Below are 46,023 nucleotides of genomic sequence, written 5' to 3'. Positions count from 1 at the left end.
GGTCATCAGGCCGGACTACGCCAGCTTATTGGGAGCGCTTCATCCGGCCTGATGCCCCCCTGCGTCGCGCCCGGACGATACCCTTCAATGAAGCGTCAGGCACGGTGCAGACTGTCCAGATAACGCGACGATTTCCTCGAAGGCATAGGCGTCGTCCCCGAAGCGCTTGCCGAACTGGCGATTGAGCCGCTTGGCCGACCCTGTGGCGTGGCCGAGCTCGTGGCAGCGGGTCGAGAAATAGGCCTCGATCGAATGGAACATGTGGGGTGACGGGAGCGTCACCGTGTCGGTGCTCGGCGTGTAATGCGCGCTGTCGCCGCCGTGGACGACGCGGACCGGGATCGCGTCGAGAAAGGCCTGCACCCCAACCGAGAGTTCGCCGATCGCCTTGGGATCGGGCGGCTCGGGGTAGTAATGCGCCGGCAGCCCCTCGATCTGCGAGGCGTTGAACACGTGGTTCCACTTCATGAAGCGGATGGTCTTTTCGGTCGTCTCACCGGTCTCGCGATCGGTGTCGGTCTTGCGCGCCGAGGAGTAGAACACGCTGAACGAGCCGTTTTCGCCCTTGCGGACATGGCCGCCGAGTTCGAGCGCCTGGCGGAAGGTCATCCAATAGGGGCTGGCGTAGCCCCGGCTCTCGGCGACAGCCCAAAGGAAGAACGTGTTGATCCCCGAATAGGGGACGCCGTTATGGCGAAGCGGGCGCGTGCTGGTCGAGGTCCAGGGCTTGAGCCACGGAGCGGTGCCGGCGGCGATCTTCTCGAGGATCAGGTCAGTGATGACCTGCGCGACGTCGGGTTTCGGCTGACGGGTCATTGGGCCGGGCCCTCCTGGGCGGGATCGAGGGTGAGGTCAGAGGCGGCGCTCGACCAGGAGAGGCGCAGCGTGCGCCCGTGCGGGATGCGCCATGCGACGCGGTCGGCGAAAGCCATGCGAATGCCGGCAAGAATTGCCGCGTCCTCGCCTTCGAGGATGGCAAGGGCGCGCACCGCCGCGTCGTGGCGGAAGCGGGTTTGCTGCGTGTCGTAGCTGTCCGCATCGGAATCGTCGGAAGGGCTGAACACCGCATCGATGATGAGGTCGGTGAGATCATCGGGCCCAAGCGCGGTGGTGCGGGTCAGCGCGATGCGCGCGCAGTCCGGATCGCCCCAGGTGTCGGCATCTTCCAGAATCGCAAAGTCGGTCTCGAGATCGAGCCGCCGGTCGTGCTGATCGGTGAGTTCGATCGTGATCGCATCGGGGCGCAGGGTAACGGCACCCTCTTCATCGGTGGGCATGCCGTCATCGAAGGTGAAGCGTTCGCCGGTGCGCACGAAGGCCGGGAGGGCGTCGTACCAGGGATAGCCGATGAAGTTGGTGATCGGCTCGTAGAATGCACGCGGCTCGGGGCCGCCGAGGCGGTGCATCTCGCCGCCGTTCGAGCGCCGCAAGGCGCGGCCGAAAGTGACGGCATCGAAGGAATCAGTGTCATCGTAGATCGCTGCGCCCGGCTCGAGGTCGGCAAAGCGCGGCACCTCGCGGTAGCTGTCGCGGGCGAGGGTCGGGTACCACAGCGGCAATTGCCGCGCTGCTTGCGGGAAGTCGTCGTGATACAAGCTCGCTTCGAGCCAGTTCTCGAAGTTCAGACGGTGGAACGGTTCCTCCCGGATGACCGAAAAGATCGCCTCGCGGCAGAGCGCCACGAGACGGTCGAGTGCGGCGTTGCGGTAGATTTCCTTGCGGGCGGGCAGCACCAGGACGAGATCGGGCGCGTCGATGACGTCGACCTGCACGGACCACTGGGTGTGGTGAACTTCCTTCACGACCGGGAAGGCGTGTTTCAGCGTGACCCCGTGGAAATTGAGCGTCGCGATGTGGGGCGAGTGCCGATCGCGGAACACGCCAATCCGGAAACCGTCACGCTCGATGACCTTGTGCGCATCGGCGAGGAAATCGGCCCGCGCGAGCTCCTTGCCGTTGTAGCTGACCGGGATCGGCAGAAACCGCGCCGCCGCCTCGACGCAGCGTTCGAGCTTGCCGTCTGGCTGCGGATCGAACCGGAAAGTGATGGCCGTGCCGCGCGGGCCGTCGAAGGGCAGCACATCGATGTCGGCCTCGCCGGTCCAGGCATCGCCCGTGATCGCGAGCGAGAACGCGCCGTCAGCGCTCCGCGAACTGACCACCGTGTCGAGGCCGGCCAGGCTGAAGAAGCCCATGCCTGCCGGATCCTCGCGGGTACGGCATTCGTCGGACCAGTCGGATTGGCCCAGCGATAGGAGGTCTACCGGGTCGGCGATCCCGGCGCCGTCATCGCTCACCGTGATGAGGCAGGCATCGCCCATGTGCTCGGCGGTGACCGTGATGCTCGTTGCTCCCGCACGGCGGGCATTCTGGAAGAGCTCGTTGAAGATGTCGTCGAGGGTCCCGTTGAATATCCGGGTAACCTTCGAGATCGCGTGCGGAGAGACCCGGGCGCGCAGCTTGGTGATCATGGTCATGGGGTGGTTCCTGGATGGGCCGGCACGCTGCCGCAGGGCGCAAGGGATGCGCGGGCAGCGTGCCGGCAAGGCTGGGTCAGGCGTCGACGGTCTCATCGGCGTGGGCGTCCTGCTCCTCGGCAGGTTCGAGCTCGTCCGCATCGCTGTCCGGTTCGTGCTCGACCGGTGCTTCTTCATCGGGCTCGCTCGCAGCGAGCACCCGGAACCGCATGGCCTCGGGCACCCAGGCGAGCGCAGCTTCCTTGACCTCGGGGGCGACGATGGTCTCGCCGGCGAACAGCTTCTCGCAGGAGGCCGAGAGATCGCCCTTCTTCGAGCCCATGAAACTCGCCGCCATGGTTGGTCCGCCGACTTCGCTGACATGGGCGAGCAGCGCCTGCTTGCTGACGCGGTCGAAGTAGTTGGCCGAGGTCGGCCGCCAGTGGCTGGCGACGTTGATCCCCATCAGCGCGGCGAGATGATCGTGGAGGTCGATCGGCTCGGGACCGGACTGACCTGTCTTCTTGTCGATCCCCATGCTGGCCTCGAGCGTCTTTGCCATGCACCAGGCGAGCCAGCTTGCCTTGGCATCGTCGTCGAGCGCGCTGAACGCCGAGAACCGGTCGACCGTGCGGCGGTGCTCGGTCCACGACAGGTCGAGCGTCTCGCGCATGTCGGCCATCAGCGTGTGCGCAGGGCTTTCCGGGTAGTTGGCGAGGTAGAGCGAAGGCGACGGCGCGCGGAGCGTCGTGCCCAAGGCCTGCGCGCTATAGAGCGCGCGGGAGTCGGCGATGGCGAAGATCAGATAATCGAGCGCGATCGCCGGGTTCGAAGCGAGGTTGATCGCGAGGATGTCACGGCGCTGCACGGCAAGTTCCTCGACCAGCTTCTGCGAGAGCGGCTTGGGGGCGGACGAGGCGGAGCCGCCCTCCCCTGCTGCTCCGCTGGCGCCCTCGCCCCCGTCGGACCCGCGGGCCTTGCGCCGTTCGAGCGGCTTGTCGCTATAGAGGCCGCTGGCGACCGCTGGCTGACCGTCAGCGCCGATGATCACGAAGCAGCCGACGTTGGCCTTCATCTCCTCGGGGATCACCGGGGCCTTGTCATGGAGCGCGTCGTAGGCGCTGCTCGCGGCTTCCCAGCGGGTCTGGAACTCGGCCGCAGCCGCCTCGTCGTCCTCGTCGAGCGTCTCGCTTTCGGCTTCGAGCGCCGAGATCGTCTCGAGCAGCTTGTCGGCCTCGACCTGTTCCGCCTCGGTGAGCGGCGCCGGTTCGAGATGGACCTGGTGGAGGTCTTCGGTCGCGTTGTAGGTGACGCGGGTTTCGAGGATCGGGCGCACCCAGGCATAGCCGGAGGTTTCGGCGACCTCGGCCGCAAAGGCCTGGAGCTTCTCGCCGGCGATGCGCTGCGCAATTTCGGCATCTATCCAGGTCTCGCCGCCGTCCTCTGTAAAGAGGTCGCGCTCGATCTTGCCGCCAGCGGCGAGATAGTCGGCCTCACTGGCGAGCTTGGCCATCGGCGAAGACGAGCGGATCGCGCTGTGCGTGACCATGCGGCGGATGGAGTCGGGGTTGTTGCCCTGCCAGCTGTTCGACAATTCGTTCCAGACCATCATCTGGCGGTCGTGGTTCGGCGTTGTCGCGTAGGCCTTGGCGACATCGAGGGTGATCTTGCCTTCCTCGAGCGCGGCGAAGATCGGATCGGCGAGGTCAGCAAGCCGCAGGCGGCCTTCGATGAAGCGGCGGGTGCGACCGAACCGCTTGGCGATCGCGTCGAGGTCGCTGCCCTCGTTAACGAAGTGCTTGTAGGCGCGGATCTCGTCGGTCGGCGTCATGTCGAGCCGGATGACATTCTCAATCAGCGAAAGTTCGGACTGCTCGGCGGCATCGATGTCCAGCACCCGGCAGGCGACGGGGTGGTCTTTGGGGAGCTTGCCGGCGGCCAGAAGAAAGTTGAGGGCTCGCAGGCGGCGGCCGCCCGCGGTCACGTCGAACATGCCGCGCTTCTTGGCGGGCACCACGATCAGGTTCTGGAGGAGGCCCTTGGCCTCGATATTGGCGGCCAGTTCCTCGATGAAGAGGTTGCTGTCGTTCTTGCGGACGTTGGCTTCGGACAGCCGTAGCTTGCCGAGCGGTATCAACTCGATGTCGTTCATGGGAGTGCTCCTGAAGGCCGGATTTGGCCGAGCCCTTCGGCTCACCCCTTCCAGCCCCCCTCCCCTCATGGTTTCAGGATTGCCCGATTCCCGGGTGCAACCGCGCCGCCAACGACGGTCCACGCGGGCGCATGAGGCATAAATATCGGATTTATGCCTCACGGGACGAGGCGAGCGCACCAATCGAAACGGATCGAACAACGCAGGCTTCGTCTAACACCAGTGGTGTTAAATGAGCGAAGCGAGAATGGGATCGACGTTAGCGCTGCCAACCGATGGCCGGCGCGTCACACGGTCACGGAAGTTCGAAAAGCTGGAAGGCTCCGTCCTGGCTAACCTCGAGGACATGGTTGACCATCACATCGGAAGGGGTCCCAAGCGATTCGAGGTGGTCGATGGCTTCGTCAAGAAGTCGCTGGGCGTCATCGCGGCGGACGCTCGGAAGGATGATCAGTCCAGGGTGGATTTCTTCGCGGCCCACGAGCTTGCGGAAATCGATCGCATTCTCGGTGACGATGATCCGGTCTTCGGCGAGGCAGCGGGCCAACACGGCGTGATCCGGTTCGCCGAGGCGGCCCATGTCCCTGGGGTGAATCGCGTCATGCTCGCCCGTCTCATTGAGGACGCGGGCGAGGAGCGGCGACAGGCACTCGGTCGATGAACAGTCTCAAGCGGCTTTTGCCCAGGGACGACCGCCTGGCCGACCGACCAGGGGATGGGTGCGAGCATAGAGGGCAGCGGTTTCGAGGGCCTCGCGGCTCAGATGCGGGTTGTCCTCGATGATGTCCGCTATGGTATCCCCGCCCTCAAGCCTGCCGAGAATCGCGTAGACCGTCATGCGTGTGCCGCGCAGCACCGGGGTTCCGCCCATGATTTCTGGGTCAGCGACGATGTAATCTTCTCGCGCCTTGCCGTAGCGCTCCGCGCGTTCGGCAAGATCCGAGCCGACCAGGGCCGGGACATCGATAACCACGGCAGGAGCGATTTCGAGCGGTTCGGCTGTCATCCGCTCGGTCGGACGTTCGGACAACTTGCGGACCAGATCGCGCTTGGTGGCAAGCGAGAGCATTACCGGCAAGCGTGTAACGATCGCCGCATAGGGCACCGCATGGAGAGGCAGCATGCGCCGACGTCCACGAGCCTTGGCGCGTATTCCAGCCAGGACCCGCTCTTCGATCGCCTTGTCGACCGCACGCACCGAGACATCGGCGAGGAACGCCACTTCGCGTGCGGAGAATTCGTCCGTCATTTAATGACTCCCTAGCTAGGGATTAAATATGTCAGATGGGCACACTTTGCAAGGCCGATTGGGAGGCCTGCCGCATTGAGCACGGTTCAGTGTGCGCTCCGACCGACCTGATCGTCAAAACGTCACGGGTTGAAAGTCAGCCGATTATCGCCGCAAGAATGGCTTCGGCGCCGTCCATGGGCACGAACACGCGCGTCTTGTAGCTGATGATTTCCGTGAAGCAGCCCTTGGCCTTGAGCTCGGGAATGCGCGCAGCTTCAACGTCGACGATCTCGATCCTTCGGGAACCGTTCACCCGCGACGTGCGGATGGTGAAATTGAGGGGATGCGGCGCCTTCCAGGTGCCCCCGCCAAGGATGGCGGCAGCAATCTTGGCGGGATCGGTCTGCGCCTTGCGGGCAACCCCGAGCTTCTCGAGGGTCGCATCGACGTAGAGGTCGTGGACATGGCGGCCGAGCCAGGAGGCGCCCGACTTGTCGACGATGCGGTTGACCGTAAGGTCCTCTTTGGGAAGCGCGCCCCAGATCGGCAGGAGCAGCCCCGTCGCGAGATAAACGGTCTCGGTCACGAGCTGGCTCTCGTCGGCGGCGTATTCTTCCTCCCACAGCTCGGTGAACTTGGCCTTGGTCACGGGCTCCCAGGCGGACTCATCGAGCCGGTCAGCGCGGATGTACTCGCTACGCAGCGGCCGCACGAGTTCGTAGCGGCGGATCATGTGCCCTTCTTCATCCATGTGCGAGGGCGCCGCGATGCCGAGCGCCACCTTACCGGACTTGTCGTTGCGCAGGTACAGCGGCTGTTCCTCACAGGATGCCATTTTGATCACCCGTTCGAGCGAGAGGACCTTGCGCCGCTGGGTCAGCGACAGCTCGAGCAGGTGCGAGGTCGCGCCGGTCACGGGGTCGGTCCGGATCACCGTGTCGGACAGCACCTCGCAGACCTCGACCGCCACGGTCTCGACGCCGATGTCGAAGGTTCCTGCTTCCTTCGCCGCCGAGACACGGGTTTCGACGAGGGTCAGGAACTCGTCGAAGATGGCGTTCTGGACGGCGATCTTCATAGCGAGGATGCGGTTCAGCCAGCGCTGGATCGGCGGCAGGTCCTCGCGCAGCACGCCGTCCTGATCGGTGAGCTCGAGCCCGCTCATCCGCTGGAACTCGGACAAGGTCGTGCTCTTGAGCTTGGCGGTCGCGAGCAGGCCATACCAGTCGTGGAGCGCGTGCTTGGCGTAGATGCTCTCGAGGTTGTCGGACGCATCGAACATCCCCTGCCCGCCGGTCTGGCGCTGGCCGCGGGTCAGCGCGCCCAATGCATCGAGGCGCCGGGCGATGGTGCTGGTGAACCGCGCTTCGCCCTTGCAGTCGGTGGTAACCGGACGAAACAGCGGCGGGCAGGCCTGGTGCGTTCGGTGGGTGCGGCCTAGCCCCTGAATTGCACGGTCCGCGCGCCATCCGGGCTCGAGCAGGAAATGCACCCGGCGCTGCTGGTTCTTGGCATCAAGACTGGCGTGATAGCTGCGCCCCGTACCGCCCGCGTCGGAGAAGACGAGGATACACTTGGCCCCGGTCATGAATGCAGTGGTTTCGGCAAGGTTGGTCCGGGGCGAACGGCTTTCGAGGCGCTGCTGGCCGGAACCGTCACGGACCAGGCGCTTGCTCCGCCCCGTGACCTCGGCCACCGCGGTCACGCCGTAGTGCTCGAGCAGGGCATCGAGCGCGGTCGGGATCGGCGGCATCGCGCAGATATGCTCGATCAGATCGGCGCGCGCGGCCTCGGCCTGCGGGTTATGGACCGGGTTACCCGCCTCGTCCCACATCGGCCGCGAGCGCACATCGCCGAGCTCGTCGGTGTATTCTTCCATCTGCCGGGTCGGGAAGGCTCGGGTGAGGTAGTCCACGATCGCTTCTTTGCAGTCGCAGTTTATGTCGAGCGTGGCGGCAGGAGGCGCAGGTTTCCTTCGGTCTTCCATGATTTCACTCCAGATAATATGAGGGTCAGGGGGAATGTTGGGAGACGGGCTAGGCCCGCCTTCGAACGTCGGTAAGCATGGTAATCAGGGCATCGGATGGTGGCTTGAAGCGCCCGGGCTTGATGGCGGGGGCACCGTGAGCCGCGAGGATTTGCAGCTTCTCCTCGGGATCGGCCCGCAGGTAGGTCTCGGTGCTCTGGATGCTGGCGTGGCCGAGCCACAATGCGACCTTGCGAATGTCCCCGGTCGCCGCGAGCGTGTGCATCGCACAGGAATGCCGCAGCACGTGCGGCGTAACCCGTTTGCCAAGGATCGACGGCTGCTTCGTTGCCGCGGTCTTGACGTGTTCAACCAGTCGGAATGCAAACCCGTCACGGGTCATGGGCTGCCCGTTGGCATTGAGAAATATCTCGGCAGCTTGCGCGTCGGGCCGTATCGCAAGCCACGCGCGCAATACGAACTGGGTCTCTTTCCAGAGCGGCAGGACCCGTTCACGCCGACCCTTACCCATGATGTGCACGGTGGACAGGGAGCGGTCCGGGAAATCGCGCAGCTGCAGCGTTACGAGTTCCGACACCCTCAGCCCGCCAGCATAGGCCAGATGCAGCATCGCGCGATCACGGGTGCCAAGCCGTGTCCGGGGATCCGGGGCATCAAGCAAGGCCTTGATCTCCGCCCGGTCGAGATAGTCGATCAGCGCCTTGTCAGTCTTCTTGGTCGGGATCGATCTGACGCGGAGAGCTTGATCGAGGCAGGCTGGAATCCGATACTCGATGTACCGGAAGAAGGACCGGATCGCAGCGAGCCTGCCATTACGGGTCCGCACGCAGCTGCCGCGGCCGGTCTCGACATGGTCCAGGAAGGCCATGATCATGTCGGTGCCGAAATCTTCGATCTCAAGATCGGTCGGTCGGCGCTTCAGCCGATCGGCAGCGAACTGGACGAGGAGGACGAAACAGTTGGCATAGGTCTTCACCGTGTGCGGACTGACAGCGCGTTCGCGTGGCAGATGTTCACGCAGGTATGCCGAGAGATGCGGAGCGAGCGCCGTCATGCCGCCTCTCCCCGGTAAAGTTGCTCGCTGGCGGCAGCGATGTCGCGCAGCAGCACCGGAGTGGCTTCGAGATACCAATACGTGTTGGCGACCGACGCGTGCCCAAGATAGACGCTGAGTCCGGCCATGTGGTGTGCGATCGCCTCCCTGTCGGGTGGGCAGGACTCAAGGGAACGTACGGCGAAAGTGTGCCGCAAGTCGTGTAGCCGCATCCCGGCCGTTCCAGTTGGTCCACGATATCCAAGCTGTCGGGCCAGCCTGACGAACACGATGTGTGCGCGCACTTTATGGGGGGCTCTTCCCCGGATGGTCACGAACAGGTCATTGCCCGTGGCGCCGAGCCTTGCCCGGGTGGCGAGATATGCTTCGAGTGCTTGGCGCGTCGATGACTGCAACGCTACAAGCCGCTGTTTACCGAACTTGCCGTTGCGGACGATCAGGCCATCCTCGACCAGATCGCTGCATTGCAGCGCAAGGGCCTCGGAAATCCGGAGACCTGTCGCCGCGAGCAGACCAAACAGGTAATGGTACGTGTATGGGCTGATCGTGCCTTGGGGTGGAACGCCCAAAGCTGCAGTCATGATCGCCTGCACCTGGTCCGGTTCAATGATAGTCGGCGTCGGGCGTGGCCGCTTGCCCCGGCCGAAGACGCCGGCAGGCGGAACTTCGTGGCCTGAATCTTCGGCTTGAGCGAAAAGACTGAAGTTACGTGCGGTGTCGAACCTCCGGCGGGCCACATATTGTGAGCTCGACGTGTGGCACCAGTCGTAGATGCGCTGAACCTGAGTGTGCCGATCGCCAAAACCCTCGGCGTATGCAGCGTACTGGCGGAGCATCCGGTCCTGTTCGGAATACTTGCGACCCAGGCTGCGATGCAGCGTGACGTATCTGGAAATGTGCATGTTCAGCATGGCAGGTCTCCTGGCCACGGCTGCGCGATCTTCATGAGCATCGGCAGATCGACCTTGGCGTAGATGGCAGTGGTCTCGGGCGAGCTGTGACGCAGGATGGTCCCAACGGACTCCAGGCCTGCGCCCGCGCGCAGCAAGTTGGTGGCAAGCGAATGCCGGAATATGTGCGACCCGGTCGGCACCCCTTCGATCCCACCGCGCTCGTGTGTGCGTGCGACGATGCCTGCGATCTCCGCGGACGAGCGGAATGGCCGGAACGGAGCTTGCACGCGTAAGAACAGATGCTCTTCGACGGCCGTCGGGCGGGCTGCCGCAAGATATGCCAGAATCGCGTCGCCGACATCCTGCGGCAGTGGCAACCGGTCCGGCCTTCGGGTCTTGCCCTTGACCCGGATGTACCCGCCCCGCCAATCGATATCGTCGAGCCGCATGTCCCGGACATCGCCCGCTCGCAGTCCGAGCCTGGCGAGCAGGAGAATGATGGCTTTGTCCCGGACCTCCACGGGACGACCTGACGGACAGGCTGCGATGATCTTCTCGATCGTCGCCGGGTCAACGTGGCGGGGCAGCGTCGAGAGGCGGTAGCGCTGCACTGATGGAATCGCGTGCAACAATGCCGGACGGCAATCACCCTGCACGATCAGGAACCGAATGTAGCTCCTCATTATCGTGACGAGCAGCGATGCCGAACCCGGCGTCTCCTTGCTTCGTCGTTGGAACGCGCGCCTGAGAGCGGCTGCATCCCATTGTGAAGGCTCGCCGAGCATGGGCATGAGCCGCGTGATATCAGTCCGGTAACGCCGGATCGTCTCGTCGGTCGCGCCGCGATGTTGCGCGAGCCATGTAAGATATGCCGCCATGTGCGGGTTATCGTCCACCACCGGTTCAACCGATGGGATGACGCCCCGACCCCGCAGAAACTCGACGAAGTGCCGAGCGCAACGCCGCCGCCGCTTGGTGCCCGTGGCGACCAGCTTGCCCCGCTTGCGCCAGACCGGGCAACGGCAATCATGCACGGCGTACTGGTCGATGATCGTGTCGTCGATATCGGCCCACCGTCGTCGCGCAATGCGAAGCCAGGCCACGACATGCTCGGCCTCAGATCGATAGGACTGCGCCGGTCCCTCGGCGAGTTGCAGGTGATCGATCGCATCGGAATAGTCGGCGAGGTGCCGTGGTAGATCGTCGATCCCTTCGTCGACTTCGACGTATCCTTGATCTTCCAGGAAGCGGACGAAGCGTCTGACCCGCGCTGCAATGTCCGCCTTATATACTGGCTGCTGCGCCGAATACCGGTGGCACCGGCACCGATGCTTCTCGAACCGCCGAACAGCCCGATCGTCGATCATGCGGACCGCGATCCCATGCAGTTCCAGCCAATGCAGGAAATGGCGGGCAGCAGCGCCAAACAGAACCGCACAGGCTGACCTCTCGTCGAGCGACAAAGAGGAGAGGAATGCGGTGAGTAGGGTGCCGTGACTGGGCGGGTCTTCGACCCGGAGCGGGGCCGCTCGAAACGGCAATGATGATCGTGTTCGCATGTAGCTTCCTTCGACTTGTTGAGGTCGAAGGAACTGTAATTATCTGGAGTGAAATCATGGAAAACCGAAGGAAAGCTGCGCCTCCCGCCGCCACGCTCGACATAAACTGCGACTGCAAAGAATATGTGTAATGTTGAGCTCAACATTACACGTACTCGCGAGGCGAAAGGTCCAGTTCCAGCTCTTCGCGCTCGTCGGGTTCGAGCTCATTGAGACGCCGGTTGAGAATCGATTCCGCGGTACTGACCAGTTGGACGACGACACTTTCGTCGTTGGCCAGATGCTCGTCGATCGCGGGATAGATCGAGGGCAACTTCAGCGAGAGCAGGACTTGCGCAAAGAAGCGCTGCTTCGTCCCCTCGAACCGGCTGCGGGCCGCCGCCTTGGCGCCGCTGTTGAGGGTCTTGTTCTCAAGCCCGTCGACAATCCCGGTGAGTTCGAGCGCCGCTTCAAGGTTCTGGTGAATGATCGTCCAGGCCTCGCAATAGGTATCGTAGACCGCGATCTGCTCAGAGGTCAGCTCATGGCGCAGGATGTCGTACTCGATCCCGGCAAAGCTGAGCGCCCGGGCGAGGTAGAGCCCGGAGGCCTTGAGGTCGCGGGCGACGAGTTCCATCGCGGCAATGCCGCCGTCGCGGATCTCGCTGATGAACTGCTCGCGGTTCGCAAAAGCCGTGCCCGGTCCCCACAGGCCAAGCCGGACCGCATAGGCAAGGTTGTTGACGTCGGAAGCGCCGGTCGCCGAGGCATAAAGCACGCGGGCGCGGGGCAAAGTGTTCTGGAGCAGCACCCCGGCAATGCCCTGGAGCGAGCCCTGCTTCTGGCCAAGCGCCCCCTCCCCGCCCGCAACGCCGCCCATTTCGTGGGCCTCGTCGAAGACGATCACGCCTTCGAAGTCCTCCCCGGCCCAACGGACAATCTGGTCGAGCCGGGTATCCTCGACGCGCGAGCTGCGCAGCGTGCCGTAGGGGACAAAGAGGATGCCTTCGGGCGAGGTTATCTCCTCACCGATCTTCCAGCGGGCAAGGTCGAGAATATCCGACGGCAATCCGCCGATCGCGGTCCAATCGCGCTGCGCGTCTTCAAGGAGCGGCGCATTCTTCGAAATCCAGATGTGACGGCGATTGCCCTTGAGCCACTGGTCGAGAATACAGGCCGCCGCCTGCCTCCCCTTCCCTGCCCCGGTCCCGTCGCCAAGGAAGAACCCGGTGCGGTAATGCTGGCCCTCGGGGTCCTCCTTGAGCGCGACTTCGCCGGCAGGATGGCTGAAACGGCCATGGAGATCGCGGCTCCAGGCCTCACCGGCATAAATCACGGTTTCGAGCTGGGCAGCGGACAGCAGCCGCGCTGTCACGGTGCGTTCGGGCAGAGCTGGCACGTAGTTGGGTTTGGGTGCCGCGATCGAGGCCATGGCGGCGGATTCGACGAGGTGGGTGGGATGTTCGCCTGCTTCCGCGATTACGACGCGCGAGGGCCGGTAGTCGGAATAGACCCCGCGCTGCTCGCCCATGGCTGCAGGTTCGGCCAGAACTTCGTACGCGACGGGGCGGACGTCGTTTGTCTGGGCCGCCCGCACGATCACGGGCCGGGCTGGGCCGGTCTTCACCGAGCGGAAGAGGCTGAGCTTGGGCCGGGGCGCTGCCGCCTGCGCCGGGTCGCGCAATGTCGCCCGGAGTGGCACGGTTGGCAGCGCGGCAAAGAGTTCGCCGACCGTGCCGCGATTCATGGTCGATACACCGATCTCGCCAGGCACCTTGTCGATCACCAGCACGCGAACGGCGATCCCGGTGCCGTGCTTGGCATAGCCGCCCTTGTCCAGACGGAGCGAGAGGACGACCCGCGCGCCTTCGAGGGTGCGCCGGAAGGTTTCTTCGGACCTGGCCGAAGGCGAGAACCAGTCCGGCATGATCGCGACGATCCGGCCACCGGGCAGCAGATGGTCGAGCGCGGAGCGTAAGTGCCGGGCGGCCGTATTCCGATCCTCTCCGCGCGATTGCGACACCGAGAACGGCGGGTTCATCAGGACGACGCTGGGCCGTTCAGTCCCGGAGAGCAGCGCGCTGAGCTTCGCGCCGTCGTGGCGATAGACTTTCGTGCCCGGAAACACGGCCTCGAGCAGGTCGGCACGGGATGGTTCGAGTTCGTTGAGGATCAGGTCCTTGACCGCGCCCTTGGCAAGCGAAGCGATGATCCCGGTGCCTGCGCTCGGCTCAAGCACCACGTCATCGCTCGAAAGCCGCGCCAGATGAACTGCCAGACGGGCCAGCGCCGGCGGCGTCGAAAACTGCTGGAACTGGACCTGGCCCTCGCTGCGTACTGTGTGGGTTGGCAGTTCGCGCGAGAGTGCCTCGAGCGTGCTGATCGCCGCACCGACGTCCATGGGACCGACAAGCTCGGGAATGGCGAGGGAGAGCGCGACTTCCAGCGCTTCGAAACTGTCGCGCTGCTGCCAGGCACCTGCGGCGTCATTGCCGCCTGCACTCTCCGTCATGGCTTCGCTCAGAGCGGCGCGGTCGATCGGAACAGCGAGGAGCAGCTTGGCGGCAAGTGTGCGCGCAGCGCAAAGAATGGCGCTGGCGCGCGGAATCGTTGTGGTCATGCGGAGAACTCCTGAGCTCGTGCCGATCAGCGGCACGCCCGCTCTAGCCCCCCTCCCCTCACCGCTTCAGGAGCTGCGCCCAGTCGTTCATGCGGCCCGGCGGCCATTCGGTCTCGATGCTGCGACCCGCGCGGCGGTAGGCATCAAGCGCGCGGTCATGCGCGCGTCGGCCTTCGAGATCGTTGTCCGCGAGCAGGATCACGGTTTCGACTGACGCCGGAATGTCGACCTGGTGGAAGCGCTTGGCACCCATGGTCGCCCAGGCCTGGATACCCGTGAGCGACGTATAGGCAGCCGCAGTCTCGAAGCCCTCGCAGATGCCGATGGTCTTGGCTGGCGGGCCATTGGTCCATGCCGCGCCAATAGCCTGTCCCAGGACCAGCTTGTCGGTGTAGGTTGCTGACGATGGGTCGAGGAATATCCGCTGTATCGCGGCAACCACCCCGGCCTTGCGCATGGCGACCAGCAGTGCCGGTTCGAAGCTGACGAGGCTGCCCTGCCCTCGTGGACACCGGGGATGAAAGCGCAGGTCATCGACCGGTGCCCAGATGTTGCGGACTTCGCGGACATAGTGCTCGGCCAAGGTTCCCTCGATCTCGCGCGCCGCCTGCCAGATAGCGAAATAAGCCCCATGGCTAGTTTGCTGGTTTGGAGAAATGCTTGGAGGTGTGAAGCTCGGCAGATCCACGATGCGCCGAAGGGCTTTGAGGACATCGCGACTGTCGCACCCAGCATGGCATGTGACGAGGATACTGCGGTCACCCTGACGGATCGCGAGGGATGGGGTTCGGTCAGCATGCGCGGGGCAGCAACACATGGCAACATCGCCGGACCATCTACCGTTCAGTCGGGCTACCAGGTCGCGGAGAGCGGGTGATGGTCTGTTTTGAACTATGGACATGCAAGCCCAACCAGACCACCCTCCTCTCTCTTGTCATTGAATCCTATTTATCAAAACGCCCAAGCGCAGCTTGGGAGGTTTCTTAGATTCAGGATTCTATGATTCGGGCGTCTTTAGGCACCGAAAAACAGAGACTTAATTGCCTTCTATGTGAGCCGAAGGGGGCTTTAATATGAGCCTGTGGGGGCGTCTGCATGAGGCCGCGGGGGCGTCATTATGAGGTCTCGGGTGATTGCATGAGGAATCGGGGGACTTGGCGATCTCACAACAAGACCGGGTCAGAAGGCTCTGATTCTAGTGACTGAATCGCCAATTTGGTTCGTGGTGGATCTAAACCAGGCGTCTAGATGAGCAATGGGGGGAGTCCACGCCTCTGCGGATCGGGTTTACCTGAGGAATCGGGGGTTCGCGGGTTGCCGGGACAGCCAATCCGAGATCAATTATGTGAGTAATCGGGGTTCTCGCGAAATGTCGCTCAAAAACAATAACATGGCGCGGCGTATATGTGAGTCGGAGGGGGCAATGTGACAGCTGCCTTTTCCGCCGCGACGAACACCCTGTAACCCTGCCCGATGACTATATGAGTGATCGGGGGAATTCCGCGCAAGGACGGAATCCTGCGGCCTTCCAGAGAGCTTTATGTGAGCCCTTGGGGGCTATCCCGATGTTGCCCATTTTTGTGCAGACAGGCCTTCATGTGAGCGATCGGGGGCTTGTCTATGTGAGTTCACGGGGGTGTGTTCTCATTATGACAAGGTGATGTTATGCAACTCACATGGAGCTCGATTCGAATCCCAGTGAAATCGAGGTTACTCCAGGTTTGGAGGGCCTGAGCCGCACCTTGCGTGTGGCCGAAGTGATTCGCCGCAAGGACCTCGACTTCGTAAGCAAGCCTGGCGAACTCGTCGAATCTGAATTCGAAACCGGGTCCTTAAGTGCTGCCGCGAGAAAAGCCTTCGCGCTGATGTTGCGCAAGGCCGGACCGGATGCGGGTGAGACCAAGACCTTCACGATCACAAAGAAGGAACTTCGCGGGTCGCACAAGGGAAATGAACGAATCCAGCCAGTCATGGATGAGCTGCTTCGCGTGATTGTCCGGATCAGGACCACGTCGAAGAAAGGCAAGCCGGCGGTCATGTCGCAGTCGCTGCTTGCGAGCTGTGTCGAGGAAATCTCAGAAGACGGGATGAGCGTCGTCGAGTTCGAGTTTTCGGACAATTTCAAGCGGGTGATCCAGCGTTCGGACTATTACGCACGGGTCAATCTCGGGGTCATGTTGGCGCTGCAATCGCGCTATTCCCTCACCCTTTATGACCTTGGCTGCCTGATCATCAACCGTCAGAACCGGGTGGTGAAGATGTCGGTCGAGGAGCTGCGTCGCAAGCTCGGCGTGCCCGAAGGTAGCTTCAAGAATTTCGCGGAATTCCGCCGAGACGTGCTGGCAAAATCGAAAGCCGAAATCGACCAGCTCGCCGACTTCATCGTAGAGTGGGAGGAAATTCGCGGGGCCGGACGTGGCCGCCCGGTTGTAGCTGTCAAACTGACCTTTTCGCCCAAGGAGCCCGGGGAGCAGGAGGCAACGGCCAAGGAACTGGATCGACCGAAGGTGGGGCGCAAAGCCCGCCGCGACGGGACGGCCGAGCAGATCGTTGCGGCGCCGGCGCCGAGGATCACGGCGCGCAAACTGTTCCCGACCGATTCCCTGCATTTCTGCGGCGATCAGACCATCCTTACCATCGTGAGCGATTTTGGCGGTGGTTGGGATAAGGACCTCGTGGCTGAGGCCTATCGCAAGCAGATGGGCCCCAAGCTCGAGACATTGAGTGGACAGGCGCTCTACAAGTCGTGGGAAGGCTTCTGCAAGGGCTTCGTCAAGGCACGCGGACGGGCCTGACCCCCCAATCACTCACATTAAGCGTCTTGCCCTGACCGGTTGAGGGTTAGGCCCCCTCCCCTGCCCCTTCCGCCAGATTGAGGAGCGCCACGATTCCGTCGGGCAGGCTCAGATTGCGTTCGTCGCACCATTGGACGAGGCGGTCGCGTTCGGGTGGCGAGAGCCGCATGCTGATGTGGAGTGTGCGCGTTGGGCCACGCTGCGGCTTCCGCTTGGGGACCATCGCTGTGTCGACGGCGACTTGCGGGAAATAATTGCCTGGCAGGGCCGCTGGAGCCGGATCGCGCGCAATCGATGCTGCCGGTGCAGGCTTCGCCACTGTAGTGGCTGCGACAAGGTTCTTAAGGCGGTCTGCCGGGCTTGCAGGCGGCGCAGGCTGCTCGAGGCGCTGGCGCGTTGAACCGATGATATCGCCCATCGCGCTGCTGGCAGGGTTCTGATCAGGCATTTACGGCCTCCTTGTTCTGGATTTCGTCGAGAATGTTGGCGAGCACGCTTTGGGCGATGTGTCGCGCCTTCTCGGTCTTCGCGAGCTTGTTTGCCTCGACTTCGGCGAGCGTCATGCGGAAATTGGACATGGCGCGGAACGCGTCAAGATTGTGCATTTGCTCGGGAAATGTGGGCAAAGCCTTGGAAATCTGACTATCGATTTCCCATTCAGCCTTAGACCGCGCGACCTGGCCAGTTTGCGTGATCAGCACCCGATAAGGCACGCCGCGGCACATTTTTTCCAGCATATCGCTGGTTTCGACAGTGCGCTCCAGATCTAGGCGCGAGGACCGCGTCGGAATGACAACAAAATCGGAATCCATGGCGGCATAGGCCGTCTTGAAGTTGGAGGTTCCTTCGGAGTCCACAATGACGAGTTGCGCCAGTTCCCGTGCTTTTGTGATTGCGGCGCCGATGTCCGCATCGCGCAACTGTGAGGCATCCTCGACCTGAATTTTGGAGTCCCCTCCCCTCCCCGAAGCCAGTCGATCGCGATGCCAGTTCAGCAGGCTGTTCTGCCGGTCTGCATCCAGCATGTAGACCGAACCGCCCAAGGCCTCGAATTCCGATGCCAGCGCGAGCGCGAGAGTCGTCTTGCCTGCTCCGCCTTTGCTCTGGGCGATCGTGATAACTGGCACGGTATGTCTCCTGTGTAGCGGCAGCGCGGCACAAAGCGCGGCACAATTGGTAAACACAATTGCAAGCGCTGCACCATCTGCACGTGCTGCCCCTAGCGCGTATAGCAGCGCGGTGCAAGGCGCAAGCGCGTCACAAGTCGGCAGCGATGGCGCCAGCGCACGCGCGTGGTGCCGCAATGCAGGCAGCGCGATGTGCCGCGCCCCACATGGCGCGTCACAATAGACCACACAACGTGCAGCACATACCGAGGCACAGAGCGCGGCACATTGTGCCGCGGCCCAGAAAACGGCAGAATTCCACCAATCAAGGGGAAGATCGCGACCGCAAGGTCAGGTAGAATTGACGAAGATTCCCGCAATAGTGATCAGGCATTCGCCGCCAGAATGACCTTGTCAGCGGGGCGGAGACGAACAAGATTGGCGTTCTCTAACGCGACCACAGCCTGGGAAGCAGTCCGCGGCGTTACGTCGAGGGCACGCGCGAGCTCGGCACGGGTGAGGGGCCCTAAAGCGGAGATGAGTTGCCAAGCCTGTCGGGCATGGGAAGAGGCATACAGCGCACGCAACTCAAGGTCGCGACGGTTGAGCGCTTGACGCATCGCCAATAGATCTGACGCCACATCGATGGCGGCGTTGCCGATGGCGGTCGACAAAAGAGAGGGCAGGGGGCTTTCGAGATCCTGCTGGAACAGACTGCGCGGCGCGAGCCCGGCGAGGGCGAGGGGAGCTGCCCCAAGAGCGAACAACTGTGGGCGCATCGCGGCGGCGAGCGAGGCGGCCCAGGCCGCGCCACGCGAGGCGAAGCGGCTGAATACGTGCCCTCCTACTTCAACGAACTCGCTGCCGCCTTCGAGGAACGGCGTCTCGTCCTCGCGCAACTGGCGCATCCATTCAGCGAGCGTGGCAAGCGGGTCGGCGGCGGGAAGCAAGGCATCGAGCCGCTCGAGCGCGCGATCGGCGGCATCGAAGGTGCTGGTGAAGCTTTCGGAGGCACCCTTGGCCTTGAGCGCAAGCCCCGCGGCGCGGGCGAGGGGAGGGGGGCCGCGCCGGCTCACCCAAGACAGCAGATCGCGCCGTTCCTCACTATACCAGCTACGCATCAATTCCGCGGCCTCAAGCCCCGGTGTGACGCGACAAAATTTACGACATTAGACGCATAATGTGGAATAAATTGGATATAATGACTGCTTCAGCGCGGAAATGCTTGTCACATGAAAAATGGTGCTATCTGCTTCGGTCAAAATAGGCGACAGTAAGGGTGGCCAGAAAACGCCGGGATTCTCCCGATGATCGAACGCAAGCCGCCAAGAACAGCCAGGCTATCGGAAACCGCGCTGAAGCGGGGTGTGGACCTCTATCAAATCTTCCGAAAATCCGTGCCGCTGGATGAACCGCTGACCGCTGCGGCCGTGTCCGCGATCTCCAGCGAAACCGGCCTGGGTCCACGCCGGATCCGCGAGTTGGCACGGCGCTATCGCCACAAGCCGATTGCCGAGAGCCTGGCCTCACGGCCGCGAGGTCCAAAGCCGGGAAGTCGTCATGCGCCAACGGAGATCCTCGAGGCGATCGACGGCCTGTTTGAGGAACTTGTCCTGACAAAGGTGCCGCTCAGCGTTCGGGAGGCGGCTCAGCAGGTTCGCTATTTGCTGATTGCGGACGATGGCGACTATGGCTTCGATCCGGGGATCGTGCCGAGCTTTCGGACGATCGAGCGGATGATCAACGAAATAAGCGAGCCGCAGAAGGCGCGCTTCATGGGTTCGAAGCGACGGACCGCTCACGAGGCGCATCCGGGCGAATATAAGAGCGATGGCCTGCTCGATGTCGTGCAAATGGATCACACGCCGGCCGACGTCATGCTCGTCGACAGCGTGCACCGTGTCGCTCTGGGCCGACCGTGGGTGACTTTGCTCATCGACGTTTGGAGCCGCTGCATTCTGGGCTTCTACGTGAGTTTTGGGGCACCCTCGATTTTTCGCTGCGGTCGGGCCATCGCCAATGCCTTGCTACCGAAGCAACCGCTTCTCGACAGCCTGGGTCTCGACATCGACTATCCGATGCATGGCTTTTTCAAGAAGTTACATGCCGATCACGCCGGCGCCCATCGCGCGGAAGTATTTCGAAGCGCGTGCCAGACTTATGGAATTGATCCCGACGTGCGGCCGCGTGGCCCCGCACACTTTGGCACGCACATCGAACGATTGATCGGCACCATGGTCCGGAAAATGCGGCTGTTGCCGGGGGCGACCGGAGGCACTGTCACGGCGCGAGACGGGTACGATTCGGAAGCGGAAGCCGCGATGACGCTTGATGAGTTCGAGCGGTGGTTCCTTCGGGAGATTTGCCGCTATCACCACACGCCGCATGACGGCCTGGGCCAAATTGCACCTGCGCAAATGTGGGCCATGGGCGCCCAGAGCCACGGACCGCTGATGCCCCCCGGCGTCGACGTCGAGCAGCTGACGCGCCGATTTTTGCCGTGGGTGGAGCGGACGGTGCAATCGGGCGGCGTGAAGATCGATCACATCCGGTATTGGCATGAAAGCTTTGCACGGCGCCTGGGTCTCAAGATCATGATTCATTATGACGAAAGGACCATTCAGGCGGTCTACCCCGAGATCGATGGCGTGCTCCTCGCGGCAGGGGTGGTGGGATCCTATCCCAACGTGACAAAGCCCGAATGGGATGTCGTTGTCGCTGCCCGGCGCCAGGCAGGAACGGCGTATCAACTTGCTGGCGGGCAAGCAGAAATTGCCCGGTTAGTGCATGCCAATCGGCAGGAAGTCCTCAATGCCAAGGGCCGGACACGGCGATTGCGAGAGGAACGCAAGCGGCAAGAACGCGAAGGCATTTCGCATGCCAGACAGCCGGCAGAATCCGAGGTTTCACCAGAATCCAACTGGGTGTCGGTGGCTGACCTCCATGATGAAGGGTGGCTCCAATGGAGGGATTAGAACCTGCACAGCCGAAATTGCCGTTCTGGATTGACTTCAAAGAGGCGCGGCAGGCGGTCAATACGCTGGTTGGGGTCGCGCATGATGAACCGGATGAGCGGCCGCCCGTCATCATCCTCGTTGGCCAATCAGGTATGGGGAAAACCTCGATTTTGCGGGAGGCGAAACGGCGCATTGACCTCGATTTCCCCCAACCTTCTGGCTGGAACGATGCAAGGTATACGCCGATGCTGCGGACAGTGATCCCCGCAAGCCCAACCTCGCTGAAGATCAATTTGACGCTGCTCTGGAAGCAGGGCTGGCCGATCACCACCAGCATCCATCGCATCGCCGATCTGAAAGTTGTCGAATTGCTCGGTCGGCAGCGCACCAGGTTGGTGGCGGTCGACAACGTTCACGCGATCCTCACCGCTGGCGGCAAGGCGCGACGCGATACGCTCGATGCCTTTCGGTTCCTGATGAGCGAGGGCAATGTGCCGATGGTGGTTGCAGGCCTTGATGTCGCAGCGGATATTTTTGCCGAGGATGTTGAACTTGCCTATCGTTCCATCATCCTGAAACTGAAGCTCTGGCCACCAGGAGAGCCATCCCAGCAGCTGATTCTGGCCCTCGCTCGCGGTATGCATATGCTTGAACCGGATCGATTTTCTGAGCCTGATACGGCCGAGTTTATCTGGCGGCACAGCCGTGGCGTAACCGGGAATTTCAAACGCCTCCTGCACTGGGGTGGCAAGATTGCGAAAGACGATGGTCGCCAGCGGGTCGAGTTTGATGATCTGCGCGCCGCAGCGGCGATGCTCCCGGCTCTGGCTTGATGGCTCGCAAATGGTCGCCAAACCTCGAGCCCGAGACGCTGGCGTTCCCGATAAAGCCGCGCCGACATGAAGCGTTCGACTCGTGGTTGAACCGTTTGACCGTCGCGCACCAGGTGAGCCGGTCACAGCTTTTCCGCCATCTGCAGATCGATCCGGTTTTGGCGGGCCTGGATTTGGCGCGGGGGCAGGGCGGTCTCGATCCGGCACGGCATTCCGCCTGCGAAGCGATGGTGAAGCGGCTTGCCTGGGCGGTCGAGGTTGATCCCGAGCAGATCATGGCGATGTTTGTCCGGTGCGAGGCGGGTGCGCTCCTGCCAGGTCCGCATCGCCGTTACGTCTGCGCGCAATGTTGGTACGAGGCGCAGCGGGCAGGTGAACCTTTGATCGTGCGCCGGGAATGGATTTTGCGGGCGAGCTGGCGATGCAGGAGGCACGGGTTGCCGCTCAGCGACATGCGGACCATTCCGCCAGACTCCAGGGGACGGCCGCTTCAGGCATTTTTGGCGTATGCGGCCATACGATCTCGTAAGATTCTATTGAAAATCAGGCCGAATGCGCACGCGCGTGCGCAAAACAACGCCGTCCTTGATTACCTGATCGCACCCGGTAATTGGGAGGGGCTCGTCCCGCCATACCCGGCCTATCAGGCCCGGTTTGCAGTCAATCAATACCATTTTGCGAGTGATCGGATCGCGATGCTGGCCCTGGCGCACAGCTCGCGTTCCTACAGCGCGCGTCGATTTGAGCGCATGATCGCGGCCAAGCTGCCAGAGCGGCCGCTACCTGGTGGCGGAACCAAACCACCGGTTCGAGGCGCATTGCGGCTGCGGACCTGCAGGCCTTCCAAACCCAAATCCGCATGGACTTGCGATATCTTTGCACTGTTCGCCGCATACGGCGCGGTGCAGCAGCGCCGGGACAGGGAGAGGGAACTGGCGGCGTTATTCGCGCGCCTCGATCGGTTTCCTCGTCCCGCGACAACAGCCTGGCAGCCTAGCGATCTGTTTGGTAGCGCCAGTCAGGCAAGGCCATGGGTATCGTAATCGCGCATGCAAAGGTTGCGAACGGCCCTTGATGGTTCGCGAGATGCCTGGCTTCGAGTTGTCGAAGTAGCTTGGCGGCTCCGGCTTTGGTCGCGGGGAGCGCGCGGGCGAGCTGGGCCGGGGTGAGGGCGCCAAATGCGAACAGCAGCATCCAGGCGAGCGAAAGCCGTGAGTTCGACCGCTGGTTCGGAAATTCGCGCGCGAAGATTTCGGCGGCGCGGGGCATGCGGGCGATTTCGCAAGCGGTGTCGTGGAGGGCATCGAGCAGACTCTCCCGCGCGGCGGTGCGCCGTTCGTCGCGGTCGCGGTCGGCGCGGAACAGCCGGCGCTGGACGATGCCGGGGAAGGGGAGGGGTTTCTCGCTCAACCGGAACGCTGACCCAAGCGCCGTGGCGACGAGGTTGATCGCCCAGCAGGGGGTTCGCGCGGTGGCGGACAGGGCGTCTGCCTGAACGCCGCTCGAGTATCTAAACCTGTCTACCAGGCCGAGCAGTCGCTCGAGCGGATCGCCGGGCAGCTTCTCTTGGGCCACCGCCTCGAGCACCGCGTCGAGATCCCCCATGCTCGCCACGACGATCGCCTGGGTCTCGGTGGCCTCGCTGACCATCGGCCGGATGGCGATCTTGCGCACCATGCGGATCGCCTGCGTGAGCGGCTTTTCGCGAGGCGGCAGGGCGCGCTCGAGCAGGGTGAGGAAGGCGTTGCGCTCCGCGGCGCATTCCGCGCCGATCAACGCGGGCCCGAGCGTGATCGCGCGGTCCTGGCGGTACTGTTCCCAGGCGCGGCGGAGCCAGCGGAGCGCCAGCGCGGTCCGCGTTTCCGCGGGATAAGTGGTGGGAGAGGCGAGCAGACACCTGGCCAGAGCGTCGATCTGGCCGATCCGGAAGGCGATGGGGCCGGCGTCGATCGCGCTGCTCAAGCGAATGCCCCCCCTTTTGCTGCCTCGGTCGGGTTAGCCGGGGCGGCAAATCGGGTCAACCCGAGAGTTCACTAAACATACAGTTTGGTATCCCATCATTCCGGGCACGAAATACCCGGACTTTCCATAATTGAACCTTATGGTAAAATCGGTGTTGCCGACAGGACCGATTTTGCCCAAAAAGAACCGGTGAAACCCGCCGAAAACACCGATGCTCGCAGGACCTGATCAGCCGTTTCCGTCCGCGGTCGAGCTGGTGCTGCAGCGATACGCGCCGCTGGTCGATGCATGCGGCGCCAGCGCGATTGGGCTCGAGGCGGCGGTCAAGGCGATGGCGCCGGCGACCAAGGCTGCGATCACTGCCGACCTCAAGTGCTACCTAGCCTGGTGCGCAAGGCGTCGACCGGCCGTCTGGGCTGTGCCCGCCGAGCCGGAGAACTTGGTTCATTACCTCCACTGGCTTTCCAAGGGTTCGGACACGCGGCGCCCCGCGAAGCCCGCCACGCTGGCGCGCCGGATTGCCAGCATTGCCCGGGTGCACCGCATTCTGGGCTTCGGAGAAAAGGAGCCTCTGCCGACCCAGGCCGGTATGGTGCGCGACACGCTGAAGGGCATCCGTCGCGACAAGCGGCAACGCCAGCGGCAGGCTGCGCCGCTCCGGCTTGGTGAAGAGATGCTCGAAGGGCAGGGGGCTCCCGAAGGAGTGACGGTCAAGGCGCTGCTCGCCTCGTGCGGCACCGACATCATCGGTTTGCGTGACGCCGCATTGATCAGCCTTGCCTACGACGCTGGCTTGCGGGTCTCTGAACTCGTCGCAGCGGCGGTGGCGGATCTGCGGCAGGTTGGTGACGGCAGCGGCCGATTGGACATTGCCTATTCCAAGACTGACCAGTTGGGGGAGGGGGCTAAGGCCTGGCTGTCGCCCGATACCATGGCACGCGTGTCAGCCTGGTTACTGGCAAGTGGCCTCAGCGAAGGCCCGGTGTTTCGGCGTATCAATGTGCTGACCAGTCCTCCAGATCCGGCGGGCCAGCAGGTGGTCCGGCACTACATCGGTGCCAAGCCGCTGACCCGCCAAGGGGTGGTCGCCATCCTGCGTCGCCGGGTGCTCGAGGCTGTAGATCTCGGCCACGTCGAGCTCGAACTCGGAATGGAGGGAGCCGCGGTTCGCTCCCTGAGCGCCCATTCGTTCCGGGTCGGGCTGACCCAGGACCTGTTTGCGGCCGGGGAGGATGGCGCGGGGATTGCCCTGGCGCTGCGTTGGTCTTCTCCCACCACTGCCCTCCGCTACGCGCGCGAACTGGCCGTGGGCAATAATGCGGCGGCACGGGTGCTGGGACGCTTGCGCGACAGCGAGGCACCCTTGGTGGCGCGGCCCACAGCGAACCAGTGAGTGCCATCACGTTATGGCCCGGCCTTGGTATAGAATTGCGGATGCATCGCCCGTCGCAGCGTCTCGGCTTTCGCCAATTCTTCCAGCTGCGCTGAACTCGAAAGGCCAGGCACCTTTCTCAGTTGTCCGGCCAGCTGAAGCATCGCCCGCTGAAAGGCTTTGTTGCTGCTGGCACGCTGCCGGACGCCGAAATTGTGCAATTCGGCAAGATCGAGTGCGAGCAAGGCGATTGCTTCGGGAATATCGGAAAGGACAATGTTGCGGATGGTGGCGACATACTCGTACTCGCCGTGCCCGTAGAGATTGAGTTCGAGCAATCCGTCGGCCTTTAAATGACCGAGCGGCTCTCCGGCGAAATGGACGCGACCTGAGGCGGCCACCAGGCCGTGGGTAAGGTCCCATGTGAGCTTGTTTCGAGTGCGGGCAAGCCAGCGGGACAGCAACAAAAACTTGCGACGAAAGGCCTGCTCGAAGGGATGGCTGTGGGCGGGCCAGACTTCGAAGGCTGCGGGAATTCGTTCGAGTTGCTCGATGAGATGGGGGCCGTTGAAGAACGATTCCGCGCTGAAATGACGCAGCTCGACATAGCCCTTGAGCAGTTTGGCAAAATTGGCGGCGTAACCCTTGTCGCGTCCGGCAGTCGCATCGAGCAGATTTCTGAGGGCCGTCCCGAGTAGGAACTTGCCTTTCGGATCTTGCGCCAAATGTCGCAGCAGCGGAACGCCTACGGCATGGCGTTGCAGGCCAGTGTAGCGGCTGAACAGCCGATCGTTATTCGCGAGCAGCAGTAGCTCATCGACTCCGAGGATAAAGCGGTCCGGATCGAGCCGGAAACCATCGCCGGCATCGATGTTGATGTGCCAACCGCAGCCATCGGTATGCTCACTGGCGAAGAAATTGAAATCGCCGTCGATCTCATAAATTACCTCGCAGTGCTCGGTTCTGATCGTCTCCGCCTCCTCAAGAGGCAGCGGAGGGGTCAGCAGTTCCACGCCGGCAAGGCGGCCTTCCGGCCAATTTAGTGGGTCCAACCCATATTCCGGGACAACGTAGAAGCCAGGTCGCTGCGGGGCTTTGGATGGGGCCGACCAAGTCCGCCCCGTACGCTCGCGCAATTTTGATGCGAAGACTCGGCAGAAGGCCGGCGAAGCTTCGTCCATGGGTTCACCCTCGCGGAGCTCTCGCTCGAAACGGGGATCGCCCAAGTCGCCGAGGATGACCTCCAATTCGAAACCGACACGCCAGGAAGGGATCGCGGACATCGCCGGGAAGGTAATTCAAATCGGGAGCGTGTAAATGCGTGTGTCGCAATGTCAGCAATTTTGGCACATGGCAGGCCACAAGGTTGGCCGGCGGTGACGTCAACTTTGGCGCACCACACCAGTGCGGTCGTTCAGTGAACGCACACTTGTTAAGGCATGCCGGACCTTGGTTCGGGAAGGCTATGCCGAGCCAGCGATCCTTAAAGTCGCACCTCGGCCGCCCGCAGATACCAGAGCAGCCCGCCTCGTGGCTGATCGGCTCAAGACTCACCCAGGTAGTTCGCTCCGCGATATTGCGTCCTGGCTGTCGCGCGACCTACGCGAGCCGACGCCGCGCGGCGGGCTGTCCTGGTCCCCTGAGGGAGTCCGAAGGGTGATTTCACAAGCGATGGCGCTGCGATTGATCGCCGCCGAATAGTTGCCCGGGTTGCCTTTCCTGGAGAAGCCGAAGTAGGATCCTGACCATGTCCTCGCCCAAGCAATTCAAGATCATTCTGCGCCTCTATAGCGGAGTGGAAATTCCGATTGGGCCCGGGAAAGCTGACTTGCTCGACGCCATCAGGGGATTCGGTTCGAGCTCGGCGGCCGGCCGGGCTTTTTGGCCTGCTCCCGATCGGTCGGCACGACAGTAGAAGGAAGAGCATGATGCACCACGAAGAGTCAGCACTCGAGCCCAAACTGGCAGCCACCATTCTGCTTCTACGCGATGAGCCTGAGTTTCAGGTGCTGATGGTCAAGCGGCACCAGCAGATAGATTTTGCCTCAGGCGCGCTCGTCTTTCCTGGCGGCAAACTGCACGACCGGGATGCAGATCCTGCCTGGGCCGAACACTGTACTGGGTGGCCCCAATTCGACGAGGTGCAGCGGAAACTTCGGATCGCCGCGATTCGCGAAGTATTCGAAGAGGCGGGAATTCTCCTTGCCCACCACCGTGACGGCAGGCTTTTCGAGCACAGCTGTGAACCAGCGGTGCGCAGCGCCGTAGATCGGGGAGATCTGGCCTTCCTCGACGTTGTGCGCGACCTTGGTGTACAATTGCGGCTTGATGCATTGAGGGTATTTGCGCGCTGGATCACGCCGCCAATCATGCCAAAGCGCTTCGACACCTTTTTCTACGTCGTCCATGCCCCCGCCAATCAAGTCGCCGCTTGCGACGGTCATGAAACCGTCGATGCCGAATGGATAGCTCCAAGGGATGTTTTGCGCCTAGCCGGAAGCGGCGAACGAACGGTCATTTTCCCGACCCGGATGAATGTGCAGTTGCTTTCCGAAGCAAGCGATGCGTCGGACTGTCTGCGTCGCGCCGAAGAGCGGCCACTCGTTACCGTGCTTCCCCGGCTTGAAGAACGGAACGGCCAGCGCGTCCTCGTCATACCCGACAATGCTGGTTATGGTCCCGTTGTTGAAATTGTCGGTTGAGGCCTGACCATCGCATGATCAACAGTCTTGGAACTTGGGTGATTCCGAAGCCTCCTCACCTCAGTCCGAAGCGGCCTCATGCCATTGAGCCAGCAAAGCGCGCACGGCGGTCACAAAAGCCAGCGGCTGATCGAGCATCAGGTGATGGCGTGCTCCCGGAACAGCGATTATCTGGATGTCTTTTCCGCCAAGATCGTGCACGAAATCCCTCGAGTCACGTGTGAACAGCAAGCTTTCCTCGCCATGGATGATCGCCTTGCGGCCTGGCGCCGCCACAAGTTTCGTGCCGATTGTAAGCCAATCGGTGCGCGCATTGTCGCGCTTGAAAACTGCGGGTGAGAACTTCCAACTCCAACCGCCTTCGACCCTTCGCAACGAATGATAGGCCATATAGTCGAACAGGAACGGTTCCCCGACTTGCTGCGGCGGCGATAGCTTGTAACGGCCGCGCGCAGTCGCAAAGTCCGGGTAGATGCGGAGCGGCTTGTCGGGATTGCCTGAACCCGGGCTGGTGTGGCCGCCCGCCCAGAATGCTTCAAGCATGGCGGGGCGCAGGGTCATCATGTCGCAAATGGCTGCACCGGCAAAGCCTCCGGGCAATTGTTCGAGCGCTTCCAGCGCGACGCTGGCACCGAAGCTGTGCGCGACGATCGCTGGTTTCGGGGCGCCGTCGAACAGACCCAGCGCCCGCGCCACCCCGATCATTTCGCGGCCTCTCGCCGCTAAGTCGCAATTTTCGCGCACCGCGCTGTCGCCCATCGCAGACAGGTCGTAGGCCACAACGTCGTAATCCTTTGCGAGGAATGGCGCGATGAATGCGAAACAGCGGGCGTGGGCGAGGAAGCCATGGGTCATCAACACCGGTGGCGCTCCGCGGCGGCCCCACCGGAAATAGTGGATCCTGGTGCCATCGACCTCGACGAAGCCTTCATCGCGGGGAACGGCAAGGGCATCGACAAACCATCGGGGCAATTCTTCAGGGTTCGGCGCCCACTCTGGATCGATATCGCCAAGGCCGTTCGTTATGTCACTCGACAAGGTAATCTCCGATAAAATTCACGACCCCAGCGTGAAGCCCCGATAGCCATTCGCGGTGACGTCCGCGCAGATCTGGGCATAGGTTGACACACTCGGGAAGTTGATGAGCTGGCGCTTCTTGCCCGGGATATTGTCACCCATGTACCAGGACCTGGCTTTGGGAAAGAGCGTCATCGCGCCGATCTGTTCGACCATTTCGGTCCATTCGCATTCCGCCGCCGGGTCGGGCTCAAACCGCGTGAACCCCTCGTTCCTCAGGTGAAGGAGGAAATCCGTTGTCCAGTCACCCTGCAGCTCGGCAGCAGTCGGACCGTTCGAAAATCCGGACGGGCTCAGCGGGCCGTAGTGAAAAAGCATGTTGGGGAAGCCGGTAACCGAATAGCCTAGATAGGCGCGCACCCCGTCCTTCCACGCCTCGCCCAGGTCAAAGCCTTCGGTGCCGCGAAGCTTCATGTCGATCAGTCCGCCGCTACCGGCATCGAAGCCTGTAGCGAACACAATAATGTCGCATTCGATCAGGGCGCTCGCGGTCTCGATTCCTGAGGTGACCACGCGCACGATCGGATCGTGCTTGAGATCGACCAGCGACACATTGCCCTGCGCGAATATCTCGTAGTAGTTCTGTTCGAGCGATGGACGTTTCGTACCGAAGGGATGCGGCGGTTCCATCGGCGCCAATGCCTCGTGAAGCGAGGGATCGGCAATCCGCGCGCGGACCCTGTCGCGCCAGAAATCGTAGGCGAAGCGGTTGGCCCGTTCATCGGTCAGCAGGTCGGAGAAATTGTTGTACCAGAACCGCAGGCCGCCGGCTCGCCATAGACGTTCGAAAGTTGCGGTACGTTCGACTGCATCGACGTCGAGCGCGCTGATTTCCATTCGATCGGCGTCGAAGCCGCCGTTCGAGGTCTGCCGTTTGGCAAAGATCGCGCGATAGGCAGCCTTTTCCTGCGCTTGCTGCTCAAGGCTCAGTGGCTGCTGCTGCATCGGCAGAGCCAGGATCGGGGTGCGCTGGAACAAGGTCAGCTGCGCGGCGTCGCGCGCGGCTTCCTGCGCCACCTGGACACCGCTTGCCCCGGTTCCGATAATTGCCACCCGCTTTCCGGCGAACGAAAGTCCGCCCTGCGGCCAGTGCGCGGTATGGTGCCGTTCGCCTGCAAAAGACTCAAGGCCGACAATGTCAGGAGTATAGGATTTGGCGGCGAAGCCAGCGCACGGTAGCAAGAACCGCGCGCTGATCTGCTCGCCTTGCGGCGTATCGACACGCCAGACATTGTTGTCGCCATCGAAGCGGGCACCGGACACCCGCGTCCCCATGGCCATGTCGGCCCAGAGCTCCAGCTTGTCGCAAACATAGCGGAAATATCGTCGCAACTCACCGCCGCCGGGGAACCGTTCGCTCCAGGTCCAGTCCTGCCACAGCTCGGGCAGCGAGAATTCGTAGATCGGAACGTGCGAATCGACCCGGGCACCGGGATAACAGTTCCAGTACCAGATCCCGCCTGGCTCCGCGGCGGCGTCGATCAGCTTTGCGCGAAACCCCGCCTCACGCAGCCGATGGAGCAGATAGATGCCGCTGAAGCCCGCGCCGATTATCAGCGCATCGCAGTCAGGTTCAGGTGTGCTCATCGCGCGTCGCTCAGCTTGGCAGCGATTTGCGCAGCACCCTTGTAGTCCGCCTTGCCATTGGGCGCGCGCAGCGCCATCGCGGTTGCGAAAACGGCCTTGGGGGTCTTGTAGCCCGCCAGCTTGCTGCGGACGTGTTTCTTCACCTCCGTTTCATTGAGCGTTTCGCCCGCTGCGAGGTGAACCACCGCAGTCACCGCCTGGCCCCACTTGTCATCGGGCACCCCCACGACAAGCGCATCCTCGATCGCCGGATGGGTCTTGAGCGCTTCCTCGACCTCTTCGGGATAGACCTTTTCGCCCGCGGTGTTGATGCAGACGCTGCCCCGGCCGAGCAGGGTCAGGCTGCCATCGGGCTCGACCGTGCACCAGTCTCCGGGAATCGAATAGCGGACACCGCCGATGGTCTTGAAAGTTCGCGCCGATTTTTCAGGATCCTTGTAATATTCGAGCGGGATCGGTCCCTTGAGCGCGATGAACCCCGGTGTGCCGCTGCCCGGAAGCACCAGCTGGTCGTTCTCGTCGAACACGTCGCACATGCTGCCGATGGTGAACTTGGCGGTTTCCGTAGTCCCCGCAGCCGTGGTCACCGAGCGGCCGAAACCCAGCCCTTCGGAAGCCCCGAAGCTGTCCATCAAGGCCACCTGCGGAATGTGCCCGATCAGCCCCTGCTTGACTTCCTTGCTCCACATCACGCCCGATGAAACGATGGTGATCAGGCTGGACATGTCGAACCGGCCGGGGTTTTCGTCGAGCACCTTGAGCATCGGCTTGGCGAAGGCATCGCCAACAATCGCGATCGATTGCACCTTGTTCCGCTCGACCGCATCCCACAGCTCGACCGCGTCGAGCGATGGGTTGTCCAGCGTGACAAGGCATCCGCCCGAAGCCAGGGTGCCGATCGCGGTGATGAACCCGGTTCCGTGCATCAGCGGGCAGGCCGGCAAGGTCATCCGCCCGGGTCCGTCGGTGCGGATCATCGCGACCGCCTCGTCAAGGCTGTCGGGCACCGGCGCGAGCAGGCGCTGCGCATCGAGCTGCGCTTCGCGCATGTCGGTGTGGCGCCAGACTACGCCTTTGGGCATGCCGGTGGTCCCGCCAGTATAGATGAACAACTCGTCGTGCGGTGACCGTTCGATCCCTAATGGCGAGCCATCCCCCGCTGCTGCCAGGTCCTCGTAGGCAAGCGCAAACGGTGCCTTGGCCGCCGCATCGCCGATTTCGACGAAGATCTTGGCCTTTGCCAACCGATCCTTCAGTTCGACGATGCAATCGCGGAATTCGGCGCTGTAGAAAATGGCCTCGCTGTCGGAATCGTCGAAGATGTAGAACACCTCCTCGGGGCGGTAGCGATAGTTGATGTTCACATGGGTGAACCGGCCTTTGAAGCAGGCCGCCATCAGTTCGCCGTATTCGGGGCGGTTGCGCATGTAGAACGCCACCTTGGCTCCCGGCGAGAGGCCATGGGCCGCGAGCGACCGGGCGATATTGTTCGACCGCGCACCCATTTCGGCCCAGGTGATGACGCGCGCGCCGTGGATCAGAGCCGGGGTGTCTGCGGGAAGCGCAGGCTCGATCGCATCAAGAATGTCACCAAGATTCCACTGCGCCATTCGAACTGTCCTCTCGCTCTGTCAGGCCGCTCTTGCGGTCCAGCCTTGCAATATCGCCGCCTCTTCCCGGACTGCTTCGGGCCCACCCAGAACCTGCCGGTCAAAGCCGATCCGCTTGAACCAGTAATGCAGCCCCAACAGGTCGGTGAAGCCCATGCCGCCATGCACCTCGGTCGCGGTGCGAGCGACAAAGAGGCCCACTTCGCCGGTGTGGGACTTGGCATGGCACGCCATCAGGGCCGCCTCTTCCGGCGCCGCATCGAAGGCGTGGGCTGCATACCACACCAGCGACCTGCATGGTTCGTTCTTCGCGGTCATTTCGGCGCACATGTGCTTGACCGCCTGGAAGCTGCCGATCACCCGGCCGAACTGTTCGCGCTGCCCGGCATAGGCAACCGCCTGGGCGATCATCGCATCCGCGGCGCCCAAGCTGTCCGCCGCGAGCAAGATCCGCCCCGCCGCAATCACCCGCCGCGCCGCTGCGCCGCCATCGTCGGACAGAGCTTCCGCCGGGGTCGAAGCAAGCCGCAGTTCGCCGACCGAGCGCGTCGCGTCGATCGTCTTGAGGTCAATCAGCTGCAACCCGTCTGCCTGCACCGATACGATGTGCAGCCGCCCGGTTTGATCGGCGACCAGGAAGTAATCGGCGCCTTCGCAATCGAGCACGAACAGCGCCGCGCCGGTCAACTTTCCATCAGTGCAGAGCAGGCCTGAACCATCACGGTTGCTGACCAGCTGTTGCACGCCAACGCCGAAACGCGCTTCACCGGACGCCATCTTAGGCAGCCATTGCGCCTTCTGCGCCTCCGTACCGGCCTCGATAAAGGCGAGCGGCGCCATCACGTTGCGACCGGCAAAAGGCACTGGGGCTACCGCCTCCCCCAGCGCCGCGGCGACGACCGCTGCATCGAGCATCCCCATGCCCAGGCCACCATGAGCCTCTGGCACAACCAGCCCGGGCAATCCCATCTCGGCGAGCGCAGCCTGGGTTTGCGCGCTGACTGCGCTTGCGCCTTCGGCGACGTGCCGGACCTCATCCAGCGGGCAGAGCTCGCGCAACAGGCGCGTCACGCTTTCCGCCAGCATCTGCTGTTCTTGCGAAAGTCCGAAGTCCATCACTGCCCTCCCTGTGCCGACGGGCCTTTGGGCAGGTCCAGGCGCGGCTCGCGCGGCATGTTGAGGCCTCGCTCCGAAATGATGTTCTTCTGGATCTGGGCGGTCCCCCCGCCGATGATCAGGCCGAGCTGGAACATGTAGTTCCATTGCCAGCTGCCGTGCTCGCGCTCGTGGACGCTTCCGTTGTAGAGGATTCCCAATTCGCCCATAGCGTCGATCGCCAAAGCGGAAATCTGGTGGGCCAGCTCGCAGGCCTGGAGCTTGACGATCAGCTTGGCCAGGCCGCCCGGTTCGCCCTTGATCTGGTTCGAGAGGATCCGCATTCCGTTGTATTTCATCGCCGCGACTTCCGCCTGGAGAGCAACGAGCCGATCCCGGAAGGCCGGAAGGTCGATCGCCCGGACACCGTCAACCTGTTCCACCTTCATCAGCGCGATCAGGGCCAAAAGGCGGTTTTCGAGCGCGTCGGGATCGCCCAGCATCCCGCGCTCGTGTCCCAACGTGGCGTTGGCGACGAACCAGCCTTGCCCGCGTTGCCCCACAATCTGATCGACTGGCACGCGCACGTCGGTGAAGAAAGTTTCGTTGAATTCCGCATGGCCGGTCATGGTCCTGAGCGGGCGGACTTCGATCCCCGGCGTGGTCATCGGGAAGATCAGATAGCTGATCCCCTGATGCTTGGCGGCGTCCCCTTCGGTCCGTACCAGGCAGAAGATCATGTCCGCTTCCTTGGCGGTGCTGGTCCAGATCTTCTGGCCGTTGATGACGAATTCGTCGCCTTCGACCCGTGCGCTGGTCTTGAGACTGGCGAGGTCCGATCCCGATCCGGGTTCGGAATAGCCCTGGCACCACACCACATCGCCCGCGAGCGTCGGTTCGATCCAGCGCCGCTTCTGCTCTTCGGTGCCAAGCTCGAGCAAGGTCGGCACCAGCATCGAAATGCCCTGGTTGGCAAGTCCTCCGGGCACCCCGGCGCGCGCAAACTCCTCGGCGATGATCCGGGATTTGAGTATGTCTGGTTCGGCCCCGAACCCGCCGTATTCGCGAGGAATCGTGCGCGCGGTGTAGCCGTGCTGAATCAGCAGCTTCTGCCAGGCTACGCCTTCTTTCGACGGGCGCGCCGCGCGACCGGCATTCGTTGGTGCGAGATGACGATTGGCGGCGATGAAGCCGCGCACTTCCTCGCGGAACATCTCATACTCGGGGCCGTAACTCAGGTCCATTGCACAGCGTCCTTTCAGGCCGGCCGGAAGACGGGCAAGCGGAAGTCTTCTCCGATGGTCTCGAACGCGAGTGTCACCGGCAGGTCGAGACGGACAGCGTCAATCGGGCAATCGACCAGACGGGTGGCCATGCGGACCCCCTCGTCGAGTTCGACCACGGCGGCGATATAGGGAATGTCGGCCGCGAAGGCGGGATGTAGCGCTTGATGGACCACGGTCCACGAAAACACTGTGCCCTTGCCGCTGCTCTGCTCCCAGGCGAAGTCCGGCGATCCGCAGCGCGCGCACATGTAGCGCGGCAGATGCCGCCACGAACCACAGCTCTGGCACTTCTGGAAATGGAGGTGCCCATCCTGACAGCGGTCCCAGAACTCCTGTTCGACCGGGTCCTGCGGTCGCGGCAGCGGCTTGGGCGGGGCTGCGACTGCAGCGCGGGCCTTGGGGGGGAGATCTTCGTTCATCAGTCGAACCTCCGCAGGATGGCGATGCTGCCGTCGCCCAGATCGCCCCACCCGGTGACCAGCCCGGTCCGGGCGCCTTCAACCTGGCGTTCGCCGCAATCGTGGCGCAACTGGCGGACCGCCTCGATTACGTGGTTGAGCCCCCAGACGTGGGCTTCGCTGAGCAGGCCGCCATGGGTGTTGAGCGGATAGTTCCCGCCAAGCTCGATCTGACCGTCCTTGACAAAATCGAGCGCGCCGCCCGGTTCGCAATAGCCCATCGCTTCGAGCTGGAGCAGAACGACATAGGAGAAACAGTCATAAACCTGGAGAAAATCCATGTCGCTGCGCGATACTCCGGCCATTTCGAAAGCCTTGGGGGCGGCATAGGACAGGCCGATTCTGAACGGGTCGGGCCGGGATGGAATATCGTCGGCAGGGTACGGGTGCCCTTCGGCCGCGCCCGCAATCGTTACCGGAACGTGCGGCATGTCGCGCGCAAGATCGAGGCGCGATACCACCACCGCACAGGCGCCATCGGTTTCAAGGCAGCAGTCGTAAAGCCGGAACGGTTCCGAAATCCACCGCGCCGAATGATAGGTGTCCCAGTCCAGCGGTTTGCCATGGGTAAAGGCCTTGGGGTTGAGCTGGGCGTGCTTGCGGCAGGCCAGAGCGATTGCCGCAGTCGCTTCCGGGCCTACCCCGTAGAGCCGCGAATGCCGCATCGCCAGCCAGGCATACATCTGCACCGGCAGGAACACACCATAGGGAATGTAGTAGCCCTGGATGGTGTTGGTCAGGGTGTTCATGTTCATCGGCCGGGTCGGCGGAGCCCCGGGTTTGGGCCGAAGTGCCGAAAACCCGTTCCACCCGAGCGTGACCAGCACATGATCGCACAGCCCGGAGGCAATCGCCATCGCCGCGTTCTGCAGCGCTGTGGTCGGGCTGGCGCCGCCCATATGGACGGTCGCAGCATAGCACAGCACCTCAATCCCAAGATTAGCGGCCAGCTCCTCGCTGGTGGTATAGATCGGCGGCGGCACCATGCCGTCGATGTCCGAAGGTTTCAGGCCGGCATCGGCAATCGCCTTGCGCGATGCTTCCAGCATCATGTCAACGGCAGTGCGCTCGGTTCCCTTGACGAAGTCGGTTTCGCCGACGCCGGTGATAGCTGCTTTGTCGGAAAAGCTCATGCCGGTTCCAGGTTTCTTTCGCGTTGCAATGCCAGTTCGCGGCGGACCTGGAATTCGACCTCGATCCGCTTGGCCTCGGGCTCAGCCGCGCGGTATCGGGGCGCGGGAGCCAGAAGTAGCGCTGCGCGAACCTCTTCGAGTGGGCGATCCAGAAATTCTTCCCACTGGATTTCGGAAAAGTTCCTGGCGGAGCGACCACGCCGCCAGGCTTCGATCATCGGACCCAATACCGGCAATTCGGGGTGCTCGCGCCTTGATTTGAACAGCCCAAGTAGAAGCAGGAAGGCAATTCCGTGATTGTAGAATTGGGCGTTGCCAAAGGTCAGCACGCAAATTTCGCCCAGTCCGTCACGGCCATAGCCGGTGACAATGTGATAGAGATCATGCGAATCTCTCATCCGGTTGCGGAAAAGGGCAACATCGGGGTCAACGAACGACCGGACACCACCTACTTTGCTCGCCTCGACCAGACCGTCGGCGCTCAGCCCTTCGCCATAGACAAATGCCAGATACCGCTGCCCCAGGCTTCCGATCGGGCAGCGTGCCAGCCGTTCGCGGTCGCGCAGGTGTTCGAGCAGATTGCTGCGGCTGGCCAGGATGCGCCTTCCGCCTTCGGATTCCGCAAATCGCCTGAAATGGTGATAATAGCTGTTTCCGGCCAAGGCCTCGACGATCCTGAAAACCTGAGCTGTGTCTTCCTTGTCGCGGAGCAGGACCTTCATCGCCGAGAAGGCTTCCACCGGTCGGATTCTGCGCTTCAGTTCTAGACCCTGCATCTTCGCCTCGCTAGCCATGTTGCCGCGGCCTCTTCACCCAAATCGCTTGGCCCCGGCCAAGGCCTTTTCGGCATCGGAGACCAGATCGCGCATCACCTCGGCCGCGGGCCGGACCGACTTGATCAGCCCGATGCCCTGTCCCGCAAAACCGGGAAGCACATCCATGCGCTTGTCGCGGATCGCCGCTGCCATGACCGGGCCGGCGACCATCGATTGGTACGGCATGGGTAATGGCTCTTTGCCGGCCTCGATCCAGGCATTGGCCCACTTGTTGGCGATCATCCGGGCCGGTTTGCCGGTAATCGATCGACTGACCACCGTGTCGCCATCGCCGCCTTCGGCGATGGCCTGCTTCTGGAAATCCTCGATCCCTGCCTCGTCAGTTGCCAGGAATGCCGTTCCTACCCAAGCCCCTTCCGCACCCAACATGAAGGCCGCTGCCACGCCGCGACCGTCAGTGATGCCGCCAGCGCCGAGCACCGGAACCCGATCGCCAACGGCATCGACCACCTGGGGGATCAGCGATATCGTCCCGACCGGCGAATTGTGCCCGCCGCCATCGTGGCCTTGCGCGACGATCATGTCGATCCCCGACTCTACAACCTGCAATGCATGTTTGACTTTGCCCACCACTGCCATGACGATCGTGCCGTTGGCGTGAAGGCGGTCCATCCACGGTCCGGGATTGCCCAATCCCGCCGCATAGACGGGCACCTTTTCCTCGATCACCACTTCCATCTGCGCCTCGAAGAATTCCTTCGAGAACAGCGGCGGGCCGCCCTCGCTTTCCGCCCCGGCGGCGGCGCGCATCGCTGCGATGGGATCGACCTCATCCAGTCCTTCGCTGGACATGAAATCGCGAGCGAACTGCTGGTATTCGCCGAACACCGCCATCGGATCTGCGGGGGCTGCACCGGTTTCCGGAGCTTTGCCCCGGCGGACCGAAGCCGGCAGCAAGGTATCGACGCCAAAAGGTTTGTCGGTGAGCGAGCGCGTCTCGCGGATCCAGCTGCGCAGGCGTTCGGGTGAGCAGGCTGCCGCTCCCAGCACGCCCAGACCGCCTGCATTCGACACGGCGGCCGCCAGGGCGGGGACACTTGCTCCGCCCATCCCGGCCAGGACGATGGGATGTTCGATCCCGAGCATTCTGCAAATTCGACTGTTCAGTGCCATTGCCCTCTCCATCCAAACCCGTTTGGCCGATCTAAGCCACCTCTCCCCACTGCACCTTTTGCGCCACAAGTTCGGGGCTTCGTTCGGCCAGATATTCGGAAGAACCCTTGACGAGCCGCTCCATATGGCGGCGGGCGGCGTCGGAATCACACAGGCGAACCGCACTCAGAATGCGGGCCAGGCAGCGCAACTGGTTGGCCCGTTCCTGTGCGGAATAGCCAAGCTCCACCGCCATGTCGCGGGTCAGCAGATGCAGAGCTGAAGTGAGCAATCCAAAGGTCGGGTTGCCGCTGGCCCAGCCCAGCAGGTCGTGAAAGCGGCGGTTGGTTTCCTCGAAAGCAGCAGTTTCGCTGTCACGTTCAAGCTGGGCATAACAATCAGAAAGCGCGGCCAGATCGGCATTGGTCGCTCGCTCTGCCGCCCGCGCCGCCATGTCAGGCGCAATTGCTTCGCGCAATTCGAGCAGCGCGCGCAGATCGGTGTCCATAAATTGCAGGATCAGCGAGAGCGAACTGGCGAAATCCCGGGTTTGCGGTCGCGATACCACAGGACCACCGCCCCTGCCCAGCTGGAGATGAATAACGCCCTGGAGTTCGAGGAACCTGAGCGCCTCGCGCAACGTCGCGCGCGCCACCTCGTAGCGCGCGAGCATGTCTTCCTCTTGAGGCAGCCTGTCACCGATTTCCCGTGCATTCGACTGGATGTCCAGAACGATTGCCTGTGCAACCTGCAATGCGCGCTTGGCCTTGATTGCGGCAACCGTGCCGGGATTTAGTGAGGCGTTCGATTTCGAAATCATAAAAAGGGTATAAGCATTAATTCATTGCGATGTCTAGGCTCAAATCATCCATCGGGCATTGGCTTGAATACAGCAGAAATCCGGACGCTCTCGCCTTGACCCCTACGTTAGGCAGTTCATGCTTGAGGGAAAGGCGTAAAAGCTGATAATCTTTATTGACTCGTGCGATCCATTTGGCTAGCAGCTGACGCATCAGGAAAGGGCAGATGCATGGCAACCTCGGCAGTCCATAACCAAACCGTCGATTCCATTCCGCTTGGCGAGATCAATGTCGCCAATCCGTACCTCTTCCAAAATGACACGGTGGGGGAATATTTTTCCCGGCTTCGCCGCGAAGACCCGGTCCACTATTGCGCAGAGAGCCGGTTCGGACCCTATTGGTCGGTGACCAAGTTCAACGACATCATGGCGGTCGATACCAACCACAAGGTCTTTTCGTCGGAAGCCAAGCTGGGCGGCATCTCAGTCCAGGACATGCACAGCGACGAAAGCGCGCTTGAGCTTGAAATGTTCATCGCGATGGATCAGCCCAAGCACGATCAGCAGCGCAAGGCTGTAAGTCCTGTTGTCGCACCTTCCAATTTGCTGCTGCTCGAGCCGGTCATCCGCGAACGTGCAGGCGCCATCCTCGATGCGCTGCCCATTGGAGAAGAGATCGACTGGGTCAAGCTGGTCTCGGTCGAACTTACCACCATGACGCTTGCGACGATCTTCGATTTTCCCTGGGAAGAAAGGGCCAAGCTTACGCGTTGGTCGGATGTCACCACCGCGTCCCCAGAGACTGGCATCGTTGAATCGTTTGAACAGCGCCGCGAAGAACTCATCCAGTGCGCGATGTATTTCAAGGGCCTGTGGGACCAGCGGATCGACCAGCCCGGCGGCAACGACCTGATCTCGATGATGGCGCATTCCCCGGCCACCCGCGATATGCCCTTCCTGGAATTTCTCGGTAATCTGTTGCTGTTGATCGTGGGCGGTAACGACACCACCCGCAATTCGATCAGCGGCGGGGTCCTGGCCCTCAACCAGAACCCCGGCGAATATCAGAAATTGCGGAACAATCCGGCGCTCGTTTCAAGCATGATCCCCGAGATCATCCGCTGGCAGACCCCGCTGACCCATATGCGCCGCACCGCGCTTGAGGACGTGAAGATTGGCGGGAAGCAGATCAGAACAGGTGACAAGGTGGTGATGTGGTATCTCTCGGGCAACCGCGACGACACCGTGATCGACCGGGCCGAAGAGTTCATCATCGATCGCCAAAATCCGCGCCACCATCTCTCGTTCGGGTTCGGTATCCACCGCTGCATGGGCAACCGTCTGGCCGAATTGCAACTTCGCATCATCTGGGAGGAAATCCTCAAGCGCTACAGCTTCGTCGAAGTTGTCGGCGAACCCGAGCGGCTACTGTCGAATCTGGTGCGCGGGATCACCCGGCTGCCGGTGAAGCTCCACGCGCACTGAAGCCTTGATTTCGCTTGAAATACGGAACATCGAAATGATCAAAGTGACTTTTGTTTCCGCCGATGGCACCCGTCGAACGGTTGAAATAGACGAGGGGCTCAGCGCTCGTGAAGCCGCCCTATTCAACAGTGTGCCGGGGATCGACGGCGATTGCGGCGGGGTCTGTGCCTGCGCCACGTGCCATGTCCATGTCGACCTGGCCTGGATGGATCGGGTCGGGCCGCCGGAAGAAGGCGGCATGGAGAGCGATCTGATCCAGTTCGCTGAGGGGACGACCGAGACTAGTCGCCTCGCCTGCCAGATTTCGATGGTCCCCGAACTCGATGGCTTGGTGCTGCATCTGCCAGAACTTCAGCACTGAGCAATACGCCATGCACATGACGTTTGACGGAAGCGGCGGCATCTCCATCGCCGCAAGCCTTGTCGGCGATGGCCTTGGTCGACCGCCAGTCTTACTGGCGCATGGCGGGGGGCAGACCCGGCGAACCTGGCGCAAGACGATGCAGCAATTGGCGCAGCACGGTTATCATTCGGTGGCGATCGACATGCGCGGCCACGGCGAAAGCGACTGGGCAGCCCCTGACCAATACCGCTTTACCGATTTCGGCAAGGACATCCTTGCGGTCTGCGACAGGCTGGATCAGCGGCCGCATGTGATCGGTGCATCGCTTGGCGGATTGGCCGCACTTGTAGCGGAAGGCGCGGTGCGGCCGGGCAGCTTTGCGTCGCTGACGCTGGTCGATGTTACGCCGGAAATGGACCCGGAGGGCGTTTCGCGAATTGTCGGATTCATGAACGCCCATGTGGAGCGCGGCTTCGCGTCATACGACGAAGCCGCGGAGGCGATCGCAGACTATATGCCGAACCGCGAGAAGCGAGGCGCCAGCGAGGGTCTGAAGAGCTATCTCCGCCTCGACGCTGACCAGCGTTACCGCTGGCATTGGGATCCTGGTTTTCTGAATCACATGGCCGCGCGCCGCGAACAGGACTATGCCCAAGCCCAGGCGGCTGCATGCGCCCTCGCGCTACCGGTCCACCTGGTGCGGGGCGGATCGAGCGACCTGATCTCCCTTGAGGCTGCGAAACGATTTGTCGCGACGGTGCCCGGCGCGCAGTTCACCGATGTCTCCGGCGCGGGACACATGGTCGTCGGTGACGACAACGACGTCTTCAGCAGGGCAATTCTCGAATTCCTCGAAAGCCAGGCCGAACCGGAGACAATCGCGTGACACTCGAAGATCTTAACCGCACACTGTTGGTCGCGCCGTTTCACCGGTGGCTGAACCTGCGAATGGTCAAAGCGGATGCCGAACACATTCTGATCGAAATGCCGTGGCGGGACGAGATGATCTCCAACCCGACGCTGCCGTCAATGCACGGCGGAATTCTTGCCTCGCTGATCGATCTGACAGGTTTCTACACTGTCCTCGCGTCAGGAAGCATGTCCAAGTCCACCGCCGATCTGAGGGTTGATTACCACCGGGCGGCGAGCCGCCAGACGCTCCTTGCCGAAGGGCGCCTGATCAAGGCCGGAAGATCGTTAAGCGTGGCCGACGTACGCATTCACGATGAAGCCGGAACACTGGTCGCCAGCGGTCGCGGGGCATACAATATGTAGTTGGCATTGTCGCACGCTCAAACCGACTTCGGTCGGGGTCGAGATCACTGATATTGGCTAACATCCTGGAGAGCATGGAGCGCATTTTGATCTGATCCCGAAAAGCTGGATCATTTTGAGTTAGAGTTTTTCGCCGTAGTCTCCCCTGGCTGGGAGGAGCGAAGGATGATGAAGGCATCCAGATTCTCAAACGCGTAGAAGGCGTTCATTCTGAAACAGGGCGCGGATGGCGTTCCGGTGGCAGACATCTGCCGCAGGGCCGGGATCAGCCAGGCGACCTGCTTCAACTGGAAGAAGAAGTATGACGGCATGCTGCCGCCGGATATGCGTCGACTGAAGCAGTTCGAGGACGAAAATGCGAAGCTGCGCAAGCTCGTGGCGGACCTGTCCCTGGACAAGGAGATGCTGCAGGATGTCATTCGCCGACAACTGTGAGGCCTGCTCGTAAACGCGAGCTGGTGAACGGGGTTCGCAGTGATTGGGGCGTGTCGAACCGCCGGGCTTGCCAGGTTCTGGAGATGGACACCTCAACCTACCACTGCAAATCCCGCCGCCGCGAGCAGGCCGGCATTGAAGCCCGCATCCGTGAGATTTGCGAGACCCGCGCCCGCTACGGCTACCGGCGGGTGCACGTTCTTCTTCGCCATGAAGGCTGGGAGATCAAAATGAAGCTAACGCACAGGATTTACAACGAGTTGGGCCTCCAACTGCGTAACAAGACGCCCAAGCGAAGGGTGAAGGCGAAGCTGAGGGAAGACCACTGCGCGGCCTCCCGCGAGAATGGTGTGTGGGGCATGGATTCGTCCATGACCAGTTGGCGACAGGCCGCAAGATCCGCGTACTGACGGAGGTCGTCCACCACATCACGTCAGCGCTTCAGCTAACGTGGCAAAGACGTCGTCCAGACCCTCGAGGTGACCTGCGCCATGGTTGGCTATCCGAAGACGATCCGGGTCGACCAGGGCTCCGAGTTCATCAGCCGCGACCTGGACCTGTGGGCCTATGCCAACGACGTCACGCTGGACTTCTCCCGGCCCGGCAAGCCGACAGACAATGCCTACATCGAAGCGTTCAACGGGCGGTTCCGGGCGGAGTGCCTGAACACACACTGGTTCCTGACGTTTGCAGATGCCCGCGAAAAGTTGGAGGAGTGGCGCAGATACTACAACGAGGATCGGCCGCATGGTTCCATCGGCAACAAGCCCCCGATCACGCTGGTAAATCCCGGTGGCGCACCCAGCCCGTCACCGTGATCAAGGCCGGGAAACTCTAACCCCGGGTGGTCCTGAGAATGGTGTAGGATCAGCAAGGCGGAAAACTCTAGACCGGAACGGTCCAAGGTTGGGCAGTAGTGTAGAAGGAGCCGGACTCTACCTCTGAATGGTAACAATCAGGGGCGCACGTCATCTGGTCCGACCGCCTCGACCTCGATGCCGAAAGCCACCTGCCGCTGCACACAAAACTGCAACTGTGTATCTGTGTCCGAATAATGCACAGGGGCCTATCCGAATAATTCAGCGCGGAAACCACCGTCGCGCGAAACGCCTCGAAATCAACAACCCGCGCCAGCACTTCCAGCGAATCGCCATCCGCCGACAACATCATCTTGTGGTCCGATAAGCCGAAAAGCCCCGATTGCCGCATCATTCGATACCATGATACGGAGCGATTGAATCATCCGTCAGCCAATTGGCGAGCGTTGAATAGAAATGTTCATTTGTGAAAAAGTTTCATACTATCTGCTAATAATATCGCCTGGACGCGATTTTTAACTCCAAACTTGGAAAATATGTTGTGGACATGCCATTTAACTGTGTCTTCGCTAATTCTGTGTTTTAGGGCGATCTCGCGATTTGAAAGACCTTCTTTGATCTTCTGGAGAATTGCCAATTCCTTTCTCGTAAGGATAGCATTTTTGATTTCTTTTGATGTGAAGGCAGGATAATCATTTAACTCGATGCGGTGGCTGCCAAAATCCTGATCGCCTGGCAGGAGATCGAGCAGCGGTATCGAGCTTGGTCCTAAAAATTCCAGATATTGACGCTCGTCAAGCAACGTTCGAAAACATCCCTTTCGTGCGGCGATATCGATGGCATCCGCTACGCGTTGCTCGGCAACCGCCAACCTTTCTGTTGCCGCATTGGCGCCTGCGAGGCACATCAGAGCTGAAATTTCCAGCCTGTTCGATTGGCTGCGACGCGCGTGATCCAACGTGGCGCTCGCTAACCGGCTCGACAGATGATGCTTCCCTTTTCGCGCTGCGATACGAGCTTCCGCGAGCGACCTCATGGCGCGTAAACATGGGCCGTGTGATGTCTGAAAAACAGGCTCGCTTTGCGCCGGCAAGATCGCAATGGCCTCGTCGGGGCCATCCAGGACCAGTAGATTGGCCAGGGCAAGACGCGCGAGCACATCAAGACGCGGGAAGGTGCATTCCCTTGCGATCAGGCGCGCTTCCCAAAGGAGTTCGCTGGCGACTCTCCGGTCGCCTTCGCGATTGGCGATGGCTGCCGCAGTACGAAAGGCCGAAAAGAGGAAATCGACCACGCCGTGTTGACGTACGAAATCCAGAATATTATCAACCCGCGAAGCGATACCGTCAAGTTGGTTCGTCTCGTATCGTAGTTCAAGCTCCAGTATTTCCAGGAGATTGGCAGAGAACGGTGTGGCATTGATCTGGGCTATGTTGTCGTTTCGCGCACATCTAAGGCGCTCGGCGGCGCCTTGCATATTGCCCCGCGAAATGTCGCTGTAGATTATCGCGCTGTGAAGCCAGCCGAGCGCATACCGATGGTCGGCGACGATGTTGACGGCGGATGCTTCAATACTCAATTTTTCCAGGTCGTCAAACCGCCGTTCGCTGGCCGCAATAAAACACAGGCATGTGAGGATTGCCCCCCTGGAGACGAGATCAGCATCACCATTCAACTTTATCCATAACTCGCATTGCCGTCTGCTTTCGGCAAGATTGTCCGCGGTTGCTTCGCCGATCGCGGCGACGAGATCGCACCACCACTTCGTCCGCCGCCGGGCCGTTTCGTCGGAAAGGCCGGCGCTGAGGGCGCGAAGTTCCGTCAGCAGCGCGGCCGCCTGTTTCTGGTCGTGACTGAAAATCTGCGCCCAGGCCGATCCGACAATGATCGTTGGGTCAGAGACAGCCTCGGAGAAGCTGCGCCGCCATAACTGGATCTGATCCACCTCGCCTTGGCGCAACGCGATGTCTATCATGCTCGTTGTCGCGACCTCGGCCGCAGCGTCCAAATCGCCCGCTCGCAGATAGAGGCTGATACTTTCGCGACTATGACCGCTTGCCCGCTGCCATTGAGCAGCCCGGGCGAACAGTTCCGATTTCAGGCCGTGAAGCTCTACCGCAAACCTGTGCTCGAGAAATTCGCGGAGCAGCGGGTGAAATTCATAACATAACTGTGTTCGGTCCTGTGGGGTAAGCAGCATGCGTTCGGCGGAGAGCTTTTCGATGAAGTAGGCCCCATCGCCCCTGTTGAAAACATGGTTGAAGTAGTCGGCGGAGATCACCCCAAGGATCGAGGCGCGGATGCAGAACTCCCGCACATCACTCGGGAGACTGGCGAGTATGGCGCTGCGAAAATATCGATCCAGATCGCTATCGCGACCGGTAACACGATCGACGACCAGACGTCCCGCAGTTGCATGATTCGTTGAAGCGGCCTGTAACAAAAGGCATAGTGGTTCCGCCCAGCCTAGTGTTCGTTTCCAGAGCAAATGGATGTCCGGTTCCGAGATGAGAATTCCGGGCTCGCCACGCGCGACTGCATTCGCTTCGACAAGCGAGAAGGCGAGCGCATCCGTCCCGACTTCCCGGAGCTGTCGCCGGGCGGCGATGCGCGCAAAGCCGATGCCCGCAGTCGTTGCTGCCACGATCTCGACGTCAGCCGGCGCAGTCAGCATGAAGTCCTCGATCTCGTCCGTCAAATCCGGATGAAACCCGATGTCGTCAAAACAGAGGAGAATAATCGATTTCGTTTGATCAATGAGTTCCTGCAACCAGGCGGCGAGAGCGTGGAGCGTCTGAGGAACGGCGCCCGGAAGCGGTGGAGGGTCATTCCCGGTGGCGCGGTATGCTGCGACTATCTGCGCATGGATGCGCTCTGCGAGCAGACGGGGATTATAATCGCATTCCTTGGCGGACGTCCAGGCCACATAGGCCCCGCCTTGACGGCGATTGGCCCAGAACTGGGCCATCGCGACACTCTTTCCATAGCCAGAAGGCGCGCGAAGGAGGTGGCGGCGTCTAGCTTCATCAGCCATGA

General features: G+C 62.0%; 36 protein-coding genes and 3 pseudogenes. 12 read left to right on the top strand and 27 right to left on the bottom strand.

Going from position 1 to position 46,023, the window contains the following annotated elements:
- Positions 1 to 84: 84 nt before the first annotated feature.
- From OLX02_RS17795 to OLX02_RS17745, 11 genes and pseudogenes are all read right to left on the bottom strand, one after another.
- The gene (locus OLX02_RS17795; protein ID WP_264424973.1) at positions 85 to 816 is read right to left on the bottom strand and encodes an ArdC family protein; all 732 of its coding nucleotides are present in this window, start codon (positions 814 to 816) and stop codon (positions 85 to 87) included.
- Entirely contained in the window at positions 813 to 2,477 is a 1,665-nt protein-coding gene (locus OLX02_RS17790) for an ATP-binding protein (protein ID WP_264424972.1), read from the bottom strand. The genes OLX02_RS17795 and OLX02_RS17790 overlap by 4 nt, the downstream gene beginning before the upstream one ends.
- Before the next feature lie 76 nt (positions 2,478 to 2,553).
- The gene (locus tag OLX02_RS17785; RefSeq protein WP_264424971.1) at positions 2,554 to 4,608 is read right to left on the bottom strand and encodes a ParB/RepB/Spo0J family partition protein; all 2,055 of its coding nucleotides are present in this window, start codon (positions 4,606 to 4,608) and stop codon (positions 2,554 to 2,556) included.
- 295 nt (positions 4,609 to 4,903) lie between these two features.
- Positions 4,904 to 5,203 carry a DUF5615 family PIN-like protein gene (locus OLX02_RS20225; protein WP_413630391.1) on the bottom strand — a complete coding sequence of 100 codons (300 nt, stop codon included), beginning with the start codon at positions 5,201 to 5,203 and terminating at the stop codon, positions 4,904 to 4,906.
- Between the two features lie 72 nt (positions 5,204 to 5,275).
- The gene (locus OLX02_RS17775) at positions 5,276 to 5,857 is read right to left on the bottom strand and encodes a DUF433 domain-containing protein (RefSeq protein WP_264424967.1); all 582 of its coding nucleotides are present in this window, start codon (positions 5,855 to 5,857) and stop codon (positions 5,276 to 5,278) included.
- Positions 5,858 to 5,993: 136 nt separating this feature from the next.
- A pseudogene (locus tag OLX02_RS17770) lies at positions 5,994 to 7,766 on the bottom strand (strawberry notch C-terminal domain-containing protein); the annotation flags it as partial.
- A 109-nt stretch (positions 7,767 to 7,875) separates the two neighbouring features.
- Complete coding sequence (locus OLX02_RS17765; protein WP_250171426.1) at positions 7,876 to 8,880, bottom strand: tyrosine-type recombinase/integrase; 1,005 nt, start codon at positions 8,878 to 8,880, stop codon at positions 7,876 to 7,878.
- Complete coding sequence (locus tag OLX02_RS17760) at positions 8,877 to 9,791, bottom strand: tyrosine-type recombinase/integrase (RefSeq protein ID WP_250171427.1); 915 nt, start codon at positions 9,789 to 9,791, stop codon at positions 8,877 to 8,879. Before OLX02_RS17760 ends, OLX02_RS17765 begins: the two co-directional genes overlap by 4 nt.
- Positions 9,785 to 11,332 (bottom strand): tyrosine-type recombinase/integrase, encoded by a 1,548-nt coding sequence (locus OLX02_RS17755; protein ID WP_264424962.1) that lies wholly within the window; start codon positions 11,330 to 11,332, stop codon positions 9,785 to 9,787. Before OLX02_RS17755 ends, OLX02_RS17760 begins: the two co-directional genes overlap by 7 nt.
- Positions 11,333 to 11,477: 145 nt before the next feature.
- Entirely contained in the window at positions 11,478 to 13,931 is a 2,454-nt protein-coding gene (locus tag OLX02_RS17750; protein WP_264424960.1) for a strawberry notch-like NTP hydrolase domain-containing protein, read from the bottom strand.
- Positions 13,932 to 13,989: 58 nt separating this feature from the next.
- Positions 13,990 to 14,514: a toprim domain-containing protein gene (locus OLX02_RS17745; RefSeq protein ID WP_264424958.1), complete on the bottom strand. Its 525-nt coding sequence runs from the start codon at positions 14,512 to 14,514 to the stop codon at positions 13,990 to 13,992.
- Positions 14,515 to 15,607: 1,093 nt separating this feature from the next.
- Between OLX02_RS17745 and OLX02_RS17740 the strand changes: the two genes are divergently transcribed.
- Positions 15,608 to 16,726, top strand: a complete 1,119-nt coding sequence (locus tag OLX02_RS17740) for a replication initiation protein (RefSeq protein WP_264424956.1) — start codon at positions 15,608 to 15,610, stop codon at positions 16,724 to 16,726.
- 46 nt (positions 16,727 to 16,772) lie between these two features.
- Here OLX02_RS17740 and OLX02_RS17735 read toward each other — a convergent pair whose 3' ends face one another.
- The 3 genes from OLX02_RS17735 to OLX02_RS17725 all read right to left on the bottom strand — a co-directional run bounded on the left by OLX02_RS17735 (position 16,773) and on the right by OLX02_RS17725 (position 18,953).
- Positions 16,773 to 17,174 (bottom strand): hypothetical protein, encoded by a 402-nt coding sequence (locus tag OLX02_RS17735; protein ID WP_264424954.1) that lies wholly within the window; start codon positions 17,172 to 17,174, stop codon positions 16,773 to 16,775.
- Positions 17,167 to 17,853, bottom strand: a complete 687-nt coding sequence (locus OLX02_RS17730; protein WP_264424952.1) for a ParA family protein — start codon at positions 17,851 to 17,853, stop codon at positions 17,167 to 17,169. The genes OLX02_RS17735 and OLX02_RS17730 overlap by 8 nt, the downstream gene beginning before the upstream one ends.
- A gap of 365 nt (positions 17,854 to 18,218) precedes the next feature.
- Positions 18,219 to 18,953 carry a MarR family transcriptional regulator gene (locus tag OLX02_RS17725; protein WP_264424950.1) on the bottom strand — a complete coding sequence of 245 codons (735 nt, stop codon included), beginning with the start codon at positions 18,951 to 18,953 and terminating at the stop codon, positions 18,219 to 18,221.
- A gap of 186 nt (positions 18,954 to 19,139) precedes the next feature.
- Between OLX02_RS17725 and OLX02_RS17720 the strand changes: the two genes are divergently transcribed.
- From OLX02_RS17720 to OLX02_RS17710, 3 genes are read left to right on the top strand one after another with little or no spacing between them, the layout of a single operon-like run.
- Positions 19,140 to 20,807 carry a Mu transposase C-terminal domain-containing protein gene (locus OLX02_RS17720; RefSeq protein WP_264424947.1) on the top strand — a complete coding sequence of 556 codons (1,668 nt, stop codon included), beginning with the start codon at positions 19,140 to 19,142 and terminating at the stop codon, positions 20,805 to 20,807.
- Positions 20,795 to 21,622: a TniB family NTP-binding protein gene (locus OLX02_RS17715; protein WP_124810937.1), complete on the top strand. Its 828-nt coding sequence runs from the start codon at positions 20,795 to 20,797 to the stop codon at positions 21,620 to 21,622. The genes OLX02_RS17720 and OLX02_RS17715 overlap by 13 nt, the downstream gene beginning before the upstream one ends.
- Positions 21,622 to 22,665 (top strand): TniQ family protein, encoded by a 1,044-nt coding sequence (locus OLX02_RS17710; RefSeq protein WP_124810936.1) that lies wholly within the window; start codon positions 21,622 to 21,624, stop codon positions 22,663 to 22,665. Before OLX02_RS17715 ends, OLX02_RS17710 begins: the two co-directional genes overlap by 1 nt.
- Here the strand turns inward: OLX02_RS17710 and OLX02_RS17705 are convergent.
- Positions 22,616 to 23,584 (bottom strand): hypothetical protein, encoded by a 969-nt coding sequence (locus OLX02_RS17705; RefSeq protein ID WP_223806806.1) that lies wholly within the window; start codon positions 23,582 to 23,584, stop codon positions 22,616 to 22,618. The two genes, OLX02_RS17710 and OLX02_RS17705, sit on opposite strands and share 50 nt — an antisense overlap.
- A gap of 211 nt (positions 23,585 to 23,795) precedes the next feature.
- On the opposite strand from OLX02_RS17705, the gene OLX02_RS17700 reads away from it, so the two are divergent.
- Positions 23,796 to 24,977 carry a tyrosine-type recombinase/integrase gene (locus OLX02_RS17700; protein WP_124810934.1) on the top strand — a complete coding sequence of 394 codons (1,182 nt, stop codon included), beginning with the start codon at positions 23,796 to 23,798 and terminating at the stop codon, positions 24,975 to 24,977.
- An 11-nt stretch (positions 24,978 to 24,988) separates the two neighbouring features.
- On the opposite strand, the gene OLX02_RS17695 is transcribed toward OLX02_RS17700, so the two are convergent.
- Complete coding sequence (locus OLX02_RS17695; RefSeq protein ID WP_124810933.1) at positions 24,989 to 26,137, bottom strand: hypothetical protein; 1,149 nt, start codon at positions 26,135 to 26,137, stop codon at positions 24,989 to 24,991.
- 214 nt (positions 26,138 to 26,351) lie between these two features.
- Here OLX02_RS17695 and OLX02_RS17690 point away from each other — a divergent pair.
- Both OLX02_RS17690 and OLX02_RS17680 read left to right on the top strand, forming a co-directional pair.
- Positions 26,352 to 26,657 (top strand): annotated as a pseudogene (locus OLX02_RS17690) (recombinase family protein); the annotation flags it as partial.
- Positions 26,658 to 26,881: 224 nt separating this feature from the next.
- Entirely contained in the window at positions 26,882 to 27,658 is a 777-nt protein-coding gene (locus tag OLX02_RS17680; RefSeq protein ID WP_040110198.1) for an NUDIX hydrolase, read from the top strand.
- A 60-nt stretch (positions 27,659 to 27,718) separates the two neighbouring features.
- On the opposite strand, the gene OLX02_RS17675 is transcribed toward OLX02_RS17680, so the two are convergent.
- The 10 genes from OLX02_RS17675 to OLX02_RS17630 are packed head-to-tail and all read right to left on the bottom strand — an operon-like array spanning position 27,719 to position 38,652.
- Positions 27,719 to 28,696, bottom strand: a complete 978-nt coding sequence (locus tag OLX02_RS17675; protein WP_231750251.1) for an alpha/beta fold hydrolase — start codon at positions 28,694 to 28,696, stop codon at positions 27,719 to 27,721.
- 18 nt (positions 28,697 to 28,714) lie between these two features.
- On the bottom strand, positions 28,715 to 30,322 hold the full coding sequence (locus tag OLX02_RS17670) for a flavin-containing monooxygenase (protein ID WP_040110200.1): 1,608 nt from the start codon (positions 30,320 to 30,322) through the stop codon (positions 28,715 to 28,717).
- Positions 30,319 to 31,932 carry an acyl-CoA synthetase gene (locus tag OLX02_RS17665; RefSeq protein ID WP_040110201.1) on the bottom strand — a complete coding sequence of 538 codons (1,614 nt, stop codon included), beginning with the start codon at positions 31,930 to 31,932 and terminating at the stop codon, positions 30,319 to 30,321. Before OLX02_RS17665 ends, OLX02_RS17670 begins: the two co-directional genes overlap by 4 nt.
- Positions 31,933 to 31,953: 21 nt before the next feature.
- Positions 31,954 to 33,048, bottom strand: coding sequence for an acyl-CoA dehydrogenase family protein (locus OLX02_RS17660; RefSeq protein ID WP_040110202.1), 1,095 nt, complete (start codon positions 33,046 to 33,048; stop codon positions 31,954 to 31,956).
- Positions 33,048 to 34,271 carry an acyl-CoA dehydrogenase family protein gene (locus tag OLX02_RS17655; RefSeq protein ID WP_040110203.1) on the bottom strand — a complete coding sequence of 408 codons (1,224 nt, stop codon included), beginning with the start codon at positions 34,269 to 34,271 and terminating at the stop codon, positions 33,048 to 33,050. Before OLX02_RS17655 ends, OLX02_RS17660 begins: the two co-directional genes overlap by 1 nt.
- 14 nt (positions 34,272 to 34,285) lie before the next feature.
- On the bottom strand, positions 34,286 to 34,732 hold the full coding sequence (locus tag OLX02_RS17650) for a Zn-ribbon domain-containing OB-fold protein (RefSeq protein ID WP_176473672.1): 447 nt from the start codon (positions 34,730 to 34,732) through the stop codon (positions 34,286 to 34,288).
- The gene (locus tag OLX02_RS17645) at positions 34,732 to 35,904 is read right to left on the bottom strand and encodes a thiolase C-terminal domain-containing protein (RefSeq protein WP_264424936.1); all 1,173 of its coding nucleotides are present in this window, start codon (positions 35,902 to 35,904) and stop codon (positions 34,732 to 34,734) included. Before OLX02_RS17645 ends, OLX02_RS17650 begins: the two co-directional genes overlap by 1 nt.
- Positions 35,901 to 36,698, bottom strand: coding sequence for a ubiquinone biosynthesis protein COQ4 (locus OLX02_RS17640; protein WP_231731334.1), 798 nt, complete (start codon positions 36,696 to 36,698; stop codon positions 35,901 to 35,903). The genes OLX02_RS17645 and OLX02_RS17640 overlap by 4 nt, the downstream gene beginning before the upstream one ends.
- Before the next feature lie 15 nt (positions 36,699 to 36,713).
- A complete protein-coding gene (locus OLX02_RS17635; protein ID WP_264424933.1) occupies positions 36,714 to 38,003 on the bottom strand; it encodes an NAD(P)H-dependent flavin oxidoreductase in 1,290 nt (429 codons plus the stop codon).
- Positions 37,885 to 38,652: a FadR/GntR family transcriptional regulator gene (locus tag OLX02_RS17630; RefSeq protein WP_052209041.1), complete on the bottom strand. Its 768-nt coding sequence runs from the start codon at positions 38,650 to 38,652 to the stop codon at positions 37,885 to 37,887. Before OLX02_RS17630 ends, OLX02_RS17635 begins: the two co-directional genes overlap by 119 nt.
- Positions 38,653 to 38,862: 210 nt before the next feature.
- On the opposite strand from OLX02_RS17630, the gene OLX02_RS17625 reads away from it, so the two are divergent.
- From OLX02_RS17625 to OLX02_RS17605, 5 genes and pseudogenes are all read left to right on the top strand, one after another.
- The gene (locus OLX02_RS17625) at positions 38,863 to 40,116 is read left to right on the top strand and encodes a cytochrome P450 (RefSeq protein WP_066272554.1); all 1,254 of its coding nucleotides are present in this window, start codon (positions 38,863 to 38,865) and stop codon (positions 40,114 to 40,116) included.
- 34 nt (positions 40,117 to 40,150) lie between these two features.
- On the top strand, positions 40,151 to 40,477 hold the full coding sequence (locus OLX02_RS17620; protein WP_040110207.1) for a 2Fe-2S iron-sulfur cluster-binding protein: 327 nt from the start codon (positions 40,151 to 40,153) through the stop codon (positions 40,475 to 40,477).
- Positions 40,478 to 40,493: 16 nt separating this feature from the next.
- Positions 40,494 to 41,345 carry an alpha/beta fold hydrolase gene (locus OLX02_RS17615; RefSeq protein WP_264424930.1) on the top strand — a complete coding sequence of 284 codons (852 nt, stop codon included), beginning with the start codon at positions 40,494 to 40,496 and terminating at the stop codon, positions 41,343 to 41,345.
- Positions 41,342 to 41,734, top strand: a complete 393-nt coding sequence (locus tag OLX02_RS17610) for a PaaI family thioesterase (RefSeq protein WP_228383948.1) — start codon at positions 41,342 to 41,344, stop codon at positions 41,732 to 41,734. The genes OLX02_RS17615 and OLX02_RS17610 overlap by 4 nt, the downstream gene beginning before the upstream one ends.
- Positions 41,735 to 41,941: 207 nt before the next feature.
- Positions 41,942 to 42,987: pseudogene (locus OLX02_RS17605) on the top strand (IS3 family transposase).
- Between the two features lie 460 nt (positions 42,988 to 43,447).
- Here the strand turns inward: OLX02_RS17605 and OLX02_RS17600 are convergent.
- Positions 43,448 to 45,955, bottom strand: a complete 2,508-nt coding sequence (locus OLX02_RS17600; protein WP_264424926.1) for a LuxR C-terminal-related transcriptional regulator — start codon at positions 45,953 to 45,955, stop codon at positions 43,448 to 43,450.
- Between the last annotated feature and the right edge of the window lie 68 nt (positions 45,956 to 46,023).

This window comes from Novosphingobium sp. KCTC 2891 (assembly GCF_025938155.1).
Lineage (GTDB): Bacteria > Pseudomonadota > Alphaproteobacteria > Sphingomonadales > Sphingomonadaceae > Novosphingobium.
This window is presented reverse-complemented; position numbering and strand designations above follow the sequence as displayed.

Excerpts from the sequence above, each read along its gene's own strand:
- OLX02_RS17795 (WP_264424973.1), bottom strand. The coding sequence starts at position 816 with ATGACCCGTCAGCCGAAACCCGACGTCGCGCAGGTCATCACTGACCTG.
- OLX02_RS17790 (WP_264424972.1), bottom strand. The coding sequence starts at position 2,477 with ATGACCATGATCACCAAGCTGCGCGCCCGGGTCTCTCCGCACGCGATC.
- OLX02_RS17785 (WP_264424971.1), bottom strand. The coding sequence starts at position 4,608 with ATGAACGACATCGAGTTGATACCGCTCGGCAAGCTACGGCTGTCCGAA.
- OLX02_RS17775 (WP_264424967.1), bottom strand. The coding sequence starts at position 5,857 with ATGACGGACGAATTCTCCGCACGCGAAGTGGCGTTCCTCGCCGATGTC.
- OLX02_RS17765 (WP_250171426.1), bottom strand. The coding sequence starts at position 8,880 with ATGACGGCGCTCGCTCCGCATCTCTCGGCATACCTGCGTGAACATCTG.
- OLX02_RS17760 (WP_250171427.1), bottom strand. The coding sequence starts at position 9,791 with ATGCTGAACATGCACATTTCCAGATACGTCACGCTGCATCGCAGCCTG.
- OLX02_RS17755 (WP_264424962.1), bottom strand. The coding sequence starts at position 11,332 with ATGCGAACACGATCATCATTGCCGTTTCGAGCGGCCCCGCTCCGGGTC.
- OLX02_RS17750 (WP_264424960.1), bottom strand. The coding sequence starts at position 13,931 with ATGACCACAACGATTCCGCGCGCCAGCGCCATTCTTTGCGCTGCGCGC.
- OLX02_RS17740 (WP_264424956.1), top strand. The coding sequence starts at position 15,608 with ATGGAGCTCGATTCGAATCCCAGTGAAATCGAGGTTACTCCAGGTTTG.
- OLX02_RS17735 (WP_264424954.1), bottom strand. The coding sequence starts at position 17,174 with ATGCCTGATCAGAACCCTGCCAGCAGCGCGATGGGCGATATCATCGGT.
- OLX02_RS17725 (WP_264424950.1), bottom strand. The coding sequence starts at position 18,953 with ATGCGTAGCTGGTATAGTGAGGAACGGCGCGATCTGCTGTCTTGGGTG.
- OLX02_RS17720 (WP_264424947.1), top strand. The coding sequence starts at position 19,140 with ATGATCGAACGCAAGCCGCCAAGAACAGCCAGGCTATCGGAAACCGCG.
- OLX02_RS17715 (WP_124810937.1), top strand. The coding sequence starts at position 20,795 with ATGGAGGGATTAGAACCTGCACAGCCGAAATTGCCGTTCTGGATTGAC.
- OLX02_RS17710 (WP_124810936.1), top strand. The coding sequence starts at position 21,622 with ATGGCTCGCAAATGGTCGCCAAACCTCGAGCCCGAGACGCTGGCGTTC.
- OLX02_RS17700 (WP_124810934.1), top strand. The coding sequence starts at position 23,796 with ATGCTCGCAGGACCTGATCAGCCGTTTCCGTCCGCGGTCGAGCTGGTG.
- OLX02_RS17695 (WP_124810933.1), bottom strand. The coding sequence starts at position 26,137 with ATGGACGAAGCTTCGCCGGCCTTCTGCCGAGTCTTCGCATCAAAATTG.
- OLX02_RS17680 (WP_040110198.1), top strand. The coding sequence starts at position 26,882 with ATGATGCACCACGAAGAGTCAGCACTCGAGCCCAAACTGGCAGCCACC.
- OLX02_RS17670 (WP_040110200.1), bottom strand. The coding sequence starts at position 30,322 with ATGAGCACACCTGAACCTGACTGCGATGCGCTGATAATCGGCGCGGGC.
- OLX02_RS17665 (WP_040110201.1), bottom strand. The coding sequence starts at position 31,932 with ATGGCGCAGTGGAATCTTGGTGACATTCTTGATGCGATCGAGCCTGCG.
- OLX02_RS17660 (WP_040110202.1), bottom strand. The coding sequence starts at position 33,048 with ATGGACTTCGGACTTTCGCAAGAACAGCAGATGCTGGCGGAAAGCGTG.
- OLX02_RS17655 (WP_040110203.1), bottom strand. The coding sequence starts at position 34,271 with ATGGACCTGAGTTACGGCCCCGAGTATGAGATGTTCCGCGAGGAAGTG.
- OLX02_RS17650 (WP_176473672.1), bottom strand. The coding sequence starts at position 34,732 with ATGAACGAAGATCTCCCCCCCAAGGCCCGCGCTGCAGTCGCAGCCCCG.
- OLX02_RS17645 (WP_264424936.1), bottom strand. The coding sequence starts at position 35,904 with ATGAGCTTTTCCGACAAAGCAGCTATCACCGGCGTCGGCGAAACCGAC.
- OLX02_RS17640 (WP_231731334.1), bottom strand. The coding sequence starts at position 36,698 with ATGGCTAGCGAGGCGAAGATGCAGGGTCTAGAACTGAAGCGCAGAATC.
- OLX02_RS17630 (WP_052209041.1), bottom strand. The coding sequence starts at position 38,652 with ATGATTTCGAAATCGAACGCCTCACTAAATCCCGGCACGGTTGCCGCA.
- OLX02_RS17625 (WP_066272554.1), top strand. The coding sequence starts at position 38,863 with ATGGCAACCTCGGCAGTCCATAACCAAACCGTCGATTCCATTCCGCTT.
- OLX02_RS17620 (WP_040110207.1), top strand. The coding sequence starts at position 40,151 with ATGATCAAAGTGACTTTTGTTTCCGCCGATGGCACCCGTCGAACGGTT.
- OLX02_RS17615 (WP_264424930.1), top strand. The coding sequence starts at position 40,494 with ATGACGTTTGACGGAAGCGGCGGCATCTCCATCGCCGCAAGCCTTGTC.
- OLX02_RS17600 (WP_264424926.1), bottom strand. The coding sequence starts at position 45,955 with ATGGCCCAGTTCTGGGCCAATCGCCGTCAAGGCGGGGCCTATGTGGCC.